Source organism: Nostoc sp. LEGE 12454 (assembly GCF_056620565.1).
The window spans coordinates 1-46,648 of the sequence record NZ_JBWQXL010000050.1 but is presented as its reverse complement, the minus strand read 5'-3'; the positions used below and the strand labels follow the sequence as shown (position 1 = coordinate 46,648).

Here is a 46,648-nt window from a genome sequence, read left to right as displayed (position 1 = left end):
AAAACAAACCATGATTCACAAGGTACTTATGACAGAAGCCACACAACTGAGGAGCCGGATGAGGCGAAAGTCTCACGTCCGGTTTTGAAGACGAGTTGAAGAGGTGACTCTTCAGCTTAGTTCAACAACTTTATGCAATTTCAGCAGGAATTGTCCCATGAAAGCATATTGGTCGCTGTTTGTTGCTAGATTTACACTGCTGTTGCAATACCGTGCTGCTGCTTTGGCAGGCATTGGAACTCAGCTTTTCTGGGGGTTAGTAAAAGTAATGGTTTTACAGGCATTCTTTACTCATACAACTTCTGCTCAACCTATGACTTTTCAACAAGCTGTAGGATATGTGTGGCTGGGACAGGCGTTTTTGATGGCAATTGTCCCTTGGGGAGGTGATAAAGATATTCAAGAACTCATCCGAACTGGTGCTGTAGGATACGATCTTCTTCGACCAACTGACCTTTATAATTTTTGGTTTACTCGCGCTTTGGCACTTCGCACAACGCCCCTGATACTTCGTAGCATTCCGCTTCTTGGAGTCACAATTTTTCTTTTTCCCTTTTTGGGGCTTGATGAATGGTCGCTTTCTTTTCCACCCTCCTTTGCTTCTTTTGTTGCCTTTTTTATCTCTTTTATTGGCGCAATTTTACTTTCGTCTGCATTGACTATGCTTCTGACTGTATCAATGATGTGGACAATTTCGGGCGAGGGAATTAATAGTATTCTACCTACTCTTGTTAGTATCTTCTCTGGCATGATTGTTCCGTTGCCACTTTTTCCTGAGTGGAGCAAGCCTTTTTTGAATGCACTTCCTTTTTCAGGACTAATCGACAAACCTTTTCGTCTTTTTACTGGTAATCTTCAACCAAACGCCCTGTTTAATATTTTACTGCATCAAACTTTCTGGATAGTTATCATTATTATCCTTGGGCGTGTTCTTGTGAGATATGGCATCAGGAAGCTTGTAATTCAGGGAGGATAAGTAAATAATTCGTAATTCGTAATTCGTAATTTTTTTTAGTAGGAAGATAGGTTATACCAATTCTGTATAAAGATGCACAGAATATTAAACGAACCGCCAAGTACGCCAAGAGCGCCAAGAATAGAGAGTTACTCATTTAGTGCAGCTTCACATTAAATTGGTATTAGGTAATTGATTTCGGGAGCATCTCAATGAGTGTAAAAACACGCCTGCTCTTGCGAATGAAATTCGCGGCTATACAAACAAAACCCACCTCCGTGGGTTTCAAATTCTTTGAGTCTGCGTAGGCGGACTTCTCTGCGAGACGCTACGCGAACGTTTGTGTAGCCGCGATTTATAATCGCTTGGTATATTTGCTTTCGTTGAGATGATCCCTTGATTTCGGGTAAAAGGAATAAAGCGACTATGAATGATTTTTTGCTTTACCTTCGATATATTTCTGTATCTTTCAAGTCGCAAATGCAGTACAAAGTTTCCTTCTGGCTGCAAGTCATAGGGCAGTTTTTAGTAACTGCTGTTGAATTTTTTGGAGTTTGGGCACTTTTTAGCCGTTTTAATAGTATTGGTACGTGGACTTTAAATGAAATTGCTCTCTTTTATGGAGTAGTTAATATTTCTTTCGCCTGTGCTGATGCGCTTGGAAAAGGGTTTGACTCATTTTCAACAATAATTAAAAGTGGAGACTTCGACCGTTTACTTGTTCGTCCACGCACCACAGCACTTCAACTTTTAGGTAAAGAATTTACTTTGAAACGAATCGGAAGACTGTTTCAAGGAATTGTTGTTATGTGGTGGTCACTTTCATCTCTCCACATTTCTTTAACTTTTAAAACTTTATGGCTTTTAGGCACTTCATTTCTTGGTGGGGTTACGCTCTTTGTTGGCATTGTTATTATGCAAGCAACCATCACCTTCTGGACTATTGAATCTCTCGAAATTATGAATATCCTCACTTATGGAGGAGTTGAAACGGCTCAGTACCCTCTTGCAATTTATAGCAAGTGGTTTCAGCGATTCTTTACTTTCTTAATACCGCTTGCTTGCGTCAGTTATTTTCCTTTGCTTGCAGTACTTGAAAAGGAAGATGCTTTTTTAGTGCCTTTGTGGTTTTGTTATGTATCGCCAATCGCAGGCATTATCTTTCTAATAGTTGCGCTCCAGCTTTGGAAAATAGGAGAGCGATACTATTGTTCTACTGGTAGCTAAACAAAATTTTAGTTGTGAACTCAGGTACATTTTAAATGAGCAGATCGTGCTTTTCTGAAGATTCTGATTAAATACTTTGTAGTATTACCTGATTCCACTAAACAATGCCACGGGAAGCTCAAATGAAAAACTCCAGGAAAAGTTGGTTACGTAAAAGACTCAAAATTACCCTGATTTTCCTGTTAGTGCTAGGACTATTGTTTGTGGGATTTTTCACCTACACTGTGCGTCAATCCTTTGCTCAAGAAAGTGGCACAATTCAATTACCTGAACTGAAAGCGGAAGTAACTGTCCAGCGCGATAAATGGGGAATTTCTCATATTTCTGCTGCCAATTCCCACGATTTATTTATGGCGCAAGGTTATATCCACGCCCAAGACCGCTTTTGGCAAATGGACTTTTGGCGACATATTGGTTCTGGGCGACTCTCAGAAATGTTTGGTTCTTCTCAGGTTGATACTGATAAATATCTGCGGACAATGGATTGGGCGAGGGTGGCACAGCAAGAAATTCAGGAAATTAATGCAGAGATGAAGGCATACCTGCAAGCTTACGCCGATGGTGTCAATGCCTATTTGACTGAGCATCAAGGCAGCGCCCTGAGTCTAGAATACGCTGTGTTAAAGTTTCTCAATCCTGGGTATAAGCCAGAACCTTGGCAAATACTGCATTCTCTGACTTGGGGTAAGGTAATGGCTTACGACTTGGGCAGAAATTTGGAGAGCGAAATTGAACGTGCTATTTTGCTCAAAACTCTTACCCCAAATCAAGTCGAGGAACTTTTTCCACCATACCCTAAAGACTTGCCAGTGATTTTACCTGAGTTGCAGCAAGGAAAAGGGGAAGCAGAGGAAGGAAGGGACAATAATGTTGAAGCACTTCTCAATTCTCCAGATGTATTATCTGCTATAGAGTCAATTACTAAGCCGATGATTGCTTTGGAACAACTCATCGGACCCACGGGAATAGGCATTGGCTCGAACAACTGGGTAATATCTGGTCAGCGAACGGCAACAGGTAAGCCAATCTTGGCGAATGACCCGCATTTAGGTGTGCAAATTCCCTCTATATGGTACGAGGTTGGTTTGCACTGTACACCGAAGAGTGCAGAATGCCCCTACAACGTTTCTGGCTTTTCCTTTGCAGGAATGATTGGGGTAATTATCGGTCATAGCGATCGCATTGCCTGGGGTGTCACCAATGTACAATCTGATGTGATGGATTTATACATTGAGAAAATCAACCCAAAAAACTCCAATCAGTATGAGGTCAATGGCAAATGGGTTGATATGCAACTCGTGCAAGAGACGATTCAAGTAGCCGGAAGTCAGCCGATTGTGCAAACGGTGCGCTATACCCGACATGGGCCGATTCTCTCTGATGTTTCGCCAAATCTAAAGCAATTCAAGTCAAATCAGCCGCTAGAATTACCGCAAAATTACGCCGTAGCCCTGCGTTGGACAGCCCTAGCACCTTCCAAATTAGCGTATGCCGTTCCCCAGATCAATCGCGCTCAAAACTGGCAGGAATTCCGCACTGCTGCCAGCAATTATGATGTCCCGGCTCAAAATTTGGTCTACGCTGACATTGATGGCAATATTGGCTACCAAATGCCTGGTAAATTCCCCATCCGCGCTAAGGGAAATGGGCGTTATCCCGTTCCTGGTTGGACGGATGAATATGAGTGGCAAGGCTATATTGACTTTGAGAAATTGCCCAAAAGCTTTAATCCATCCCCAGGTTATATTGCTACTGCCAATAATTTAGTTAACCGTGAATATCTTTACTTGATTACCGCAGACTGGGTTTATGGCTACCGAGCCAAGCGGATTGTTGAAATGATTTCACAACAAACGCAACCGATTTCCCTGAAGGATGTGCAGCAGATACAGGGTGATAATCGCAATCTCAATGCAGAGACATTAGTGCCACTACTAAAATCGATCGCTGTTAATACTCCCCGCTTGCAAGCAGCCCAAAAACTGCTGCAAGATTGGAATTTGCAGTTAGGAATGACATCGCCTGTTGCTGCCCTATTTGAAGTATTCTGGAAACACTTGTTAGCAGATACATTTCACGATCAATTGCCTGAAACATACTTTCCTGATGGAGGCGATCGCTGGTATGCTGTGGTAGCAAATTTGGTCAAACAGCCCAACAGTGCTTGGTGGGACAACCGCAACACCGCAAAAATTGAGAACCGCGACCAAATCCTCCGGCAGTCTTTTGTAGGAGCCGTAGATGAACTAGAACGAATTCAAAGCAAAGACCCGAAAAAATGGAATTGGGGCAAGCTGCATACCATTACTTTTCGGAATGCCACCTTGGGTAAATCTGGGGTTGCACCGATTGAGGCTTTATTTAATCGTGGTGCATTTGCTACATCTGGTAACGGCGAAACAGTAAATGCTAACCGCTGGATAGCAAACAAATCCTTTGAGGTGACTGATATTCCTTCACTGCGGATGATTGTAGATTTAGGAAATTTGGATAACTCAGTAGGAATTCACACCCCAGGGCAATCAGGACATGCTTTCCATAACCACTACAAGGATATGGTTGAACCCTGGCGCAAAATTGAATACCACCAGATGTTATGGGAATCAAAGAATGTTACAGCAAATACTACTGCCATACTGAAGTTAATTCCTAAAGTAGCAGGATAAAGGACAACACGACTATAAAATTTCAAATCAGGCTATTTGCGTGTAATTACATACGCATTCTCGAAAAAATGAAGTATAAAGTAACAGGGCAGAAAGAGAGTTAAAAACAAAAATAAAGATTCTTTTTAGAAAAAGTATTTTCGCCATCCTCCATTTCTACTGCCCAACTTTCACGAAACATAGTTGGAGATCATAGAACCTATGCAGCACGTATTTAAGCAAAGTTTTATACTTTCAGTCACTACTGCGATCGCTTTATTATTTGCAGGTTGTGGCGAAAGTAAAGTTGCTCAATGTAACAAAGTTATCAAGGTTGCCAATCAGGCATCTACTCTAGGTCAGGAATTCGCTAAAAATCCCAATCCTGCCAAAGGTTCCAAAGCTCTAACTGAACTTTCGGCTAAGATAGATCCACTTGCGAAAGAGATGAAAGCACTGGAAATTAAAGATGAAAAATTGCAAGGTTTCCAAGGACGCTTTCTCACACTTTATCAGAACATCAGCAAAGAATTGAATAATGCAGCAACAGCCATAGATAAAAAGAATCTACCAGCAGCAAAGGGCTTTTTGGTATCTCTGCAAAAGAGTAGTAGCGAAGAAAGTTCAATAGTCAACGAAATTAATAGCTATTGCTCTGGTAAATAATCAACTCTTGCTCCTACCTCTGCAATTATCAGTGCTGGATTGGGCAATGCTGTGGGATTAATTACCAACGGGTGCTTTTTCTTGATTGTATGTAATCGGCTCTGGACTAGAAAGTTAGAAGCTAGAAATAATGAATATACTGACTTCTAGCTTCTGAATCATTTGAGAGCGCTATATTGATTACTGAGGAATTAAGTACTTTACTCTTCGGTGTAGTCGTGAGAAAAACGTTCGTCTCTTGGAATTCTAGGATGATAGCGATTTAGTTGATTGCTATTAATTGGTTTTTTCTGTTGAGCAGGGATATTTCGCAAACCTAAATCTTTGAGGATTCTCCGAGCTGCAACTTCACCTGTTCTACAACCCCCTTCCATATACCCTTGGTAGGACGGAGAGCAGTGTTCGCCAGCAAAGAATAGATTACCTACACGTTTTTGTTCGGCTCCACTTATCCCTGTCCATTGTCCGACTAAATAGCAAGCATAGGAGGCTCGTGTATATTGCTCTCCAGGCCAATAGGCGCGAATGGCTTGAGCTTGACGCAGATTTTTGATTCCGGGGAAAATCCGATCTAATTGTGGTAATAGTATTTGGGCTTGAGATTCTGCTGAACCTTTGCCCAAAGATAAACCATGTTCACCACCAGTAAAGTTAGTAATCAGACCTTTGGAGCCTTTTTGGTAGCGACTGGGTTCCCAGGTGCTTTGAAAGCCTGTGTCAGTAAATGTTGCTGCTGTTGAGTTATATTTAGTGCGCCACAATTTTTGTTGATAGGCTGTAATTATTTTCGCATTTGCACCATATCCTAATTCTGCGATCGCTCCTGCGGCAATATTAAAAGCTTCTTGAATATTCATCTTTTAATCTTTAATAGAGGTAAAACTTTCTGTTTTAACAACTCAATTAAAGCAGGTTCTATATATTCATATTCATCTGGTATCTCTAAACATATAATTATTTTATCTTTCAGAAAAAGCTGAAAATTTTTGGATAGTTTATTTTTATGGGATTTTTCTATCACAAAGATAATATCAGCCCATTGAATAGCCTCCGTTGATAATGGTACTTCGGCATAGCAGTCTAAGTCTGCGGAGTCCGTTTCAAGTCCTTCATATTCAGAAAACACAGCCTCGGCGGTGGGACTTCGCAGTTTATTCTGGCTAAAGATAAGTAGCTAGGCGAGAAAATTTATAACTATGTAACGAAAACTTAACCATAGGTAATAGAGTTAAATTTTACGCGTTGTGTACTATAGTTTCCTTTTTCTCCCCTAGTTGTAACGCCATCAATGACCGCATAGGCAATGGTGGTATTTATCATACCAGCCATGTGCGTTTAGCCTAATTATTTCTGCTCGATCTACTTTCTGTGGTACATCCGCAGTTGTTAGCTTTAACAGAGTTCTGTCTTGCTGAAGAGTCAAGAATATCCTTAAACGGACGCCCATATATAAATCACCTCGGTAGATGCATTCTACGTATTTACTTACCTTCACATAGGTGGATTTTTTCGTGCCTACCTACTTAAACAGACCTTAAATCCTTATTAACCAACAACGCAGCCGAAGAAGCTCTTTTACGCTTGCGTATCGAGAGAGCACCAAACATAGTGCAAGTAAACACCGAACCTAGAATTGTTGAGGGTTCTGGGACAGTATAGACGCTCACCTGATTAATTTTAGATTCTATTAAGGTTAAACGAGTTAACTTATCGAAAGTACGGGAATATTTACCCTTAAAGCTAGTCAAAGCATATTCCTGTGTTCCGCCAAAAGATTTATCAATAGTAGTCTGATTTGAATCAAGAGTTATGTTACTACTCGGTTCAAATACAAAAGCATCATTGTTACCTATAGTTGATAAATTTCCAGAAATCTTGAAAGAGTCTAAAAGACTACCACTATCGCTGTCGTACAACTCATATAAGAACTCTCCACGAGCATTTGCACGTTCAGTCACTGCATCATCAATGGATGTTTTAAGGTTAAATAAGCCACTGAAATCAAAAGAAAACTCTTTGTCTACTATAAAATCATAACCAATGATCCCAGCAAAGCTTTCCGCCATCCCTGTATAGCCATCACCCTGACCTTGAGCTTGGCTGAAGGACAAATTGGAGGCAGAGTTGTTTGCATCGATATTAAACTTAGCCTCAGCGTTAGCATCAGCAGTTACTTGACCACCTGTACTAATTGTGTTGGTCAAAGTATCAGTCAAAGTCCTAACATCTAAAGGGCTGCTACTAAAGTTGTTGATGTTGAATTTTGACTCAGAATATGCAATGGTAGCAGCTTGGCTCGGTAAGGTTGCCAATATCGAAGTAGCGATCGCTGGAGTAGCCAATGCCAAAAAACGCTTTACAACTTGAGTGTATTTTTTCATACAATTTTTTGTTTCTCTTTTATGATGTTAAGATTGCAAATTTGTCACGCTTGTCTACTGCCTTACTAATGAGTAAGAGCTAAGTTTAGGCAAGCAGGATGCACAGCTTGGGAACTTTTCAAGCCATATTTGTCTGATGTAGAAGAAATCTTCTAGCTAAGGACTAATTTTTATTTACCATTTATGCACCTTTATATAAGTAATAACCGTATAAGCAATTTAGTTATTAAACTTGGGGTACAGTTAATTGGTTACATATCCATACTAGTCGTGTATCCACTAGTTTCTTGTAAAGCCTGAGTAAAAAAGAGCGTTTTTTAATTGGAATTTACGTAAGGATTCCGTAGGGAGAAGTTCACAAATTCAGTAGGGAGGAGTTCACATAAGTTCACATAAGTGATGTTGGTGCCAGAGCATCCTTTGATGAGCAAGCAATTCACTGTAAAATCAAGCAACGATCGCCTGTACCAATTATCGAAGTCAGGATTGGTATCAATACGGTTCGGTTCAAGTGCATAGTCTAAAGATCGCCCTTAGTCCTTAGACGGTGACAATCCCCAAAAGTGTTCGATTGCCTTGAGAGCGCCATAGGTATGAGACTGCATCAAGGAGTTATGGCAGTTCTCGTACAAATGAAATGATTAACCACAGCACATCTTTATTAAACTTCCCTGCGGGAATGCGTTCGCGTAGCGTCTCGTAGAGAAGTGCATCTGGGTTTAAATTTCAACACTCAATTGCCGCGATTTTAGGCAGAGCTGCACTAAGAATCATGAATAGCTAACGGCAACAACAAGCGACTGACTACCCGATTATCTGGTAACTGATAGAAATTCAACTCTCCTCCTAGTTCTTGCATGAGGTTTTGGCAGATCGCCAGATGTAAAGCTGGTGGTTGGTCGAGGTTGGAAGGAACAAGCACATCTTTAGGTGTATTATCATGTAGTTCCGTGAGTAACTGTGGTTCGATCGCACCGTTATATGTGATCGATAGTTCTAGCGATGTCTGATGTTCAGCCCCTCCAGTTGTAGAAGAAGAATATTTTATATCTAAGGGTTTTGACGCATCTAAACGGCGACACCAAATATCAATTCTGCTACCGGTTTGAGAACGGTTACAGGCAGTAACCAATAATTCATGGATAACTAATTCAATTTTGACAATATCACCAGCGATCGCCATTGCAGATTGAGCGCTGGAGGGAGGAACGCCTCTAACTAATGAAGAATTCTTGGGTGCTTCTTGCTCGTCAATTGGTTGTCCCAAACCATGTACACCAATCCACAGCTTTTGTTGTTTAAGTAAATTTTCGATCCGTTCGAGCGATCGCTTCAGTAAACTGGCTATGGGCATAGTTTCCCAACTAATGTGTAGCTGCCAGTGTTCGAGTTTTAGCATTCCACTCATCGAGGTGGCTGTATGATCTAACTGCCGCAGCAATAGCTGGTAGCGCATCTGAGTCAGTTCATTTGCAGGAATGCCCAAATCGTGTATTTGTTTAAGGGAATGGGCCGTTATTCTTTGAATTTCCTCTAGACGACGATGTTTGTACCAGTTGAGTTGTCGTAATTCTTCGGTTGTAGATTCTAAAAGTCGGGTAATTTGCTTTTCACGACGCCACCAGGCTAATTGAGAAATCAGAGTTGCTGTTGCACTGAGGTTTTGTTCTGACCAGCGACGCTCTTGATAGTCTACAAGCAACACGATACCAGTGGTTTCATAATCAGCAGTTGTACGTAATGCCATTACCAAAATTTGACTTTTGTCTGGAACATTCAACCATTTCCGGGTTTCTGGAGGTAAATTATCCACCTTCAAAGTCAGGTAACTTTCTGTAGCAAGTGCCCACTGAATTAAGGCTTCAGCCTGGATAGAAATAGATACATCAGAAAAAATCCCAAATTGGCTATTGTCAATCACTCCAGGAATAATTTCTGCCCGACTTTCACCAGGTGCCCAAGATAGCATTAGCGCGAGGGGACAGCCCAAAATTGAGGCTATTTGTTCGAGGGCTGTAGATTCTAAATGCTTTTTTTCGACCTCAATGCTGTTTTGGGATTGTGTCAAGATGCGTAAGCATTGCTCAAAGGCCTGGGAAGTTTTTTGCTGCTGGGTGGTGCGGTTATGTAATTGCCACTGACGAACAATTACACCAATCTGTTGACTGACAGCCCACAGCAATTCTTTTTCTAGAGTTGTCCAAGAACGATGGCTTTCATGAGTAATCAGCAAAAGTGCTGCTGGTATATGCTCGTGAGTGCATTTACAAACAAGTAGCGATCGCACATTATTCTCTAACAACGAGGGTCGCCAGTTAAAAAAGCGTAAATCTTCATCTAAGTTCTCAATTTCCACCGCTTGAGTTGAACTTTGCAAAAGCTGCCCATCTAATTCTTTGAGAGTATGAAGGGTAAATGTCAACGGGCGACGATTTTGGGGCTGACTTTGGTAAATAAATTGATAATTCTTCTGTTCGGGGTCATACTGCAACAGCAAAAAGCGGGTAGCACCTAATCGAGTTAAAACTCTTTTAGCACAACTATGTAAAGTTGTCTGAAGGTCATGTTCGCTATAGATACCTTGGGCAACTTGGCTAGTCAGTTGAGCATCCTCTTGAATCTGTTTGATCGTACTTTCCATGCTTTCGGTAGGTGTAACTAGGGAGATTAAACCAGCAACACCCTGGACAAAATTTTTGTCTGTGTCCGTCCAGATGCGAGGTTCATTGCTTTCCACCGCCAGAAAACCGACTAAGTTCTTTTGCCAGATAATCGGAGCTGCCAGGAGCGATCGCACCTTTAGCCGTTCCAGCAATTTAGCCGTAAAATGGCTTTTTAAAGAACTGCGGGCTTCACCAATGGAGACTATTTGGTTAACTGCCAAAGCATAATAAAAATCGCTCAAGTCTTGTACAGTCATTCCTGCTGCTTGCTGACTGCTAGAATTGCGATCCATTTTGACCAGCTGATTGCTCATTCGACACCAAAAGTAGCGCCCTTCTCGCTCAAACCAATAAACATTTGTCCGGCTGGGGGAGACAAACTTATGAGTTGCTTGCACCGCTGCTTCAAGTCTTTGATTCAGGTTGCTGAGAGTGCGTAAATTTTCTAGCAATTCTAATAATGGTTCGTCAGTTCGCCTGGTTTGCTTTTGGTGCTTATGCATCTCATTTTGATAAAGCACTGCCCCCAGTTCACCTAAAACCATCATCAAACGTGCTTTTGTTTCTCCTGTCAGTAAGTAACCCCAGCGTTCTGAACCCAGTAATACCAAGCCCAAGCAACGGTCTTTATAGCGAATTGGTAAAATAATCGTTCCTTGGATGTGGAATTTTTCGGCCATTTTTCGCCATTCGGCGGCGCGGATTTCAGTTTGCAAATCAGCTACGCCTAAAGGATGCTGTTCAATTACTACTTGTTCTAATAAATCCCCAGGACTAAGAACAACTCTTTGGCGTAAAAAGCTCATGTCGCGATCGGGTGTGATGCCTCCTTTTCCGAATAATATGTGATTCAGGCGATCGTAAAGAGCAATCCAAATCAGTTTGTAGTCAAACTCTTCTTTGAGATAAGAAATAGTAGTTTCAATCAGAACGTCAACATCATCTTCTTCTCTGAGGCTCTGGAGGACGCGCCCCAAAGAGAGGATCTGCTGTTCGGCGGCTATAGGTTTTTGCGGCTGCCCCATCTGATTTATTGGTTAACATAACTTGTAATATATAAGATGCCCAGAAAAGCACCCTGAGTAATATTGCCACAGGTGTTTGCTAAAAGTTGTAGATAACAGGTTCGTTAAAGTTAGATTATGGAGTGCTAGGGAAATGGGCGAAACTCCGTCTGATGCTCAAGAGGAGCAGAGACAAGTCTCAGAGGAAAAGCGAGAGTCTGCTGAAGATACCAGACTCTTACAAGAGAACGAGCGAGAGTCTGCTGAAGATACCAGGCTCTCACAAGAAGAGCAGCGACAGCTTGCTGAAGAAATGAGAAATTCTGCCGAAGAAACCCGGCAGTTTGCTGAAGAAATGAGAAATTCTGTTGAAGAAATGCGGCAGTTTGCTGAAGAAATGAGAAGTTCTGCCGAAGAAATGCGGCAGCTTGCTGAACAAGTGCGACTAGCTAAAGAAGAACTCCGACTAGCTAAAGACGAAGCACGGCAATCTAAAGAAGAACTTCGTCAAGCTAAAGAAGAACTCCGACAAGCTAAAGAAAAAGCGCGGCAGTCTACCGAATTAGCGTAGTGTTAAGGATTGAAATGGATATTTATCAACTTGCTATTCGTCCGCTTTTGTTTAATGTGGTAAAAACCGATTCAGAGTGGTTACATCAGCAGACGATTCGCAGTTTTAATTGGCTATCGCAAACTCCTGATAGTTGGATAAACCAACGCTTAAAGCAGTCTTTATGTCTGTACGATTCCCGCCTAGAACAAAATTTGTTTGGGCTAAACTTTCCAAATCCGGTAGGGTTAGCGGCTGGCTTCGATAAGGATGGAGTCGCTGCGGACATTTGGTCTAACCTGGGTTTTGGCTTTGCAGAACTAGGAACTGTAACTTTTCACGCACAGCCTGGAAATCCCCGTCCTCGTTTGTTTCGCCTCCCGTTGGATAAAGCTGCTCTCAATCGGATGGGCTTTAATAACAGTGGTGCAGCAGTAATGGCGGCACGTTTGAAACAAAGAAAGCATGAGTTAATTCGAGCGATACCCATAGGGATAAATTTGGGGAAATCTAAGATAACTCCTCTAGAAGCAGCCGCACAGGATTATCTCGATAGTTTTCGTTTACTCAAGGATTTGGGAGACTATTTTGTTGTTAATGTCTCTTCTCCCAATACACCAGGGTTGCGATCGCTTCAAGATGCTTCTATGCTCAGTGCCATCTTAGATTTATTACAACAAGAAAATACAACACATAAACCGATTTTTGTCAAGATAGCCCCAGATTTATCATGGGAAGCGATCGCTGACATTATAAATCTTGCTAAAACCTACCAACTGGCAGGAATTATCGCCACTAATACAACCATCAGCCGTGATGGACTCAAGACCCAGGTTATTGACCAAACAGGCAAATCACCCCAGGAAGAAGCCGGCGGAATTAGTGGTGAACCATTGCGCGATCGCTCCACTGAGGTAATTCGTTTTATTTGGCAGCAAACTCAAGGACAAATCCCGATTATTGGGGTTGGTGGTATTTTTTCCCCAGAAGATGCTTGGGAAAAAATTACTGCTGGTGCTAGCTTGATTCAGGTTTATACAGGTTGGATTTACGAAGGGCCAATGATGGTACGCCGAATTCTAGCTGGTTTAGTTTCCAAGTTAGAACAAAGCGGATTAAATTCCATCAACGAAGCTGTGGGTTTACAAACAAAAATTCTAAAATTCTAATTACGAATTACGAATTACGAATTACGAATTGTTTTACCCTTCTTCCTCCACTGGGAAAAACTCCTTAGTTTTTTCTGAGAATGACCAGGCAATACCATCAGGGTCTTTGCTGCGACTCCATTCAGGAAACTCTGGATCGTTTCGCCGTTTATAAACCGTGCTGGAATAGACATTTAGCCGTTTGGCGAGTTCAGATTGAATTAGAGAGCCAAAAATTAACTGTTTTTCCAGCGATCGTTTAGCTTCTTCATGAGTTGTCTGTGGTGGTGATTCGGTTTCTGGTTCCTCCTCCTGTGGGATTGGCGGTGGTGCTAATAGCGATCGCGCTGTTTTAGTAACTGGTTGAGCCGGAAGTTCTTTAACAGGCTCACTACTATCAAGAATATTGCCGAGAATGCTGGCAGTTATAAAGTAATAAGACTGCCCTGCATCTTCAGAGTTGACTATACTGGCACCAAATTCCGAGGCTTTACTATCCAAGTAGCGTTTTGCCGTTGTTCCAGGAAAATTGCCCCTGATTGCCAAGTCCATTGGCGTCAGTCTGCCCTGATTTTCACGAACTAATTGATGAAAAATTGGGTTAACTCGATGAGTCCACTGTTGCCATTGATATTCCTGCCAAAGCTTGAAGGCAATTACCAGCACAATTACCGCCAGTAAAATTCTCCAAGTGGCAACTAGGAAAATAATCAAAAACGAGATGGGCAAAAGTAGAACGAGAAAAGCCTTACCGTTACCTTCTATGGGTTTCTCACTCATGCCGATTTTTGCCAAGTGAATTTTAATAAATAATATTATCTATCTTGGCAAAAATTGTGGCACTTTTTTGTATCTTTTGGCAAAGTCGCGGCAAATGTTTCGGCAAAATCTTTACCCAGTAAGTGTTATAGGCTTATCACCCTTCTGCTCGTATAAGATTGGTCTGCGATGCCTACGGCGGTAAACTACGCGCGAAAGTTTTTACCAGAGAAAATAAGAGGGTTTTGATGAGAGCGATCGTAATACATCTCAGCTTTTCTTTCCAAAGCAATTATTTTAAATTAGCTTCCCAGACCCTTGACAACTGATAATACTAGCACTACATTTGTAATACAAGTCAACTTTCATGAGGGAGTTAGCTTTCACTAGTAGCGAATAGCTCAAATGGCAGAGCGCCCACCTTGCCTGCAAAGGCCGACGAATTGAGGGTTATCGCCTGCCAAGCGGGAGGTCGCGGGTTCAATTCCCGCTCCACTACACCAAATCTAGTACTGAATTTTAAATTTTGAATTTTAAATTTTGAATTTCCATGTGGCGGGTAGCTCAGTTTGGTAGAGCGCTAAACATCCTTGTTCACCCCTTGCCTGCAAAGGCCGACGAATTAGGGTTATCGATTAGGGTTCGAGAGGTCGCGGGTTCAAATCCCGCTCCGCCACCCAAAACTTAATTTTGAATTTTCATCTGGTGGGTAGCTCAATCTGGTAGAGCAATGAACGGGTTAATTCCCATAGTCCTTAGTTCACAAACTTGCCTGCAAAGGCCGACGAATCGAGGGTTATCGTTAATTCATAGGTTGCAGGTTCAAGTCCTGTTCCACCAGAGTAAATTTTGTGTTTTTAATTTTTATGTGGCAGATAGCTCAGTTGGTAGAGCGCTGAAAAACATCCTTGTTCATACCTTGCCTGAGAAGGCCGACGAATTAGGGTTATCGCCTGTTAAGCCGGATGTCGCAGGTTCGATTCCTGCTCTGCCACCTTTCATTTTTGCCCGCAAGGGCCGGGAGATGAAGCGATGAATTACAATTTTTTCACTAAAAAGAAGACAACTACACCCCAAAATCAACCTATCCGCGGACGAGAAGCAGAAATGGTTCAGGGACGTTCCGGCGGCTGGATATTTGATGCTGGTATTTGGAAAATGCTGCGCCGTTGTTTGTTGGTTGGCACAGCAAAAAGCACTTACTACGCTGGTAAACAGGAATTAACTGAGGATTTTGTGACAGTTGTCAGACAAGCTGTTGCTGAAAATCCCGGTCGTGTAGCGGAAGAAATTTTGTATGCTAGCGATGGACGCGCCATCAATAACAGTGCGCCTATATTAGCTTTGGTGCTGCTATCGATGGGTGAAGCACCAGAAGCAAAACAGGCGTTTGGTGAAATCTTCCCGCAAGTTGTCCGCACTGGTAGCCACTTCTACGAATGGTTGAACTACACCAAATCTCTGCGGGGATTTGGCAAAGTAGTGCGGGAAGCTGGTAAAACTTGGCTCTCCAGGGAAGATGTCAAAGGTTTAGCTTATCAACTGTTGAAATATCAACAGCGTCAAGGCTTCTCCCACCGGGATGCATTGCGGTTGTTCCATGTCAAACCGCCTACAGAAAATCACCGTCAACTATTTGAGTGGGTAGTTAGAGGCTGGGAAGAATTGCCAGCAGATATCCCCTCAGAGGCGTTGGCGCAGATTTGGTGGTATGAGTGGCTGAAGCGGAATCCAACTCAAACCCATGAAGCTATTTCCCAAGGACGCTTAACCCACGAAATGGCTGCACCTGTGGGCAAAATGGATAAGCTTGCTTGGCAGTTGCTATTTCAGGAAATGCCAATAGGTGCAATGTTACGTAACTTAGGTTCTTTAACTGAACTGGGTGTGTTACGAGCTGATGAAAGCGCTAATTTGCTGCAAGTGGAAGCAGTTCTTAATCGCAGAGAACATCTGCGTAAAGGCCGCATCCATCCGATTGATGTTTTGAAAGCACTCAAAACTTATGAATCTGGTGGGACATTAGGGCGCAGTAAGAAAACTTGGAACCCAGTTCCTCGGATTGTAGACATATTAGAAAAGGCGGTTGAACTGTCTTTTGATGTTGTGCAACCCACAGGTAAAGTGTTCATGCACGCCGTAGACGTTTCTGGTTCTATGGGTAGCATGGTTGCAGATATGGGACTAACTTGTTGTGAAATTGCTACCACAATGGCACTCGTAACAGCAAAAGCAGAGAAAAACTACATAATTCGCGGCTTTGCTACCGAATTCCGTGAATTAGATATTACCGCCAAAGATAGTTTTAGTTCTGCGGTTCGCAAAGTTAGCAACCAAAACTTAGGTGGAACGGATGCATCTGTAGCTTACGACTGGATGATCAAAAATAAGTTCAAAGCTGATGTAGTCTGCTTTTGGACTGACTCGGAAAGCTGGGCTGGGTATAAGCATCCAAGTCAAGCGCTGAAGGAGTACCGCAAAAAGGTAAATCCCAACGTCAAAGCGGTGTATGTCACCTTGACACCTTACCAAATTACTTTGGTAGATCCTGAAGATTCGCTGTCTTGGGATTTAGCAGGGTTCGACCCAGGTACGCCTCGGATCATCCAGATGCTAGCTATGGGTGAATTGTAGATATTGCTGAAGGTTAAAGGATGAAACACTTTATCCTTCATGCTTCATGGCGGGTTATCCTTGTTCGCAACTTGCCTTTCGGGGACGAAGAATTTAGGGTTATCGGTTACATCTCCACCATTGTGGGGATTAGCGGGTTCAATCCCCGCACCCGCCTTTGTTTGATTTTTACCTCACGCAAGAGTGCAAAGAAGAAGGCGATTTAATTTTTGAATGGTCGTTTTTCTATTTCAGCGATGGGTAAGAGTAGGGTGTCTTCGATGTGCGATGCGATCGCCTACCCGACTGAGGCGATCGCTATTTTTAAAAGCACAGCGATCGCTCATCATATATTCAACTACCGAATGGTTAATTAAATAATCCCCCCATGAAATTGATAATTGGTTTCCAAAAGATACCAGTTAACACATAGGGAGCATATTGCAAAAGCGGTAAGCTTGTCTGCTTTGATGGCTTCAGGGGTAAGCAATCCAAGAGAAAAGGCACTATACAGGTGAGTGCATAAGCAGTTGCTAAGGCTATATACCATTCAGGAGCATCTTTTCCTATGGGGCTAGAATAAATACCCAACATAATGAAAGAGATCATTAAAAACTGCTCACAAAAAAACCAGGATTGGGGCGATAGAAAATAAACTAACTGGAGAAAGCTTTTGTTATCTATTTTTTGTCGCATTCCCATTAATACAGCCCAAGTCGCAGCCCCAACTACGCCATCATCTTTCAGTCCATAAGTTCTTTGAAAACGTTTAATACCTCTTTCAGTTTCCCGACTAAAATATCCATCAGGTTCTTTTTTGAAAAATCCTTCTTCATTAAGGATAGTTTGCAGTTCCTTAATAGCATCCTGTAATTTTGGCGACATACTTTTCTGATTGCGGTAAAGCCTTGGGTAGAAAAGGCAAGCCCAACTTAGTGGCCCGACTACTCCATCCACCTGAAGATTATTGGCTTTCTGAAATTTTAGTACAGCCTCTTCTGTTTCTAAGTCAAATTTACCACTAATAGTTGAGAGAAAACCCTGAGCTTGCAGTCGTTCTTGTAGTTCATTAATTGATTCTTGTGCAGAGTTTGGCGAAAAGTCTCGGTATAATATGGGACGTTTATTGAATACACAGACTTGTCTTTCTTCTGGGAAATAACGTCGGGATTGTTTTAGTCCAAATAAGATACTTAAGAACCTGAGTGTTGTATTTTTCATAGTTTTGTTGAGCAAACAGTTTGGAGAAGTTTTAGATATTAGAAGCAGGCATTATCTGGAGGAACTCCCTACCTACTAAAGACAAAAATCAATTTAGATACTAATATACGAATATTTACTATTAATAGCCAGTTGCAAAGTTAACAACGTGTTAATACTTTGTAAGTTAAATAGATTGATACAATATCTGAAAATTTTGTCCGTTAAAATGTTCGTAATACAACTAAAATGTTCGTAATACAACATTTAATCAAAGACTAATAGGGCGATATTTATGTCAGAAGAGCCAGAGGGTGGGAATCTGTCTGAAACCTGGTATCAAAAGGTTTTACAGGACTGGGATATAGATCGTTTATTGACTGACTTTGAGTCTAGAATTCAAAAGCGATACAGACAAAATACTAAGAAAGACCTGTTACTTGGGTTGCTGTGTGGGTATAGCTTGACAAAGATAAGTAAGGACTTATGCAGGGAAAACGCTAGTGTGAGAGTGGGATTGAGCAATATCTATCGAGATATCGAAACTTTGACAGGAGAACCAGACAACAGCGTTAAGTCAAGCAACCTTATTTGCATTCTAGAGAGACATGGATATCGCAAAGGTGTTGCTGTCCCCCACAATCTGCCATCACCAACCTACACAGAATTTATTGGGCGCGAGGCAGATATGAAAAAGCTACTGGAACGCCTTTCGCCAGAGCATGGCGCTCACATGATTACAGTGCATGGCATTGGTGGCGTAGGGAAAACGGCGCTGGTATTAGCAGCTGCTTACGTATGTTTAGAAGCTAGTAACGAAAACAGTTCTGATGCACCCAGATTTGATGCGATTATTTTCACTTCAGCCAAACAACAGGAATTGATTCCCGATATGATTTTGCAACGGCAGCAAGGACAGCATAACCTGCGCGAGATTTTTCGCGTGATTGCCAATGCTTTAAGCGACTCTACTATTATTCAATCTCCTCCCAACGATCAATTTGACCGTGTACGCCAATGTCTTTCTAAACAGCGAACGCTTCTGATTGTGGACAATATGGAGACTATAGAAGACAGGGATAGGGATGAGGTTATAGAATTCCTATACAATTTGCCCATTTGCGTCAAAGTAGTAATTACTACCCGCGAACGAATTGCCCTGCTGCCAATCAGTCTGCGAAACTTGCCCCTGAATGATGGTTTGCAGTTGATTCAGCAACAAGCTGAAGAAAAAGGTATAACTATCCAAGATGAAGACTCTAGCTTGCTCTACGATCGCACTGGAGGAATCCCCCTCGCTATTGTCTACGCACTCGGTCAAGTCTCCAGTGGCTACTCTTTGAACTTCGTATTGGAGCAGTTAACCTCCGCTACAGGCGATGTGGCTCGTTTTTGCTTTGAGAAATCAGTGCAAGATACGAAAGGACAGCCACCCCACAAGTTACTAATGTCATTGGCGATTTTTCCTGACTCTCCTATCCAAGCTGCTGTGGCTGAAGTAGCTGGACTGACATCTGCTCCTGATTCCGTCAGTAAGGGCTTGGTACGTTTGCAGCAACTCTCGTTAGTGAATCTGAACCAAGAAACTAAGCGATACGAAATGCTCTCTCTGACTCGTGAGTATGCTTTAGCACAATTAGCTGCTTACCCAGATTTTGAGAAAGAAGCACGGAAACGGTGGGTGAAATGGTATCTAAATTTTGCTTACAGATACGGCGGAGAAGATTGGGAGGACTGGATACATTACAACAGGTTAAAGGAAGAGGAAGGAAATCTCCGCGAAGTACTCTATTGGTGTAAAAACCAAGACCATTATGCAGAAGTTAGGGATTTATGGTTGCTTTTGAACCACTACGCCAATCTCTATGCTTATTGGGACGATCGCCTCGATTGGTTGCAATGGCTGATAGAACAATCAGAACGACGTGGTGAATGGTCATCTTTAGTAAAATTCATGATCCGCAAAACCTGGCTGCTGATTCGGGAGTGTTCGCCCCAAAGTCTTACACAAGCAGACGAAATATTGCAGCGGGCATGGGTTTTACGCGACCATGCAGATTCATGCGTTCAAGCTGACTTAGCCGAAAGTATGGCTAGACTGCGAATCAGACAGAATAATTATATAGATGCACGCCACTGGCTAACGGTAGAAGAAAAATTGGTGATTGAGGCGAATCTAGACGAACGACAGCACATTCGCTATTTTATTCCCGTGCTTTATCATCGGGCTGAAATCTTTTATTCAGAAGGGGAATATTTTTTAACCAAGAAGCTATTTCAAGATGTGATGAGAAGTGCAGAAAAAATTAATTGGTATCGGGTGATTAATTCTGCTCAAAATTGGCTTGCTGACATTGCCATCGAACAAGGCGATCGCGATGAAGCTCAAAAGCTATTAATTAAAGGCTTAACTGTCGCCGAAAGCAGTAATAATAAACGGCGTCTGGCTCGTTATCAACGTTCTCTAGCCCGCTGGGAGAAAAAGTGGGGAAGTGTCCAGAAAGCTTGTCAATTATCAACTCAGGCTATTAATAGTTTTGAGCACTTGGGAATGACAAGGGATGCAGAAGAGATGCAAACTTTACTAGATTCCCCATAATTATCGGCAAATATCGCATTTCCAGTTGTTTTCTAGCATGGCTGCTGCCCAAATTAGGCAATGGGTTACACCTTGTCGCCAGCGATCGCACTTCTAAGTTTTGTACATCTAACAATATGCTTAATTTGTCAATAAAATGTAATATAACTTAGTAATCATTGGGCGATCGCTATTCTTTTCGATCTAAGACTATTAATGCGGCAATCTGCTAAATATTAGCCTGGTTTCATCCTAAATTGTCCACCCAAAGACAGTAGATGAAGTTTTGTGTAAATAACTATAAGGTATGAAATAGCTCTGCATTCCAAAAAGTGAAAAAGGAACAGATTTTTATGACATTTGATTACGATTTGTTTGTCATTGGTGCTGGGCCTGGGGGATTGGCAGCAGCTAAAAAAGCAGCTAGTTATGGTGTACGTGTCGCCATTGCCGAACAAGAAGCCATTGGTGGAACCTGTGTAAATCGCGGCTGCGTTCCAAAAAAGCTGATTGTCTACGCTGCTGACTTCGCCCTCAAAAATCAAATTGCACAAAGTTATGGGTGGAGTGACTGTCAAACATACTTTGACTGGACAGTATTTATTAAGTCAGTACATCAGCATATTGACAGCGTTAACCAATCCTATTTTCAACAATTGCAAAAAGCTGGAATTGAATTAATTTCTCAACGTGTCACTTTCATCGATACCCATACTATCAATATTGATGGACGCAAAGTTACAGCAGACAAAATTTTAATTGCTGTGGGAGGACAACCCCTTAAGCCCAATATTTCCGGTATAGAATACGCCATCACATCACGCGAGATGTTCCAGTTACCCTATCTGCCGAAACGTTTAGCAATTATTGGCGGCGGCTACATTGGTGTGGAATTTTGCAGTATGATGCACGCTTTCGGTTGTGAAGTGACGGTGATTGAAAAAGACGAGATGATTTTATCGGGGTTTGACGATCGCATTTGCTCTGCTGTACAACAGGGGTTGATTAAACGCGGAATTAAGTTTTTCACCAACAGCACTGTTCAAGAAATCAAATACTCAGAAGAGGGTTTGTTGTTAACTATTACTGGTGAGAGCCAAGAAATAATTACAGCAGATACCATTTTAGTTGCCACAGGTTATGCTCCAAATACCAAGAATCTTGGTTTGGAAAATGCCCATATTGAACTTGGCGAACATGGTGCAATCAAAGTAGATGAATACAGCCGCACCAGCCAAGAAAACATTTTTGCTGTGGGTGATTGCACCAGTCGGGTGCAATTGACTCCAGTAGCTAAGGCAGAAGGTATTGCCTTTGCCGATACAGTTTTTGGGAACAAGGCGCAAAAACTAAATTATGATTATGTGCCCACTGCTGTTTTTTGCCGTCCAGAAGCGGCTAGTGTGGGGATGACGGAGGCGAAAGCACGGGAAAAATTTGGTGAATCTGTAGAATGCTACTGTACTCAATTCCAACCACTGTTGTATCAGATGATCGAACAAAATGAGCCAACCATTATGAAGTTAGTGCTAAATAGTGATTCTGGGCAAGTTTTGGGCGCTCACATGGTGGGCGAACACGCAGCAGATATTATTCAAAGTTTAGGCGTGGCAATTCGCAAAGGCATTACCAAAGAAGATTTGGATGAAACAATAGGCATTCATCCCACAACAGGAGAAGAATTTCTCTCGTTAAATTAAAATCATGTGCAGGGCTGAGTGAAAAAGCCACAAACGAGAAGGGGGAAATCCTTCTTCTCATCTCCCTATATTCGTGCCCAATTATACTTTTGCAACTCCAAAAATTAAATTATCCAAATTTTTGTATCCAATACAACTATCAGATTTTGCTTCCCCTACTTAAGAACAGCTTCCACAGCGATTGGAGATTTTTTTATTTGGAAGTTTCTTGTCCTTCTGAGTAAGATTTTGTGGGAATGCCTAAATCGTCTAAAGTATTCATTAATAAGTCATCTTCTGGGATATGGTGTCTGTGTTGGGAATTTACCAAATCGTCAAGAACTTTAAGAGCTTCAAGATCCTTAAGAGCCTCTGATGCAGACTGATATCGCTCTTTGTAGTCATCCAGTACCATTTTACTGAGAATCTTAGCTAGGGAGTGGCTCACCTGAATGCGTAGTTTACCGCCGTAGGCATCGCTCCATTTGATTTCCCCATTTGCGTCTCTATCTAGCTCGCGGGGGGCTACACCAGTTAAAGCTTTAATCCCAACCATGCCAACTGCATAGATATCACTACTGTACTGTGGACGCCCAAAACATTGTTCGCTTGGTGCGTAACCCTGAGTACCAATACCAATGGTGAAAGGGGTTGACTCTTGGCGATCGAGTTGTTTGATGCCGACTTCCTTAACGGCTCCAAAGTCAATCAATACCAGTTTTCCGTCTGAGTGTCGCCGGATGATATTACTAGGTTTAATATCCCGATGAATCACGTGGTTTTCATGGACAAATGTTAATGTTTGCAATAAGTCTCTGACAATTTTGATCGCTGCAATTTCTTCAATTGCTCTACCTGCTGGAAGTTCTTGATTTAAAGGATGACCAATTATCTGTTCTTGGACTAAATAAAATTCTTCATCTTCCTCAAAATAAGCCAAAAGTTGAGGAATTTGAGCGTGCCTTCCCAATTTTTCTAATGTTTGTGCCTCTGAGTGAAATAAACGTCTGGCAAGTTGCAATCCTTCTGGTTTGGTGTTGGCTGGTTTTAATTGTTTGACAACACATCGCGGATTACCAGGACGTTGGGTATCTTCGGCAATGTAGGTTTCACTAAATCCACCGGAACCGAGAACTTTGACAATTTTGTAGCGTCTGGCCAAGACTTTTCCTGATAAGGCTAAATCTCGTTGCTGGATTAGGTGTTGGAAGTCATCTTGTTGGCTGATAATCTCTTGGACAACGGGTGAAGTTTTATACTTCTGAAAAATGTCTACTAATTGGCGTTTTCTAATGCTTTCTCTGATGACTGAGGTTGCCAAATAGCAAATTCCAGTCATGGCGATCGCGATCGTTGGTACGCTAGTGGGAAAAATTAACTGACCATAGACAAATAACCCATAACTAATTCCTCCCCAAGCGCCGGAAAGGGCGAGGCTATAGAAAAATCTATGGATGCTACGCTTGCGTCTGCTAATCATCAAGGCTGAACTGCCCACTAGCATTAGCACAAACAAACCCTGCAATGGTGGACTCTTAATTCCTGGGGCGATCGCTTTCCCTGTCATCAAAGTTGCGATCGCATTGGCGTGAATTTCCACGCCCGACATCGATTCAGTGCTATTACTACCAGCGACTGGATAATAATCATTATGTAACTGATCTGTTGCACCAATCAGCACGATCTTGTCTTTGAACACCTTTCCTTGCTGCAAATAGCTATTCCAGTTTTGCGGGTCAATTACGTGCCAAAAAGGTTTTTGCTCAAATGTACCCGCAGGCCCCCAAAAATAAATGCGATCGCCCTTTGGTTGAGGATAATTTACTTGTGCTGCCTTCAGCGCGGCTTCATCAAAAGAGAGCCGCTTTTTGGTAAATAAATCATCTTCACCTAATAACTTGGGAAACTCACTCGCTAATCGATGAACTTTTCCATCTATTTCTAAAGGAAAATTAACTGAGCCAATGGATACTGACCCCGTGCGAAACATTTGTTGTGGGTCTGTTAGTTGCGTAAAAGACCCTTGGTGCGTCTGGGAATTTTCGTAGACGGCTGCTAAGGCAACTTTATTGCCATATTTTTGCAATACTGCCTGAAATTGGCGATCGTCTGCAACTCCATAGCTACTTGCCGTATCAAAAACTACGTCTAATGCTACAGCACGGGCACCCGCTTCGATTAATTTTGTTATTACCTGCGAGTATGCAGCCCGTTTATAAGGATAAGATTTTAGTGTTTCTAAGTAGGCATACTGTTTCGGATCTGTTTTATAGTACTGTTCGGGAACCGATATTGACTGATCGTCTATTGCTAAAATTACAATGTCTTCTGGAGGCACAATCGGCCCGCGCATTTGAAAAAAGCCAGAAAGCACCTGATTTTCCATCGATTGAACCAATTCCCCACCAGAAACGCTCAATAGTGCGCCCCCAATTGCCCAAGTACCTGCCAGTAGATGACCTAAGCGAACCATCCACCGAGAGTGGCGAGCAGATGCTGTTGAAGTCACTTTTGTTGGTTTACTTGACAGTCTATTGGCAGTAGAGACATAGTTTTTAGTTAAGGTAGATGTAGGTTCTTCTGCCATATCGTGTTACTGATTGATTTTAGTCCAACACTTTTATTTATTCAGACCGCGTTTTAGTGTAAGCAGATTGAAATAAGACTTAAATGATAATCTTATACATTTGTAAAGTATCTTCTATTCATCAACAAATTTTTATTGGCAGAGCCAGCCCCCAAAAAATTCTTACTCAACCACTACTTAATTTATTCTTTTTCTGTTGAATGAGTTACAAGTAGTGATTGTCTCATAGATCGGAGTCGGATATACTCTATCAGTGCATTTGGTTCTGGCGAGATTTTACCCTAACCTAAGCAACAAGTACGTTACTAACTGGATGCTATACCAGAAGCAGTCCCAAGGCTGTCTTCTGTCTCTGGTGCAATGTTAGTAATCTCCAGAAAGCGTGTTCTGATACTGACAGCTTTACCAAAAGATAGGGTTTAATTTATATCTTACCTTAAGCCTATGTTATACCTCTTTAGGAGTAAACTTTAGTGTTATGCAGCGATGAATGCTGTTACTGGGTCAATTTTATGGGTAGATTTTGATCGCCAGGTGGCTCTTGCAGTGCTGGAGGTGAATCAGGTTAACACCCAGGATCTCAACTCCAATATTGCAGGCGTTTTTATGTCTTGAAAGAGGTAGGATAAAAGCTATAGATAAAGAACTACGTTATGGATATTAGCAAACAAGGCATTTGAAAATTGCTATAATCTATTGTTCCATCTAAATTCATATATATTATTAGGTGTAAATTTGTATGGGTTCTCCAATGAATCGTCTATCTATTTTTGTAGATGGAAACAATATGTTCTATGCTCAACAAAAAAATGGCTGGTTTTTTGACCCGCGACGAGTCTTAGAATACTTCAAACATGAGCAATCAGAAACAACATTAATTAATGCCTTCTGGTACACTGGCTTAAAAGATCCACAAGACCAGCGAGGTTTCAGAGACGCTCTAATTAGTCTAGGATATACAGTACGAACTAAAATTCTGAAAGAATATTATGATGATACGTCAGGCCGTTACTCGCAAAAAGCGAATTTAGATATTGAAATTGTTGTAGATATGTTTAATACAGTAGACCAGTATGACCGAGTAGTATTATTCAGTGGTGATGGAGATTTTGAAAGAGCAATCGAACTATTACGCTCAAAAAATACACATATTACGGTAGTATCAACAGAAGGAATGATTGCTAGAGAACTACGCAATGCTACTGATAGATATATAGATTTAAATGATATCAGAGATCAAATAGAAAAAACTGAAGGTTAGTAGCTTTAACAATTATTTACAAAAATAAGAGTAAAAGAAAAACTAGGGTTGAAGATATATTAAGCCATCAAGTAAACACTAAACAGCAAACGGCAAATGACAAACAAAACAGATCGAATCATTATTTTTGATACAACATTGCGAGATGGAGAGCAATGTCCGGGAGCGACTTTGAATATAGACGAAAAGCTAGTTATTGCCAAACAATTAGCGCGTCTAGGTGTAGATGTAATTGAGGCAGGCTTTGCCTTTGCCAGTCCTGGAGATTTTGAAGCAGTTAAGAAGATTGCTCAAATTGTCGGGACAGAAAATGGCCCGGTAATTTGTAGTTTAGCAAGAGCGATTAAAGCAGATATTGAAGCGGCTGCGGAAGCATTAAAACCAGCAGTTAATGCCAGAATTCACACATTCATTTCGACTTCTGATATTCATTTAGAGTATCAATTGCGAAAGTCACGGGCAGAAGTATTAGCGATCGCCGAAGAAATGGTAGCTTATGCCAAGTCCTTTATGACAGATGTCGAATTTTCGCCGATGGATGCGGCTCGTACCGATCCAGAATTTCTGTACCAAGTATTAGAGCGAACGATCGCAGCTGGTGCAACAACAGTTAATATTCCCGATACTGTAGGTTACACAACTCCTAGCGAATTTGGAGCAATGATTAAGGGCATTATTGAAAATGTCCCTAACATTGACCAAGCGATTATTTCCGTTCACGGTCATAATGATTTAGGCTTGGCAGTTGCTAACTTCTTAGAAGCTGTGAAAAATGGCGCGCGGCAACTAGAATGTACCATCAATGGGATTGGCGAACGTGCCGGCAATGCATCACTAGAAGAATTGGTAATGGCGTTGCACGTGCGGCGACAATATTTTAATCCCTTTTTGGGAAGACCAGAAGATTCTCAAGAATCCCTGACAAATATCGACACCCGACAAATTTATAAAACCTCACGCTTAGTTTCCAATTTGACGGGAATGTTGGTACAACCAAATAAAGCGATTGTAGGGGCGAATGCTTTTGCCCATGAGTCTGGAATTCACCAAGATGGTGTTCTAAAAAACAAACTCACCTACGAAATTATGGATGCCCAATTGATTGGCTTAACAGACAATCAAATAGTTTTGGGCAAACATTCAGGTAGAAATGCTTTCCGGACTCGGTTAAAAGAATTGGGCTTTGAACTGTCGGATACTGAATTAAATAAAGCCTTCGTTAGATTCAAAGAAGTAGCAGATAAAAAGAAAGAAATTTCTGATTGGGATTTGGAAGCGATCGTTAACGATGAAATCCAACAAGCACCCGATTTGTTCCGGGTAGAGTTGGTGCAAGTTTCCTGTGGTAGCAACGCCCGTCCCACCGCGACAGTTACTCTGCGTACGCCAGAAGGTGAAGAATTAACCGATGCTGCGATCGGTACTGGGCCCGTGGATGCAGTTTACAAGGCCATCAACCGTGTGGTGAATGTACCCAACCAGTTGATTGAGTTTTCTGTGCAGTCAGTAACAGGCGGTATTGATGCCATTGGCGAAGTGACGATTCGTTTACGTTATGAATCTAAAGTGTTTTCTGGTCATGCAGCGAACACAGATATCATCGTGGCATCCGCACAAGCTTATGTAAATGCATTGAATAGGTTGTATGCATCTTTGCAAACTCAACAAAAGCCAGAGGAAGTAACTGCACAGAAAGTCTGAGATCGGAATCTGTGAAACTGCCAGTTTTTAGCTGATGCTAACAAACTCCTCTCCAACTTTGGGGAGGAGTTATTTGTGAGTTCCAAAAATCGTTGGAAATTATGCTGACAGAAAAATATATCATTATTAGAGAAGCCACCAGCAAAGAAGACTCACTGATTGCAAAACACTTTTACCAAATGTGGCTTGATATTGGTGTTGATGAGAGTAATATTATTCTGGAGTGGGAGAATATTACCCTCAAATTTATAGAAGAAGCGCGTCGAGATTTATTTTATCAGGCTTTTATTGCAGAGATTGATAATACAGTTGTGGGTTCTGTAAGTTGTCAACTGTTTGCAGGTTTATACCCGAATGTTTTAAAAGATGAATATCGCAAGTTTGGATATATTTGGGGCGTTTATGTTGAACAATCTTACCGCAGACAAGGAATTGCCAAATCCTTAACTAATAAAGCAATTGAATATTTAAAAGCGATCGGTTGCACGCGGGTGGTTCTTAACGCCTCGCCATTGGGTAAACCAGTTTACTCTAGCCTCGGTTTCTCTGAAGGGAATGTAATGCAATTAGATTTGATTTAACAAAACAGAATTCAGAAATTAATTCTGTGTAACTAGCGGATGAATAAACCTAAATCCCATAGGATAAGTTTCTCGCTCAAGAAGCATCCGTGTTGACTCATATTCGGATTTGTACAACAGGTCAAGTTTATTGGGTTGATTATGAATATTGTTTACTTTTTTGGATTTTTCGATTTACTTGATAAGCATAAAACTTTATTCTGAAAAACGATGTTTATAACCAGTTAGCTTGTATGAGTAGCGAGAAAACAACAGAATTGCCACTCTGGGTACAAGATAGAGATATAGTCATTGCTCATGATGAAGAAGTACAGTGGCGAGAAGGAAAACGCCCCGATTATTCATACACCAATGAATTTCTTCATCAAGAGAGTAAATTTCAGCATCCTGAAGGTTCTTTAGAAGCGATCGCTCAAAACTTAGTCCGCACTTTTGAGATGGAAGCTTCTAATAAATCTAATCCTCAACAGTGGCTTTCGATTGTTACTGATAAGTTTAAGATGAGTACCAATGGCGGACAACAATTCACTGCTCAAGATGTTGCAGATGAAGGTACTTATAACCTGTTTTTGGGTAAAACTGAGCAATATGACTCTGAAACAGAAACCTTTGAATCTTCATTTCAAGTTTTTCATACAGCCTTTCCTAATGGCTTTCTTTGGGAATTAACAGAAGTTCTTTCGGGGCCGCCTAATGTTACTTTTAAGTGGCGACATTGGGGAACATTTAATGGTTCCTATAAGGACTATGCACCCACAGGTGAAACAATCGAAATCGTCGGAGTTAGTATTGCTCGCGTCACTGATGATTTGAAGATTGAGTCTTTAGAGCATTATTTTGATAATAATGTCTTTCTTCAGAAATTAACCGTAGGTGGTTGTCCTTTCCATTCCCAAAATCAGAGCAATCACTAATTTTCATTTAGTTATAGTCTATCGAATAGCACGCTCATCGGCGCTCTTAGCAAACAGCAGTGAGCGTCGATCGAGTGATTATTTATAATCATCGAAAGTCTGCAATAGAAGGGAATGCAGAGAAATTTAAATAAATTGGAAAATGCCGTTTATGGTATTCGTGTTTGCACAGTAGTAGCTGCTGTGTTGACTGAAGGTGTAAACCCAGCCAGTTTACCCGACTTTTGGGGTACAAAATCTGTTTCTTTGCTACCTTGAACCTCAGATAAGTAGCAATCTCGCACTGCTAACAACAAGCCTTTGATGGCATCTGGTGCGCCTGTTTTAACTAAATCGTCTGCCTTTTTGAAAAAATGCGATCGCCATTTACCATCGTTATTGCCATACAATTCTATTAAATACCAACCTGCAAGATATTCAGCTAAAGGATCGAGACAGAAACGGATTCTGTCTTTGGCAGAACCGATAGTTTGAATCAGGTGCAGGCGCTTTTCCAGATAATTGAGGTGTGCTTCGGGGTCATCAATACCCAAAACTGCTAATGCAGCAATAGCATCTACACGCTTGGCGGTTCCTGGTTGATAACTTTGCTGCAAGCATTCCCAGGCGATGGTTTTGGCAATTTGATGAACAGTGCGGTCATCAAATTGATTGTCTGTAACATCACGATTAAGTTCATTGATATAACCCAGCATCAAATTGGGAATATTTTCTGGCAACGCAGAAATATTAGATGTAACATCTTTACTGGCAATTAACTGTTGAGCATAGAGTTTAGCCAGCAAGACAGTGATATTATTTTGACCGACCATTAGAGAAAGACGATTACAAGCGTCAAAAAATTCCTGGTCAGTAAAGCGATCGCGTTTACCTCGCTGCATGAGATAAGCTTCCATAAAGGACGATAGCTTATTAGCCTCAATCCGCAAGGGTTTAATTATCGTCTTATTAACCCGCCCCAGCTTTTCCTCAATTCGGGAAGTAATCACCAACGCATTCACCGGAAACTCTGGTGACTCCGGCTCAATTGCTTCTCGTGTAGTCGCATTCATTTCTGAGAACCGGTCTACAATTACTAGAATGCGTTTCTTTCTTAACAAACGTAATAGTAATTCTTGACAAATCGGTTCTGGTTCATCAATTAAAGCTTGCAACTGTCCTCTGATGGCTTCTAAAAGCGGCGACTTACCTTCAGTTACCCGAAATTCTTCTTCTAACAGCACAGGTAACATCAAATGTTTGCAGAGTTGTTGGTCTTCATCCTCAGCCATTGCCCATCCAGCGATTCGACACGCTAAACTGGTTTTACCTACACCCCCTTCCCCACCAATTACTAGACAGCTACGTTGTTTCTCGAAAGTTGAGCGCAAATTCTCATTCATCAGTTGGGGAACTGTTGTACCATCCAAAACAACGGGAATGGGAATATAACAAGCGCGACTGCTAACTGTATCCTTTTTGGGAAATTGTTCGCGGGCTGCTTTGATATATTTAGCTACCCACGCATCTAATACTCTGGGATGGTAATGAAACCAGCCAACAAATAGCACATATCGCAGAGGTACATTAACGCTGATAAATGGGAGAGAAAAATCTGTGTAGGGTTTGAGGGCGTTGTTAATTTTCAACAACCATAAAGGGGCTACCCGCAAGAGAATTAACCAAATAGAAGGCAATAAGATAAGGTAAGCGGCAATCCCCAAGAGTAATTTATGCTTAAATAGCGATTCTAGAACTCTATCAAAGAGGCGAGTTTCTTTTTCTGCTTTCAGGGCATTGAGAGGGCGACGTATCAGCCTAATGTCCGTCTCTGTGAATTTATCTTTGTATTTTTGTATAGTTGCCAATACCTCTTCAAAGTCTGAGATGACTTTCTGCAACTTGGAGGTAGGTAAAGCATTTGCCTTGTCCTGAAAGCCTGCCGCTATTCCTCCTAAACCTTTGATAGCACCTAAACGCACGTAAAACTGGTTATCATTCAACAGGGCAATTAAATTCGGGACAGAAGATACTGCTTCTGTACCCATTGCACCCAAAGCGTAAGCAGAATTGTAACGTACAGTGGGGTTCTTATCTTTTAAGGCAGCAGTTAATACTGGGACAGCTACTTTCGCTTCTACCCCAATTTTTCTGAGTGCAGAAGGAACATAAATGCGAACGAATTGCTCCTTGTCTTGTAATGCCGCCATCAAGGATGGAACTGCTGCTTTAGCTGCTGTACCAATATTTCCTAAAGCTAAGGTGGCGTACAGGCGGACTTGTCCATCTTCATCCTGCAATGCCGCACTTAAGGCTGGAACTGCTGGTGCTGCTTCTGCACCCAAATCTCCTAAAACCGAAGCCGCGTGCCAACGAAGATTAATATCCTGATTTTTCAACGCTTCAATCAGAGACGGCACTGCTGCCGAACCGATATTAACTAATGCATCTGCTGCAAGGCTTCTGATGTGGGCATCGTTATCTATCAGCTTCTCAATCAGAGGAGCAATTTTGCTGTCAGTAGTGATTTGCGCCCAACTATTGCTTGTGCATAGTAGGAACAGTGTCAGGCATAAGACAACCACCTTGAGCGCACTAAGTAATACTTGTCTGGTATGCTTTGTCATTGAATCGGATTGAATCACCCGATGAACAACTCCAGTCAGAGAAACTATACCTAAGATTGTAATCTAACTGTCAATGTGGGTTAGCGATGTCTACGATGGTCACTGAGCTTGTCGAAGTGCGGGCTACGCCTACGCACTGGTTAGCTTCCGCTTTGCTCAAACTCGATTAGCATTGGGATTTAAACGCATCATCATTTTTTCCAGTTCTGTCAAAATTTTAAATCCATAACGTCGATAAATTCCATGAGCATCTTTTGTACCTTGACGAAACACCTTGGTACGAGGAAAGTAAATATTGATGGTTATGGGTAGCAATTACAAAATACAATTGCGGTTTACCACATCAGTAGTCGTCGCCAGGAAAGGCTATTACGCTTGAACGCTTACGGCATTTGTGGGATGGTTAGTTACCGAGCGAGAAAGCAATGCTGTTAGAATCTAAATAAGAATATTAATTATATAGAGCTAGAAAATATGTACATCCAAATTAAACCAGAACTAGAGAAATTTATTCAGGCACAGCTTGCAAGTGGTAGATTTACTAATGCAGATGATGTCATCAATGAAGCCTTTAAATTATTACAAGAAAGAGAGCAGCGACTTGAAGAATTACGGCAAAAAATTGCTGTAGGAACTGAACAAATTGCTAAGGGACAAGTAACTGATGGCGAAGTTGTATTTGCTAGATTACAAGAAAAAATTCGTCTAATTGCTGAGGAGTCCTCTGAATGAGTAATTATTCATTTTCAGATGCAGCAATTCGAGATTTAGATGAAATTTGTGAATATATTGCTCGGAGTAACCCAAAAGCAGCCAGTAAACTTTTTGATGACATTCGCTCCAAATGTAAATTAGTAGCGAGTTTCCCTAATATGGGAAAAAGCTATGGAAGGCTTGTAGCAAATCTGCGCGGTTTTGTTATGAATGATTACATTATATTTTACTATCCAAGAGAAGACGGAATTAGTATTACTCGTGTTGCCAGTGGTTATCAAGATTTAGAATCTTTGTTCGTAGATTGATAATTATTAGCGATGTCTACGACGGGCTTCGCCTACGCACTTATTTACCCCCGCTTTGCTCAAGCTTGGTTAGCATTAGGATTTAAACGCATCATAATTTTCTCTGGTTCCGTCAAATTTTTAAATCCATAACGTCGATAAAGTCCATGAGCATCTTTTGTGCCTAACATCCATCTTTGAACATCTTGCAATTCTGGATATTCCAAAATATATTCTACAAACCATTTTCCTAAACCCTGTCCTCGATAAGGCTCCAAAATAAAAACATCTTTTAACAACGCAGAAGTTGCATAATCCGTGATGACTCTCGCAAAGCCAACTTGTTGATTATCTTCATAAAGTCCAAAACATAAAGAATTTTGTATTGACTTTTCCACAGTAGCTAATGGAATGTTTTCAGCCCAATAGGAGGTTTGCAAAAAATCATGAATCATTTGAATATCTAATTTAGATTTATCGGTGTTGATGTAAAACCGATGTTTTAATTCTTCATTCATCTCGCTACATCTTTTATTTAATAGGTTGAAAAATTATAATTCATTCTTGGGGTCAGTGGTTTTGTAGTGTCAAATGATGAAATTACTGAACCATTAGCTGGATAACAGAGGCTATATTCAGCATTTAATGATATGGGTGCATCTAGTTATTGATTATGAATCAGCCTACAACAATATCCTGGCAAGAAGTTCGAGCAGCTTTCAAACAAATCTGGGGTTATGAAGATTTCCGTCCACCACAGGGAGAAATTGTCAATAGTTTGTTGTCACAGAAAGATGCGCTGATTATTATGCCTACAGGTGGCGGGAAGTCGATTTGTTTTCAACTTCCCGCACTGCTACAAACAGGATTAACCTTGGTAGTTTCGCCTTTGGTGGCGTTGATGGAAAACCAAGTTCAAGAATTACTACAAAGCCACCAAAAAGCAGCACTTTTGCACAGTGAATTATCTTCATCTCAACGCCGTGCAACTCTGCAAGCTTTGGAACGCCAACAGCTAAGATTACTTTATTTATCGCCAGAAACTTTGCTAAGTGTCCCAGTGTGGGAAAGATTATGCCATCCGCAATTGCAAATTAATGGTTTGATTTTAGATGAAGCTCATTGTTTAGTGCAGTGGGGTGATACTTTTCGCCCAGCTTATCGCAGATTAGGGGCGGTGCGTCCTGCGTTGCTCAAATCAAAACCACCAGGAACAAAAATTAGTATCGCCGCTTTTACCGCTACTGCTGATCCCTCAGCCCAAAAAATTATTCAAACAGTTTTACAATTACAGCAACCAGAGATTTTTCGCTTGAATCCTTACCGCCCGAACTTGCATCCCAGCGTTCGCATCGCTTGGACACCACGAGGTAGGAAACAACAATTATTAAAGTTTATTCAAAATAGACCGCACCAATCGGGATTAGTTTATGTTCGCACTCGGAGAGATAGCGAAGATTTAGCCCAATGGTTAGCAGAGATGGGTTACGCTACAGCTAGCTATCATGCGGGATTGGGTGCAACAGAACGCCGTGAAGTAGAAGCAAGCTGGTTAAGTGGCAAAATGCCCTTTGTTGTTTGTACCTGTGCGTTTGGTATGGGGATAAATAAAAGTGATGTTCGCTGGGTAGCACATTTTCACGCGCCGCATCTGCTATCTGAATATGTGCAAGAAATTGGCCGCGCTGGAAGGGATGGGAAACCAGCTGAAGCGTTAACGTTGGTGAGTGAACCTACGGGGTGGTTAGATTCAGGGGATAAGCAAAGACAGGATTTTTTTCAACAACAAATGCGATCGCAACAACAAATAGCGCAGCAACTTGTGAAAAAATTACCAAAACAGGGAGAAGTGAGTGCAGTAACTCGACAATTTCCCGAAGGTGCAACGGCGCTAGCTTTACTCCATAGCAGTGGCCAGCTAAACTGGCTCGATCCTTTCCATTACACCATTGGGCAAAAAGCGGGAAATCAGCCACCAACGCAATTACACGCTGCTAAACAGATGCAGCAATACCTAACAACTAAGCAGTGTCGTTGGCAGTTTTTGTTAAATGCTTTTGGTTTTGACAAAGAAGCAGTTAACCTGCGTTGCGGACATTGCGATAATTGCCGTCAATGAGTATAAAAGACTCGTCGTCGAGTATCAAAGACTCGTGAACGAGTATAAAATGCTCGTCGCCGAGTATAAAAGGCTCATTCACGAGTATCAAAGGCTCGTCGCCGAGTATAAAAGACTCGTTCACGAGTATCAAAGACTCGTTGTCGAGTATAAAAGGCTCGTTCACGAGTATCAAAGACTCGTCGTCGAGTACAAAAGGCTCGTTCACGAGTATCAAAGACTCGTTCACGAGTATCAAAGACTCGTCGTCGAGTATTACTCCCTTGCTGCTTGTTTGCCGTTAGGTGTTCCCGCTAGAATACCTAGATTTTTTTAATAACTGCGATCGCGCAGCGTCTCGTTAGAGAAGGAAGCAAAGGAAAAGATAAATGATTTTATCGCGCGACAGGGAATAAGTTAAAACTTTTTTCTTTCCCTGCTCCCCTAAATATTCTCTAGCTAGGTTCATCCAATAGGATGAATTGTCATTTTCACCACCAAGTGACAATAGGGTAGTCAAGTAGAGGATAAAAATATGTCATCTGCTCAAGCGCCCTCCCTACCACCGTTGATTCCGCGCGAAATTCTGTTTGGGAATCCCGAAAAAACCAGCCCACAACTCTCGCCTGATGGCAAGTACTTGGCATATATCGCCCCTGATGAGAAAAATGTCTTGCAGGTATGGTTGCGAACTATAGGACAAGAAGACGACCAGATATTAACTGCGGACAAAAAGCGCGGTATCCGCATTTTCTTCTGGACTTATAACGCCGACCAGTTGATTTATATGCAAGACTCGGATGGCGACGAGAACTTTCACCTCCACTTAGTTAATATTCACTCCAAAATTGTGCGTGACTTAACGCCATTCCAGGGTGTGAAAGCAGAACTTGTGGAACTGGAACCAAAATTTCCAGACCAAGCGCTGGTAGCGTTGAACTTGAACAATCCTCAAAAGTTTGACGTTTACCGCATCAACCTTAAAAATGGTGCGGTTGAGTTCGACACTGATAACCCCGGTAACATTATCAGTTGGACATCTGATGCTGAGTTCCAAATACGTGCAGCAACAGCTAGCACAGCCGATGGTGGTTACGATTTGTTGTTGCAGAAACCAGATAAACAGTGGGAAATTCTCCGCCACTGGGGGCCAGAAGAAGAAGGGAATTCTGTTAGCTTCTCAGATGATGGTAAAACCCTTTACATTCAAGGGAATCATGATGCTAACGCCAAACGTCTGCTAGCTGTTGACCTAGATAGCCGTCAAGAAACTGTCATTGCTGAAGATGAACAATATGATGTCGTGGGGATAATTATTCAACCACTGACGCGAGTTATCCAAGCAGTTTCTTTTTACAAAGATAAACAGGAATGGCAGGTAATCGATCGCAGCATCGCCGCAGATTTTGAGGAAATCGCTAAGGTGCGTCCTGGAGAATTCTCTATAATTAGCCGTGACTTGGAAGATAAAACCTGGCTAGTAGCTTATAGAACTGACGATGGGCCAGTTTATTACTATGCCTACAACCGAGAGTCCAAAACTAGCACTTTCCTTTTTAGCAACCAACCCAAACTCGAAGCGTTGCAGTTAGCTTCAATGCAACCAATTTCTTACGAAGCGCGGGATGGCTTAATTATCCACAGTTACTTGACAACCCCTGTGGGAATACCTACGCAGAATCTCCCAACAGTACTGTTGGTTCACGGCGGCCCTTGGGCGCGGGATGTTTGGGGTTTCTCTCCCACAGCGCAATGGCTAGCTAACCGGGGTTATGCCGTTCTGCAAGTGAACTTTCGCGGTTCCACGGGCTACGGTAAAGCATTTTTGAATGCTGGGAATCGCGAATGGGCTGGTAAAATGCACAACGACTTAATTGATAGTGTTAACTGGCTGGTGGAAAAAGGCATTTCCGATCCACAAAAGATTGCGATTATGGGCGGTTCTTATGGAGGTTACGCCACTCTAGTAGGGTTAACTTTTACACCAGAAATATTTGCGGCTGGCGTGGATATTGTCGGGCCAAGTAACTTGATTACTCTGGTAGAAACTATACCGCCTTATTGGGAACCATTGAAGGCAATGCTTTATCATCGCGTTGGTAATTTAGAGACAGAAGAGGAGTTTCTGAAATCGCGATCGCCTTTATTCTTTGCTGACCGAATTCAAAAACCTTTACTCATCGGTCAAGGTGCAAACGATCCGCGGGTGAAACAGTCAGAAAGCGATCAAATTGTCAACGCAATGCAACAGGCTGGTTTACCAGTGCAATATGTACTTTACACAGATGAAGGACATGGTTTTGCCAGACCAGAAAATCGGTTGCACTTTTTTGCGATCGCCGAAGAGTTTCTCGCTAAATACTTAGATGGTAGATTTGAACCTGTAGGAGATATTCCAGGCCATTCAGGAATAGTTAAATAAAGTCTCAAAAGGGTGGTTAGTGTCATTTACTGACCACCTTGGTATTTTCAATAGTTAGCAAGGTTTGCATATTTCAAAGGGAACTCGAACAAGCTCATCATTACCCACCAATATCTGAAAAGTCCAGATTCCTGGAGCAAAAGCTTGGACTTGGAAGAAAAGTACAAACTTTTGTCGAATAATCTTACATGAACTTTGCATATCGGCAAAAATAGAAGTTTCAAAAACCACAATGTACTCTGAATCAAGAATTTTGATGCATAACTCTTGCCTGGTTATGACGTTCACTTCATTTGCTTCAACCACGAATACAAAGTACCCTTGCACAATGCTGGGAAAATCGTAAACAATGTATGATTCCCATCCGCACCCAAGTGTGTAAAGCAGTCCATCGCGTATTTCTGCGTAGTTTGTGAGCAAAGCTGAAGATATCCAGATTTTTCTAGTAGAAGATTCCGCAGCTGCTGGTTGTGCTTGTGTTGGTGCTTGACGACCTTTACCCCCTTTACCACCCTTGGCTCGCAGCAAGTTACCGAATATTGTATCTTCACCATCCTCACCATCTCCTCCGTTTTCTCCACCTCTTCCGGCACGGCCAACATTGATCTCAACTACATCTGGAATATCTTCCGCCCGAAAACATGCTGTTACAAACTCACCGCCACCTCCCCCTTCGCCTGCTACAGCCTCATCACCTATAGCTCCCCCACCACCTCCTCCAGTACCGGGTGCTTCGCCAGGATGACCGTCTAAGAAGAATCTGTTCCCTCCAGGCCCACCATCCCCTCCTAACGCTCCAAACCCAATTGCACTACCTCCGCCACCGCCAGCGCTAGGAGCTTTCCCTCCTTCGCCACCAAGTGACACAGGGGACATCTGTTCGTAGTCGATTCCCAGAAACTGCTTGCGGACAGTAACCATTTCAGGTGTATCAAGGATCGCAGTAATCCTTTCCAAGTGAAATAGTTCAGTAGGAATTGTTCCCGCAGCTTTCTGAAGAGCTTGACGTTGTGCAAGACTAAGTTCCTGATTGGTAACGAAGGCTAACGCCTCTACTTTGTTGGATTTGACACCCTTAATGTCATTAAGAAATTTCTTCTTAATATCTGTATAATTTTGCTGTCTTCTTGGAAAGTAAACAGCCATCAACCACTGCTGACCATCCTTGTTACAAATAGCATCTTTTGTTCCGTCCTTACCACCCAGTGGATGGCTAGGATCTAAGCCTTTATAGCCTTCATTGAGCAAGATTTGCGCTGCTAGTCGTTCTGATGGAGCCTGACCGTTTGTCCACTCTCGCAGCCTGTGCCATGTCTCGTCCCATCTGTTGGTCAATATGAGTATTCTGGCTAAAGCCAGCCTTGTATGTTTAAATACAGTGTGCGATTTAGCACGCTCATGACTGAAATTTTACTGTATAACAGCGATTTAGTATCTCTATCTGGTATCTTCTACTGTATTTTTGCGATTTAATATACTAATTTTCGGAAATAAAAATTACGCAGTTTACTAACCCATAAAAAATTTAACTAACTTTACAAAACTGACTTAGATTTTAAGTCTACTAAGATAACTTTGACCACACAATATTGTGTTTGATCGCACTTCTCAAATCCCTTCGTCTGTCTGCCTTTTAAATTTAAACTAAGAAATGGCATTACCCGCATTGCTTTCTCCAGCGTTGAGTACTTGCTCTGCGGTTAGCTGTAATTCTGGAAAAATAGTAGAAGCGATCGCAGTATTTCCTGAAAATCTGGTTTCTTCATAAAACCCGTCAACTAATATTAGTACAGTAACTACATTTATTTGTGGATCGACAATCCAATATTCAGCAATTCCCCTTGCGGCATACTCAGAACGTTTGTAGCAATAGTCTCGATCTTCGTTAGCTTTGCCAGGAGAAACAACTTCGACAACTAAAGCCGGAGGTGGCATATCTACAGTGATTGTGGATCGTGTTGCACCTTCCAAGGCTGTTGCAAGTTCATCCGTCAGCACAACTAAGTCAGGAATGTGAGTTGTCGCACGAGAACCAGCAACAACAATTTCAACTTTGTTACTTAACCGATTCACTGGGACGAACTTAAGGAAATTTACCAGTAAAAAGAGAGATATCTGGACATTTTTTGGGCTTTCGGGTGGTATTGGAACTAACTCACCTGCTACCAGTTCATACTGGCTATCCGTGCCATCGTCATATTTCAAATATTCCTCAAGCCTTAAATGTTTGCCAATGATTGCAGTCATATCACTTCAATAGAAGTTACGTATTGATAGTTTATTAAATTCATCAATCCCGATTTATTATTTAAAACCACAGATAATTTATGAGTCTTTATCTGTGGTTATATTTTCATCTAATTGACTTTTGCAAAAGATTTAGTAAACGCCTGATTATTTAAAGCGATCGCTTCCCTAAAATTGCTGCAAAAACCGCAAATCACTAGCATATAACCGACGAATATCGTCGATTTGATGTAACACCATTGCAAAGCGTTCTACACCAAAACCGGCAGCAAAACCTGTATAAACTTCTGGGTCATAACCCACAGACTTAAGTACATTTGGATCGACCATACCGCAGCCCATCACCTCCAACCAGCGTCCATTCCACTGCAAATCTACCTCAGCAGAGGGTTCGGTAAACGGGAAATAACTGGCGCGGAAGCGAATTGGTAAATCGCCAAATATTGCTTGTAAAAATACTTTAATTGTGCCCTTGAGGTCTGTAAAAGTTAGTCCCTCGTCAATGGCTAAAAGTTCTATTTGATGGAAAACTGCTGAGTGAGTCGCGTCTACATTATCTCGCCGATAAACTCGCCCTGGAGCAACAACCCGAATCGGTGGTTCTTCTCTTTCCATGTAACGAATTTGCACTGACGAGGTATGAGTGCGTAAAAGATTCCCGTCTGGCAGGTAGAAGGTATCCTGCATATCACGGGCGGGGTGGTCAGGCGGGGTATTAAGAGCCTCGAAATTATAGTAATCTGTTTCCATTTCTGGCCCTTGAGCCACGGTGTAGCCCATACCAACAAAGATATCCAGCGCCCGGTCGATAATGCCGTTGAGGGGATGAATGCGACCTTGGGGGCTGTAAATACCCGGCATAGTTACATCCAGAGTTTCCGCCTCTAGCTGTAACTGAATTTGCGCGGCTTCTAAGGCAGCACGTTGCTGGTCTAGACTAGTTTGCAAAGATTCTTTGACTGTATTGGCGATCGCTCCAATTTTTGGTCGTTCCTCTGCACTCATTTGCCCCATACTTCGCAACAGTGCCCCCAGTTCTCCTTTTTTACCCAGATAGTTAACTCTGAGTTCCTCTAGGCGTTCTAGGGTGTCGGCAGCTGCGATCGCTTTTTCTCCTTCTTGCCGCAGTGCTAAAAGTTGAGCTTCTAAATTGCTAGTCATTAGTTATTAGTCATTGGTCATTAGTCATTAGTCTATAGTCAAAAGCTGTGAATCGGTCGATAAATAAACTTACAGCTATGCCATTAACATCAGCTAAAGGTGAGGGTTGAAACCAAATCTCTGTTTATCAGTTATAGACGATTGGGCTAGTACAGCAGGCGGGTAAATCCAGTTAACATCTCACTTAACAATGAGCAACTTGTCTTAAAGGTAGGCAAAATTTCGCCACCCTGTCTAGTGAGTATAAATATTTTTTTGCTGCTTGTGACCTCAGACATTGACAAATGGCTAATAACAAATAACTAATAACTAATGACCAATGATTAATGACCAATGACCAATGACTAATGACCATGAAATTACTAATTAGCAACGATGATGGCGTTTCTGCCCTGGGGATTCGTACCCTAGCCAACTACTTGGCAGAGGCTGGTCATGATGTGAGTGTAGTTTGTCCCGATCGAGAGCGATCGGCAACTGGACACGGGTTAACTTTACACCAACCCATTCGTGCCGAAATTGTTGAAGGGATTTTTCATCCTGCTATCAAAGCTTGGGCTTGCGATGGTACGCCTTCAGATTGCGTCAAATTGGCACTGTGGGCTTTATTGGAAACTCCCCCAGATTTGGTTCTCTCTGGTATTAATCAAGGTGCGAATTTAGGAACCGAAATTCTGTATTCTGGCACTGTTTCTGCGGCAATGGAAGGTTTAATTGAAGGCATTCCCAGTGTAGCGCTGAGTCTTATAAGTCATACATCTAAAGACTTTCAAGCTGCTGCTAAGTTTGCCACAGTTCTTGTAGACCAGTTAGCCCAAAAACCACTGCCAGATTTAATGTTGCTCAACGTCAATATTCCTGCGGTCAAATGGGAAGAAATTGCCGGAGTTGCTCTCACTCGTCAAGGCCTACGGCATTACACTGATGTATTTAATAAACGAGTTGATCCTCGTGGAAAAACGTACTACTGGTTAACTGGAGAGATAGTTGAGGATGTGGAACCCCCAAGCGGCTTAAATCTGCCTCAAAATGTACCTACAGATGTGGAAGTTGTACGTAAAAACTACATCAGTGTTACTCCGTTACAATACAATCTTACTTACGCAACTGGATTAGAGAAATTATCAGAATGGGAATTCAATTTTCCTGGAATCATTTGATTTATCAGCATAAAAATGTGGTTATTCAAATGCATCACTGAAAAATGTAGGCTATAACGTAGGGGCACTCTTGAAATAACCGATACACATTCAGCCCAAAACCTGGGAAATTCTAACTTACGCATTTCATTCACATTTACACAATCGGCCGGAAACAGGATATGCTGTTTTACCAAGAAATTCTCCCTCTAACAAAATCGGTGAGACAGCATAAACTTAGACAAAATAAGTAACAATTCTTTCATTTATCGCCCGCTCAGTCCAGCAAGCAACACCCATGTCTAGGATAGAGAATCAATTTACCGTACAATTTTGGGGCGTTCGTGGCAGCATCCCCAGCCCTGGGCCACACACTGTTCGTTACGGCGGTAATACCCCTTGCATATCAATGCAAGCGGGCGATAAACGCTTAGTTTTCGATGCTGGCACGGGACTACATGTTTTGGGGCAATCTTTGTTGCGCCAAATGCCATTAGAAGCTCACATATTTTTTACCCACTCTCATTGGGATCACATGCAAGGTTTTCCCTTCTTTACGCCAGGGTTTGTAAAGGGGAATGACTTTCATATTTACGGCGCGATCGCACCTGATGGTTCTACCATAGAACAGCGCCTCAACGATCAAATGTTGCACCCGAACTTTCCCGTACCCTTGCAGATTATGCAAGCCAATTTAAATTTTTACGACATTCGACCGGGGCAACCAATCCACATTGATGACCTTACCGTAGAAACAGCACCTTTAAACCATCCAGGTGAAGCTGTAGGATACCGCGTCAACTGGCGTGGTGGTGCAGCTACTTACATCACTGATACCGAACATTTTCCCGATCGACTCGATGAAAATGTGCTGTGGCTAGCTCGTAATGCCGACATCTTAATTTACGATTCTACCTACACAGATGAGGAATACCACTCGCCAAAATCTCCGAAAATTGGCTGGGGGCATTCTACCTGGCAAGAAGCTGTAAAAGTGGCACAAGCCGCTAACGTCAAAACTTTGGTGATTTACCACCACGACCCAGCGCACGATGACGACTTTTTGGATCGTGTAGGCAAACAAGCAGCTGCAAAATTTCCTGGTGCTATTATGGCACGGGAAGGATTGGTACTTCAGGTTCCGACCTCAGTTGTCTTATCAGAATCTTTTCCTGTTAGCAAGTATTCTACCTAAAGATTGCGATCGGAGGAATTGGAGATTTTAGATTAGATTGGTGATCGGAGGCTTTCAGCGCCAGAGCGTCCCTGTTGGCTGTACGGTGAGACAGCGCTGCCCAGAGTTGTCAAAGCGCTGACCACAAGATTAGGGCGACAACAGGAGGACACACTAGTCATTGGTCACTGGTCATTGGTCATTGGTCATTGGTTATTTACAAATGACAAAGGACAAAGGACAAATGACAAATTGGTACTACAAAAGCTGTCCTCCTCAAGGCGGTTTACCATAGGGTAGCTTCCTGCTGAGAGCTAAAATAAACCTAAAATCTCAGAATCCACGTGCTAAATTTGTCTAAAAATGGGTGTTCTGTGCGGGTTGCTTTTTCGAGCGAAGGGCTACTAACGCCGACTGCTGTTGCCCTTGGCAAGTTTGATGGTGTTCATCTTGGTCATCAAAGAGTAATTCAACCAGTCTTGCACGCTGGTGGTCACTTGTCAGTAGCTAGTAGTCCGCACTCAAAGGAAAATCAACTGACTAATCAAGAATATACTTATTCAACAGTTGTCACCTTTGACCCCCATCCACAGGAGTTTTTTACAGGGCAACCCAGGACTTTGTTAACGCCACTGGATGAAAAAGTCCAACAATTGCGATCGCTTGGGGTAGAACAACTGGTACTACTACCCTTTGACAAAGAATTGTCTGCGTTGACCCCCGAAGAATTTGTCGAAAAAATTCTCGTGCAACAACTGCGATGCCAACGAATTAGCATCGGGCAGGATTTTTGTTTTGGCGAAAAACGCAGTGGTACTGCTCAAGATTTGCAATTACTCGCCGCCAAGCACAATATTCCCGTTACCATCGTTCCCTTACAAACTTATACAGGTGATTCGTCCATCCAAACCAATTGCGTCAGTACTACTCCGACTCAGGATGCCCGCATTAGCACTTCATTGATCCGCCAAAACCTTGAGCAGGGAGACATCGAAAACGCAAATCTGTTACTAGGACGCCCCTACACCCTCCTTGGTGATGTCGTTCAAGGTCAACAATTGGGCAGAACAATTGGCTTTCCTACCGCAAACCTCCAATTACCAAAAGAAAAGTTTTTGCCTTGCCAAGGAGTCTATGCTGTGCGTGTTTTCACTCTCGGTCAAACATCTGATACTGCTCCTAGTGAGAACTTGGGCGTCATGAATATCGGGAATCGTCCAACTGTAAACGGTACTTATTCATCTGCGGAAGTACATTTATTCGATTGGTCTGGTGATTTGTATGGCAAAAAACTGGTTGTGCAGCTAGTTAAATTTTTGCGCCCCGAACAAAAATTTCCTTCTCTTGAAGCCCTGAAAACACAAATTCAACTTGACTGCGTTGTTGCTAGAGAAGTTTTGAATGCTTAGTGGGAACAATAGATAGGGCATTGGGCGCGGGAGGCAGAGGGGCAGAGGGGAAAAACTAAACTGTACTGCAACTTCTCCTCTGCTCCCCTGCTCCCCTGCCCCCCTGCTCCCCTGCTTCCCCACTCCCCACTCCCTACAACGCATGAGAGAAAAAATCGACGCTTTAACACAAAATCTGGCTCTAACCATCGTTGGCAAAGCTGAAGCAATACGCTTAGTGCTAGTCGCCTTGTTAGGTGGTGGTCATGCTCTCTTAGAAGATGTTCCTGGTGTTGGTAAAACCCTACTCGCTAAATCCTTAGCTCGCTCGCTGGATGGCAAGTTTCAACGGCTACAATGCACTCCCGATTTACTGCCAACTGATATTACTGGCACCAACATCTGGAACCCAAAAAGCGGCGAATTTACTTTTCTTCCTGGCCCAGTGTTTACCAATGTGCTATTAGCTGACGAAATTAACCGCGCCACACCCCGCACTCAGTCAGCTTTATTAGAAGTTATGGAGGAACATCAGGTAACAGTTGATGGTGTCTCTCGTGCAGTTCCCCAGCCCTTTTTTGTCATTGCCACTCAAAACCCTATCGAGTATCAAGGTACTTTTCCTCTGCCGGAAGCGCAAATGGATCGGTTTATGTTGTCGCTGAGTTTGGGCTATCCTTCTGAGGCAGAAGAATTGCTGATGCTACAAAATCTCCAAAATGGTGTCAAAGTTGCTGATTTGCAGCCTTGTATTACCTTGGCAGAAGTACAGCAATTGCGTTACCTCTGCTCTCAAGTAAAAGTGGCAACTTCCTTGCAACAATACATTCTCGAATTGGTACGGGCAACACGTCAAGATGAGGAAATCGCCCTTGGTGTCAGTCCCCGTGGCACATTAGCATTACAACGGGCTGCCCAAGCGTTAGCTTTTCTATCAGGGCGTGATTATGCCATTCCCGATGATGTGAAATTTCTTGTCCCTTATGTTCTGTGCCATCGACTTATTCCTAGAGGAGGGCGCAATTCAAGAACTGTTGTTGAGCGATTATTGCGATCGGTTTCTATTCCTTAAGGTAAAGTGACTTTGATGAGCTAAAAAACAGCTATCCGAGGTGGCGATAACTGTATTTCTTGCTGGGAAAAATATTTTTTGCGCTTTTAACTCCAGTTTATTCTGCATCAGTTTGCACATTGCCTATCAATTCATCCAAATTATCAGAGAAATTTCCTCGCACTATCTTTTTAGCTAACTCAAAAAGAAGCCTCACATCTCACCGCGTTCGCGTTAGCTTTCCGCAGGAAAGCGGGAGTGTGGGATGAATTTTTGGACACACAAGTATTTATATTACTGTTGTCAATATCAATAAATGTGTTGCTTGCCAAAACTACTTACGCAAAATTCGAAACACTGCCAATACTGCGTAAGTCTTATGATTAGCACAAGCGCCACTTTTAAATATTTGGGAATGTGAGGAATGTCAATTTTTGTTAAGCGCAAAATCCGCGATGCCTACGGCGGGCTACGCCAACGCCAAGCACTACAGCCAAGCGCCGAACGTGAATTCAAACGCCAATTTTTCGGTTTACTTCTGGTAATTATAACGTGGAGTTTAGCTATGGGCTGGCTTCTAGCCTTGGCAACTAACGCCCAAAGTGCGACTCCTCCTGCTGAAATTGGCACTGTTGATGTAGTACCTGCACAATACCAACTGGGGCAAGAACTGTATTTAGAAAACTGCTCCAGATGCCACATTGCCATACCACCAGCCGTTTTACCTACCCAAACTTGGAAAAATCTCCTGCAAGACTCGCAGCACTACGGCGCACAACTCCAGCCCTTAGTCGATCCGCAACGCATCTTAGTGTGGAAATATCTTTCGACTTTCTCCCGCGTGCAGCTAGACGACGAAGAAACACCATATCGCCTCAACAACTCGCGTTATTTCAAAGCTTTGCATCCAGGAGTTGAGTTACCACGTCCCGTCCAAGTTGGCAGCTGTGTCAGCTGTCATCCCAGTGCTAATGATTACAATTTCCGCCGCCTGACATCACCAAAGGCAGAAGGGCAGAGGAGATAGGGCGCAGAGGGGAAAGATCCTGTGAGAAAGCTTGCCTCTGCTCCTCTACTCCCGCATCCTGGCCCCATCTGGGGGCAAAATGATACTATGAAGAAAGAGTAGTGCGATTCGATGTCGCACGTAATGAGTTAAATATCCTGACTGGACAAGGTTTTACTTAAAAGCATGATTATTGCACCGATGCCGAAGGATATCTACAGGCGAGTGTCCAACGCCTGTCCT

General features: G+C 42.3%; 38 protein-coding genes and 4 tRNA genes. 29 read left to right on the top strand and 13 right to left on the bottom strand.

Going from position 1 to position 46,648, the window contains the following annotated elements:
• The first annotated feature begins 157 nt into the window (after positions 1-157).
• The 4 genes from AC1F2U_RS29740 (at position 158) to AC1F2U_RS29725 (ending at position 5,493) form a co-directional block, all read left to right on the top strand.
• Positions 158-976, top strand: a complete 819-nt coding sequence (locus AC1F2U_RS29740; RefSeq protein ID WP_480264406.1) for an ABC transporter permease — start codon at positions 158-160, stop codon at positions 974-976.
• 405 nt (positions 977-1,381) lie between these two features.
• On the top strand, positions 1,382-2,182 hold the full coding sequence (locus AC1F2U_RS29735) for an ABC transporter permease (RefSeq protein WP_480264405.1): 801 nt from the start codon (positions 1,382-1,384) through the stop codon (positions 2,180-2,182).
• A gap of 122 nt (positions 2,183-2,304) precedes the next feature.
• Entirely contained in the window at positions 2,305-4,848 is a 2,544-nt protein-coding gene (locus tag AC1F2U_RS29730) for a penicillin acylase family protein (protein ID WP_480264404.1), read from the top strand.
• Between the two features lie 201 nt (positions 4,849-5,049).
• Positions 5,050-5,493, top strand: coding sequence for a hypothetical protein (locus AC1F2U_RS29725; protein WP_480264403.1), 444 nt, complete (start codon positions 5,050-5,052; stop codon positions 5,491-5,493).
• A gap of 200 nt (positions 5,494-5,693) precedes the next feature.
• Here AC1F2U_RS29725 and AC1F2U_RS29720 read toward each other — a convergent pair whose 3' ends face one another.
• From AC1F2U_RS29720 to AC1F2U_RS29705, 4 genes are all read right to left on the bottom strand, one after another.
• Positions 5,694-6,350 carry a flavin monoamine oxidase family protein gene (locus AC1F2U_RS29720; RefSeq protein WP_480264402.1) on the bottom strand — a complete coding sequence of 219 codons (657 nt, stop codon included), beginning with the start codon at positions 6,348-6,350 and terminating at the stop codon, positions 5,694-5,696.
• Positions 6,347-6,619, bottom strand: coding sequence for a phosphotyrosine protein phosphatase (locus AC1F2U_RS29715; RefSeq protein WP_480264401.1), 273 nt, complete (start codon positions 6,617-6,619; stop codon positions 6,347-6,349). The genes AC1F2U_RS29720 and AC1F2U_RS29715 overlap by 4 nt, the downstream gene beginning before the upstream one ends.
• A 397-nt stretch (positions 6,620-7,016) precedes the next feature.
• A complete protein-coding gene (locus AC1F2U_RS29710) occupies positions 7,017-7,874 on the bottom strand; it encodes a PEP-CTERM sorting domain-containing protein (protein ID WP_480264400.1) in 858 nt (285 codons plus the stop codon).
• 763 nt (positions 7,875-8,637) lie between these two features.
• Positions 8,638-11,562: a GAF domain-containing protein gene (locus AC1F2U_RS29705; RefSeq protein ID WP_480264399.1), complete on the bottom strand. Its 2,925-nt coding sequence runs from the start codon at positions 11,560-11,562 to the stop codon at positions 8,638-8,640.
• Positions 11,563-11,695: 133 nt separating this feature from the next.
• Between AC1F2U_RS29705 and AC1F2U_RS29700 the strand changes: the two genes are divergently transcribed.
• Positions 11,696-12,112 (top strand): hypothetical protein, encoded by a 417-nt coding sequence (locus AC1F2U_RS29700; protein ID WP_480264398.1) that lies wholly within the window; start codon positions 11,696-11,698, stop codon positions 12,110-12,112.
• A gap of 14 nt (positions 12,113-12,126) precedes the next feature.
• Positions 12,127-13,260 (top strand): quinone-dependent dihydroorotate dehydrogenase, encoded by a 1,134-nt coding sequence (locus AC1F2U_RS29695; protein WP_480264397.1) that lies wholly within the window; start codon positions 12,127-12,129, stop codon positions 13,258-13,260.
• Positions 13,261-13,293: 33 nt separating this feature from the next.
• Here the strand turns inward: AC1F2U_RS29695 and AC1F2U_RS29690 are convergent, their stop codons facing one another.
• A complete protein-coding gene (locus AC1F2U_RS29690; protein ID WP_480264395.1) occupies positions 13,294-14,019 on the bottom strand; it encodes a hypothetical protein in 726 nt (241 codons plus the stop codon).
• A gap of 368 nt (positions 14,020-14,387) precedes the next feature.
• Here AC1F2U_RS29690 and AC1F2U_RS29685 point away from each other — a divergent pair.
• The 6 genes from AC1F2U_RS29685 (at position 14,388) to AC1F2U_RS29660 (ending at position 16,988) form a co-directional block, all read left to right on the top strand.
• A tRNA-OTHER gene (locus AC1F2U_RS29685) sits at positions 14,388-14,501 on the top strand.
• Between the two features lie 50 nt (positions 14,502-14,551).
• Positions 14,552-14,678, top strand: a tRNA-OTHER gene (locus AC1F2U_RS29680).
• A 23-nt stretch (positions 14,679-14,701) separates the two neighbouring features.
• Positions 14,702-14,839 (top strand) — tRNA-OTHER (locus tag AC1F2U_RS29675).
• A gap of 28 nt (positions 14,840-14,867) precedes the next feature.
• Positions 14,868-14,993, top strand: a tRNA-OTHER gene (locus AC1F2U_RS29670).
• Between the two features lie 37 nt (positions 14,994-15,030).
• Positions 15,031-16,632, top strand: coding sequence for a TROVE domain-containing protein (locus tag AC1F2U_RS29665; protein WP_480264394.1), 1,602 nt, complete (start codon positions 15,031-15,033; stop codon positions 16,630-16,632).
• 209 nt (positions 16,633-16,841) lie between these two features.
• A complete protein-coding gene (locus AC1F2U_RS29660; protein ID WP_480264393.1) occupies positions 16,842-16,988 on the top strand; it encodes a hypothetical protein in 147 nt (48 codons plus the stop codon).
• On the opposite strand, the gene AC1F2U_RS29655 is transcribed toward AC1F2U_RS29660, so the two are convergent.
• The gene (locus AC1F2U_RS29655; RefSeq protein WP_480264392.1) at positions 16,981-17,832 is read right to left on the bottom strand and encodes a peptidoglycan-binding domain-containing protein; all 852 of its coding nucleotides are present in this window, start codon (positions 17,830-17,832) and stop codon (positions 16,981-16,983) included. The genes AC1F2U_RS29660 and AC1F2U_RS29655 overlap by 8 nt on opposite strands.
• 274 nt (positions 17,833-18,106) lie before the next feature.
• Here AC1F2U_RS29655 and AC1F2U_RS29650 point away from each other — a divergent pair, with 274 nt between their 5' ends.
• Together AC1F2U_RS29650 and gorA are read left to right on the top strand one after the other, a co-directional pair.
• The gene (locus AC1F2U_RS29650) at positions 18,107-20,410 is read left to right on the top strand and encodes an AAA family ATPase (protein WP_480264391.1); all 2,304 of its coding nucleotides are present in this window, start codon (positions 18,107-18,109) and stop codon (positions 20,408-20,410) included.
• 332 nt (positions 20,411-20,742) lie between these two features.
• Entirely contained in the window at positions 20,743-22,089 is a 1,347-nt protein-coding gene (gorA, locus tag AC1F2U_RS29645) for a glutathione-disulfide reductase (RefSeq protein ID WP_480264389.1), read from the top strand.
• Positions 22,090-22,282: 193 nt separating this feature from the next.
• Here gorA and AC1F2U_RS29640 read toward each other — a convergent pair whose 3' ends face one another.
• The gene (locus tag AC1F2U_RS29640) at positions 22,283-24,655 is read right to left on the bottom strand and encodes a CHASE2 domain-containing protein (RefSeq protein WP_480264388.1); all 2,373 of its coding nucleotides are present in this window, start codon (positions 24,653-24,655) and stop codon (positions 22,283-22,285) included.
• Positions 24,656-25,141: 486 nt separating this feature from the next.
• Between AC1F2U_RS29640 and AC1F2U_RS29635 the strand changes: the two genes are divergently transcribed.
• From AC1F2U_RS29635 to AC1F2U_RS29615, 5 genes are all read left to right on the top strand, one after another.
• Positions 25,142-25,270, top strand: a complete 129-nt coding sequence (locus AC1F2U_RS29635; RefSeq protein ID WP_480264387.1) for a hypothetical protein — start codon at positions 25,142-25,144, stop codon at positions 25,268-25,270.
• Between the two features lie 124 nt (positions 25,271-25,394).
• Positions 25,395-25,916, top strand: coding sequence for a LabA-like NYN domain-containing protein (locus AC1F2U_RS29630; protein WP_041565194.1), 522 nt, complete (start codon positions 25,395-25,397; stop codon positions 25,914-25,916).
• Positions 25,917-26,012: 96 nt separating this feature from the next.
• Positions 26,013-27,617 (top strand): 2-isopropylmalate synthase, encoded by a 1,605-nt coding sequence (locus tag AC1F2U_RS29625; protein ID WP_480264386.1) that lies wholly within the window; start codon positions 26,013-26,015, stop codon positions 27,615-27,617.
• A 101-nt stretch (positions 27,618-27,718) separates the two neighbouring features.
• On the top strand, positions 27,719-28,198 hold the full coding sequence (locus AC1F2U_RS29620) for a GNAT family N-acetyltransferase (RefSeq protein ID WP_480264385.1): 480 nt from the start codon (positions 27,719-27,721) through the stop codon (positions 28,196-28,198).
• Positions 28,199-28,431: 233 nt separating this feature from the next.
• A complete protein-coding gene (locus tag AC1F2U_RS29615) occupies positions 28,432-29,112 on the top strand; it encodes an ester cyclase (protein WP_480264384.1) in 681 nt (226 codons plus the stop codon).
• A gap of 149 nt (positions 29,113-29,261) precedes the next feature.
• On the opposite strand, the gene AC1F2U_RS29610 is transcribed toward AC1F2U_RS29615, so the two are convergent.
• Together AC1F2U_RS29610 and AC1F2U_RS29605 are read right to left on the bottom strand one after the other, a co-directional pair.
• A complete protein-coding gene (locus AC1F2U_RS29610; RefSeq protein WP_480264382.1) occupies positions 29,262-31,736 on the bottom strand; it encodes a HEAT repeat domain-containing protein in 2,475 nt (824 codons plus the stop codon).
• A 138-nt stretch (positions 31,737-31,874) separates the two neighbouring features.
• Positions 31,875-32,033 carry a hypothetical protein gene (locus tag AC1F2U_RS29605; protein ID WP_480264381.1) on the bottom strand — a complete coding sequence of 53 codons (159 nt, stop codon included), beginning with the start codon at positions 32,031-32,033 and terminating at the stop codon, positions 31,875-31,877.
• A 159-nt stretch (positions 32,034-32,192) separates the two neighbouring features.
• Between AC1F2U_RS29605 and AC1F2U_RS29600 the strand changes: the two genes are divergently transcribed.
• Both AC1F2U_RS29600 and AC1F2U_RS29595 read left to right on the top strand, forming a co-directional pair.
• A complete protein-coding gene (locus AC1F2U_RS29600; protein ID WP_480264380.1) occupies positions 32,193-32,450 on the top strand; it encodes a type II toxin-antitoxin system ParD family antitoxin in 258 nt (85 codons plus the stop codon).
• Positions 32,447-32,740 (top strand): type II toxin-antitoxin system RelE/ParE family toxin, encoded by a 294-nt coding sequence (locus AC1F2U_RS29595; RefSeq protein WP_480264379.1) that lies wholly within the window; start codon positions 32,447-32,449, stop codon positions 32,738-32,740. Before AC1F2U_RS29600 ends, AC1F2U_RS29595 begins: the two co-directional genes overlap by 4 nt.
• A 59-nt stretch (positions 32,741-32,799) precedes the next feature.
• Here the strand turns inward: AC1F2U_RS29595 and AC1F2U_RS29590 are convergent, their stop codons facing one another.
• Positions 32,800-33,237 carry a GNAT family N-acetyltransferase gene (locus AC1F2U_RS29590; RefSeq protein ID WP_099102278.1) on the bottom strand — a complete coding sequence of 146 codons (438 nt, stop codon included), beginning with the start codon at positions 33,235-33,237 and terminating at the stop codon, positions 32,800-32,802.
• A 155-nt stretch (positions 33,238-33,392) separates the two neighbouring features.
• Between AC1F2U_RS29590 and AC1F2U_RS29585 the strand changes: the two genes are divergently transcribed.
• The 3 genes from AC1F2U_RS29585 (at position 33,393) to AC1F2U_RS29575 (ending at position 37,239) form a co-directional block, all read left to right on the top strand.
• Positions 33,393-34,838: a RecQ family ATP-dependent DNA helicase gene (locus AC1F2U_RS29585; protein WP_480264377.1), complete on the top strand. Its 1,446-nt coding sequence runs from the start codon at positions 33,393-33,395 to the stop codon at positions 34,836-34,838.
• A 34-nt stretch (positions 34,839-34,872) separates the two neighbouring features.
• Positions 34,873-35,154, top strand: coding sequence for a hypothetical protein (locus tag AC1F2U_RS29580; RefSeq protein ID WP_480264376.1), 282 nt, complete (start codon positions 34,873-34,875; stop codon positions 35,152-35,154).
• Between the two features lie 198 nt (positions 35,155-35,352).
• Positions 35,353-37,239 carry a S9 family peptidase gene (locus tag AC1F2U_RS29575; RefSeq protein WP_480264374.1) on the top strand — a complete coding sequence of 629 codons (1,887 nt, stop codon included), beginning with the start codon at positions 35,353-35,355 and terminating at the stop codon, positions 37,237-37,239.
• A gap of 54 nt (positions 37,240-37,293) precedes the next feature.
• Here the strand turns inward: AC1F2U_RS29575 and AC1F2U_RS29570 are convergent, their stop codons facing one another.
• From AC1F2U_RS29570 to pheS, 3 genes are all read right to left on the bottom strand, one after another.
• Entirely contained in the window at positions 37,294-38,574 is a 1,281-nt protein-coding gene (locus AC1F2U_RS29570; protein ID WP_480264373.1) for a glycine-rich domain-containing protein, read from the bottom strand.
• 309 nt (positions 38,575-38,883) lie between these two features.
• The gene (locus AC1F2U_RS29565) at positions 38,884-39,486 is read right to left on the bottom strand and encodes a Uma2 family endonuclease (protein WP_480264372.1); all 603 of its coding nucleotides are present in this window, start codon (positions 39,484-39,486) and stop codon (positions 38,884-38,886) included.
• Between the two features lie 168 nt (positions 39,487-39,654).
• Entirely contained in the window at positions 39,655-40,647 is a 993-nt protein-coding gene (gene pheS, locus AC1F2U_RS29560; RefSeq protein ID WP_480264371.1) for a phenylalanine--tRNA ligase subunit alpha, read from the bottom strand.
• Between the two features lie 353 nt (positions 40,648-41,000).
• On the opposite strand from pheS, the gene surE reads away from it, so the two are divergent.
• The 5 genes from surE (at position 41,001) to AC1F2U_RS29535 (ending at position 46,426) form a co-directional block, all read left to right on the top strand.
• Positions 41,001-41,807, top strand: coding sequence for a 5'/3'-nucleotidase SurE (surE, locus tag AC1F2U_RS29555; protein WP_480264407.1), 807 nt, complete (start codon positions 41,001-41,003; stop codon positions 41,805-41,807).
• A gap of 277 nt (positions 41,808-42,084) precedes the next feature.
• A complete protein-coding gene (locus tag AC1F2U_RS29550; protein ID WP_480264370.1) occupies positions 42,085-42,981 on the top strand; it encodes an MBL fold metallo-hydrolase in 897 nt (298 codons plus the stop codon).
• A 323-nt stretch (positions 42,982-43,304) separates the two neighbouring features.
• Positions 43,305-44,369 (top strand): bifunctional riboflavin kinase/FAD synthetase, encoded by a 1,065-nt coding sequence (locus AC1F2U_RS29545; RefSeq protein ID WP_480264368.1) that lies wholly within the window; start codon positions 43,305-43,307, stop codon positions 44,367-44,369.
• 142 nt (positions 44,370-44,511) lie between these two features.
• A complete protein-coding gene (locus AC1F2U_RS29540) occupies positions 44,512-45,420 on the top strand; it encodes an AAA family ATPase (RefSeq protein WP_480264367.1) in 909 nt (302 codons plus the stop codon).
• A 403-nt stretch (positions 45,421-45,823) separates the two neighbouring features.
• Positions 45,824-46,426, top strand: a complete 603-nt coding sequence (locus tag AC1F2U_RS29535) for a cytochrome C (protein ID WP_480264366.1) — start codon at positions 45,824-45,826, stop codon at positions 46,424-46,426.
• Positions 46,427-46,648: the final 222 nt, after the last annotated feature.

Bases quoted from the DNA above. Each gene is read 5' to 3' on its own strand.
- AC1F2U_RS29630 (WP_041565194.1), top strand. From the start codon at position 25,395: ATGGGTTCTCCAATGAATCGTCTATCTATTTTTGTAGATGGAAACAAT.
- AC1F2U_RS29550 (WP_480264370.1), top strand. From the start codon at position 42,085: ATGTCTAGGATAGAGAATCAATTTACCGTACAATTTTGGGGCGTTCGT.
- AC1F2U_RS29725 (WP_480264403.1), top strand. From the start codon at position 5,050: ATGCAGCACGTATTTAAGCAAAGTTTTATACTTTCAGTCACTACTGCG.
- AC1F2U_RS29650 (WP_480264391.1), top strand. From the start codon at position 18,107: ATGTCAGAAGAGCCAGAGGGTGGGAATCTGTCTGAAACCTGGTATCAA.
- AC1F2U_RS29740 (WP_480264406.1), top strand. From the start codon at position 158: ATGAAAGCATATTGGTCGCTGTTTGTTGCTAGATTTACACTGCTGTTG.
- pheS (WP_480264371.1), bottom strand. From the start codon at position 40,647: ATGACTAGCAATTTAGAAGCTCAACTTTTAGCACTGCGGCAAGAAGGA.
- AC1F2U_RS29595 (WP_480264379.1), top strand. From the start codon at position 32,447: ATGAGTAATTATTCATTTTCAGATGCAGCAATTCGAGATTTAGATGAA.
- AC1F2U_RS29695 (WP_480264397.1), top strand. From the start codon at position 12,127: ATGGATATTTATCAACTTGCTATTCGTCCGCTTTTGTTTAATGTGGTA.
- AC1F2U_RS29600 (WP_480264380.1), top strand. From the start codon at position 32,193: ATGTACATCCAAATTAAACCAGAACTAGAGAAATTTATTCAGGCACAG.
- AC1F2U_RS29540 (WP_480264367.1), top strand. From the start codon at position 44,512: ATGAGAGAAAAAATCGACGCTTTAACACAAAATCTGGCTCTAACCATC.
- AC1F2U_RS29720 (WP_480264402.1), bottom strand. From the start codon at position 6,350: ATGAATATTCAAGAAGCTTTTAATATTGCCGCAGGAGCGATCGCAGAA.
- AC1F2U_RS29625 (WP_480264386.1), top strand. From the start codon at position 26,013: ATGACAAACAAAACAGATCGAATCATTATTTTTGATACAACATTGCGA.
- AC1F2U_RS29735 (WP_480264405.1), top strand. From the start codon at position 1,382: ATGAATGATTTTTTGCTTTACCTTCGATATATTTCTGTATCTTTCAAG.
- AC1F2U_RS29575 (WP_480264374.1), top strand. From the start codon at position 35,353: ATGTCATCTGCTCAAGCGCCCTCCCTACCACCGTTGATTCCGCGCGAA.
- AC1F2U_RS29665 (WP_480264394.1), top strand. From the start codon at position 15,031: ATGAATTACAATTTTTTCACTAAAAAGAAGACAACTACACCCCAAAAT.
- AC1F2U_RS29635 (WP_480264387.1), top strand. From the start codon at position 25,142: ATGAATGCTGTTACTGGGTCAATTTTATGGGTAGATTTTGATCGCCAG.
- surE (WP_480264407.1), top strand. From the start codon at position 41,001: ATGAAATTACTAATTAGCAACGATGATGGCGTTTCTGCCCTGGGGATT.
- AC1F2U_RS29690 (WP_480264395.1), bottom strand. From the start codon at position 14,019: ATGAGTGAGAAACCCATAGAAGGTAACGGTAAGGCTTTTCTCGTTCTA.
- AC1F2U_RS29705 (WP_480264399.1), bottom strand. From the start codon at position 11,562: ATGGGGCAGCCGCAAAAACCTATAGCCGCCGAACAGCAGATCCTCTCT.
- AC1F2U_RS29615 (WP_480264384.1), top strand. From the start codon at position 28,432: ATGAGTAGCGAGAAAACAACAGAATTGCCACTCTGGGTACAAGATAGA.
- AC1F2U_RS29620 (WP_480264385.1), top strand. From the start codon at position 27,719: ATGCTGACAGAAAAATATATCATTATTAGAGAAGCCACCAGCAAAGAA.
- AC1F2U_RS29590 (WP_099102278.1), bottom strand. From the start codon at position 33,237: ATGAATGAAGAATTAAAACATCGGTTTTACATCAACACCGATAAATCT.
- AC1F2U_RS29585 (WP_480264377.1), top strand. From the start codon at position 33,393: ATGAATCAGCCTACAACAATATCCTGGCAAGAAGTTCGAGCAGCTTTC.
- AC1F2U_RS29535 (WP_480264366.1), top strand. From the start codon at position 45,824: ATGTCAATTTTTGTTAAGCGCAAAATCCGCGATGCCTACGGCGGGCTA.
- gorA (WP_480264389.1), top strand. From the start codon at position 20,743: ATGACATTTGATTACGATTTGTTTGTCATTGGTGCTGGGCCTGGGGGA.
- AC1F2U_RS29565 (WP_480264372.1), bottom strand. From the start codon at position 39,486: ATGACTGCAATCATTGGCAAACATTTAAGGCTTGAGGAATATTTGAAA.
- AC1F2U_RS29730 (WP_480264404.1), top strand. From the start codon at position 2,305: ATGAAAAACTCCAGGAAAAGTTGGTTACGTAAAAGACTCAAAATTACC.
- AC1F2U_RS29640 (WP_480264388.1), bottom strand. From the start codon at position 24,655: ATGGCAGAAGAACCTACATCTACCTTAACTAAAAACTATGTCTCTACT.
- AC1F2U_RS29700 (WP_480264398.1), top strand. From the start codon at position 11,696: ATGGGCGAAACTCCGTCTGATGCTCAAGAGGAGCAGAGACAAGTCTCA.
- AC1F2U_RS29710 (WP_480264400.1), bottom strand. From the start codon at position 7,874: ATGAAAAAATACACTCAAGTTGTAAAGCGTTTTTTGGCATTGGCTACT.
- AC1F2U_RS29655 (WP_480264392.1), bottom strand. From the start codon at position 17,832: ATGAAAAATACAACACTCAGGTTCTTAAGTATCTTATTTGGACTAAAA.